The following is a 57671-nucleotide window of genomic DNA, read 5'->3' as shown; positions in this document are numbered from 1 at the left end:
CGGCGTTGGTCACCGCGACGCTCACCGCCTGGGTGCCGTCAGCCAGTGCACTGAGATCGACTTTCGGTACCGTCACGCTCCAGCTGCCGTTCGATGCCACGGTGGTGAGGTAGTTTTTACCGCCAACCGTGACCGTCAGCTGCGAACCGACAGCATTCTGGCTGGTGCCGGAAATTACCTGCGCAGTGGTGATATCCGCAAGGCTCAGGGCGCCATCACCAAACAGCGAGGTGATCGCCACCGTCGGCAGGGCCTGGATCGCCACGCTGGCGCTCTGCACCACATTGGCGATATTGCCCGCCGCATCCGTGGCGCTGGCAGAGACTTGCAGCGCATTGTTGCCATCCTGCAGGTTTTGCAGCGACACCGCCGGGATCGCCAGCTGCCACTGGCCGTTGGCACCCACGGTGGTGGTGTAGGAGAGCAGACCGACCTTCACGGTGATCTGCGTGCCCGCCGCCAGGTTGCTGCTGGTGCCGGAGAGGATCGGGTTGGAGAGCAGATCGTTAAGATCCAGCGTCCCGTTGCCAAACAGTGTGTTGATACCGATCGAAGGCACCGCCTGCACAATCGCGTTCACCAGCTGGCTGCCGGTCGCGGTGTTACCCACCGCATCGGTTACCGTTGCCGTCACGCTCAGGGTGCCATCGGCGATTGAAGCCAGCGCACCGGCAGAGAGTGCCAGCGACCAGCGCCCGTCGGTGACAGGCACCTGATACGCCGTGCCGCCAACATTCACCGTCACCTGCCCGGAACTCAGGCCGGTAACGGTGCCGGAGATAGTCTGCGCCGCCAGCGCTTCGCTCTGGCTGAGGAAACCATCGTTGCCAAACAGTGAGGTGATCGCCACCGTCGGCACATTTTTCACGCCGATAATCACCTGGCTACCGGCCGTGGTTGAACTGTTACCGTCCGGCGTGAGCAGCGTAATAGAAGGCGTAAAGGTGCCATCCGCCAGCCCGGCAAGATCCGTCGGCGTCAGGGCAATAGCGAAGGTGCCGTCGGCATTCACGACACCATTAAAGACTTTCGCACCAATCGCCACCTGAACGGTGCTGCCAATCGGCGCACTGCTGGCGACACCGCTAATGGTCTGGTTGACCAGCGAATCGGCCACGTTCAGCAACCCATCACCAAACAGCGTCACGTTGTTGAGTACCGGCGCTACCAGGTTGACCTTCAGCCCCGCACTCTGCGATGCCTGGTTACCATACTGATCGGTAGCGGTAATGGTGACGGTTTGCGTACCGCTGCCCAGCCCTTGCAGCGCGGCTTTCACCGCATCCGGCAGGTTCACCGACCAGCGCCCGCTATTATCAACATTGGTGGTGAAGGCGGTGGCATCGCCAATCTTGATGGTCAGTGCGCGCCCGGCAAGGTTGGTCGCCGTACCGCTCAGCAGGCCGCTGGCGAGTTCAGGAATGCTCAGCACGCCATCGCCAAACAGCGGATCGAGAGAGATAGCCGGCAGGTTATGGCTGACGACATTAAAGCTGGCATCGCTCTTGATGACGTTGCCAAACTTATCGGTCACCGTCACGTTGGCAGTCGCCGTGCCGTCCGGCAGCGCGCTCAGCAGTTCAGCCGGAAGCGCGGCGCTCCAGTTACCCAGCGCATCCACGGTGGCGTTAATCGCCCGGCCGCCGAAGTTCACTACCACGCTTGTGACATTGGCGACATTGCTCACCGTGCCGGAAAGGGTCTGCGCCACTGTGCTTTCGACGAGGTTAATCACGTTATCGCCCGCGATCACCACATCGTTAACCACCGGCAGGTCGGTCAGCGCCAGCCCGACATCCACCGTTTCATAGCGGGTATTGCCATTGGCATCAACGACACTAACTTGCAGTTGCAAGGTATCGGTAATCAATCCCTGCCAGAGAGAAGGCGGCAGTGAGAAGCTGTAGGAGCCATCCGGCGCTACCGCCAGATCGTTAATGGTGAAGTCCGTGCCGATTACCGTGAGCGAGACTTTCGCGCCGCGATAATCGCCACTCACCTTACCGGTGAGCAGCTGTGTGACCAGTGATTCAGCAACGTTGAGGATCCCGTCGTTAAACACCTGGTCGATGGCCACGCCGAGGCCTTTGTTCAGCGCAACGTTGAGGGAGAGGTTGTTGCTGGAGGTGTTGCCCGCCGCATCCGTTGAGGAGATGGTGACCACCTGCGGCCCGTCGGTCAGGGTAGTGAGATCGAGCTGCGGGAAGGTGTGGCTCCAGTTACCCTGCTGATCGACCGTGCCGGTCCAGCTCAATGGCCCAAGCTGAATCGTCACGCTGTTGCCCGGCTCGCCCTGCCCCTGCAGCACCACACCGGAGACGGCGTTAACGCTGTTCAGCACCGCCGGAACGCCGAGCGCATCCACCTCCAGCAACGGCGAGGAGGCATCAACGGTGAAGTTCTGTGTGGCGTTCGTCGCGTTGCCCGCCGCATCGCTCAGAGTCGCAGTAATGGTGTAGCTGCCATCCTCCAGCGCCGCCATATCTGATGGCGGCACATCGACCGACCATGTGCCGTTAGCCACCAGCGCAGTGTAGGTTTTGCCATTCAGCGTGACGGTGACCTGGCTGCCGTTGGCATCCGAGGTGCCGCTGATGGTCTGCGCCACCGCTTTTTCACTGCTGTTGATCACGTCATTACTGGTGAATTGCGCCATCGCCAGCGTCGGCGCGACGGTATCAACCACCACCGTTTGCGAGGCTGTGGCGCTGGCCTGCGTATCGCTCTGCACCGTCAGGGTGTAGTTACCGTCCGGCAGCGCAGTGCGCGGCACATCCAGCGTCCAGCTGCCATCCGCGTTGACCGTCGCCGTGCCGAGCGTCGTTTGGCCATTCAGGATGGTCAAGGTGGTGCCGTTAAGATTAAAAGCCTGACCGGAGAGTCGCAGCGTTCCGCTACTGAACTCGGTGGCGTTGACATAGTTGTCGCCCGCGACCAGATCCATATTCACTGAGTAGGTTGGCGGCGTGAGATTAATACTCAGTGTGCCGCCGTTAGACGCCGTACCGACGTTGCCCGCTTTATCAATCCCTTCAACGGTAATGGCACCGGCCTGCAGCTGTGCAAGATCGCCTGGCGTTAACACCAGCTCCCAGCTGCCGTCCGCCTGTACGGTGGTCTCGAAGACGTTTCCACCTGCAAAGGTAACACGCACCGTATCGCCGGTGGCTAAGCCGGTTGAGGTGCCGCCAATCGCCTGGCTGGTCTGGCTTTCAGCAAAATCGAGCAGGTTATCGCCAGCAAACGGCGCAGTCACGCTTACCGTCGGCGGGTCGAGCAGCAGCGTGGTGGTGATGCTGGCTGTTCCGACGTTTTGCGCGCCGTCCGTCACGCTGACGGTGACGCTTTGCTGACCGCGCGCCGTAATGGTGCTCCAGTCATCAGCATCCATCGTCAACGTCCACTGGGTGCCGTTCACCGTGGCATCAAAGGTTTGATCGCCGATGGTCACTTTGACCTGCGCGTTAGCCGGGTAAGAGGTTGAGAAGGTACCGCTCAGCGTTGTCCCGGCAGCCGCTTCCGCTGCGCTGACATAACCATCAGCGAAGACCGGCGCGGTGATGGTCACCGATGGCGGTGTCAGTGCTACCTGGTAATCGACGGTGCTGGTGTTGCTGTTGCCATACTGATCTTCGGCATAGATTGAAATCTCATGCTCACCCGGGGCGAGAGATTGCAGCGTCCCGGCCGGGAGCACCACCGACCAGTTGCCGCTGGCATCGACGTTAGCGGTATAGGTCACACCATCGACGTCGATCTTCACCGTCACATACTGGTTCGGCCCGGTGGCACCGGTGAGACCCGCCAGCGTTACCTCTCCTGCCGCTTCGCTAATATTGACAATGCCATCGCCGAACGGATTGGTGACTGTCGGTGCAGGCAGCGCAGTGTGCACCGTGACGTCCGGAGTTTGCTGCGCATCGGTGGTCGCGGTATTACCCGCGCGATCGGATACCGTGACACTAAACGGCAGCGAGTCGTTATCGCTCAGCGCCGCTAAATCGCCCTGCGGAACCCTTACCGTCCAGTCGCCATTCTCATTGACCGTGCCCGTGTAGGTTTGGGTGCCCAGCACTACTGTCACGGTTTGCCCGGTGCCAATCACCCCGGTGTTACCAGTGATAAACTGATCGCTCCCGGTTTCAGCGCTGTTAATGGTGAAATCACCGAACGGCGTCACATAGTTGGCCTGCGGCAGCGCATTGATAATCGCTTCAAAACTGCCCTGCCCGGTCGACTGGTTACCCGCCGTATCGGTGACCGTGACGGTGACCGGCAGCACGCCGTCCGGCAGCGCCTGCAACGTGGCGCTATCGACATTCAGAGTCCAGGTGCCATCCGCATTGATGGTTGCCGCCAGCGGCGCGCCGTTATTAATGCTGACGGTAACCGAGGCAACGCGCGACGGATCGAGGTTAAGCTGCCCGCTCAGGGTTTGTGTGCCCGCGGCCTCGGTGGCGCTGAGAATGCCGTCGGTAAAGAGCGGCGCTAATTGCGGCTCAGGCAGCGGATCGGTGCGGATTTCAACGCTTACCGGGTCAGAAACCGCCGTGTTACCCGCGCGATCGGTGACCGAGATCTGCACATCGTGCGTCCCGTCGGTGATGGCAATCAGCTGCGCCGGTGTCAGGGAGACGATCCAGTTGCCGTTGTTATCGACGGCGCCGGTAAACTCCTGACCGTTATCAAGGATGATGCTGACTGACTGCCCAGGACCGGCCTGGCCAGTGGAACCCGTCAGTTGCACACCGGCGTTGGCTTCCGCCTGGCCGAGAATATTGTCATCGCCAAACAGCGGTTCGGTGACCGTGGCCGTTGGCCGTGTCAGCACTACATCGAGGTTGCCATTGACCGTCGCCGGGTTACCAAACGCATCCACCCCGGTGACCGTCACGGTGTATTGACCGCTGGTGTCCAGCGACCCGCTCGGGATCACCACCGACCAGGCACCATCGTTGACCTCACCGGTATACTCTTCGCCATTGATGGTCACCACAACCTGTGTGCCGTTGGCAAGCCCGCTGGCACTGCCGCTGAGCGTGCTGTCGCTGGCAGCTTCACTGATGCTGACAATGTTATTGCCGAACATAGGGTCAAGGGTCATCGTCGGGCCATCGACGGTTTTAACGTTGATGTTGACCGGCTGCGGGTTGCTATTGCCTGCGGCATCGGTGGTGACGAAGGTGATTTGCGATGTGCCCTGCGGCAATGCCTGCAAGCTCCCCGCCGGGATCACCATGCTCCACTCGCCCTGCTCATTGACCAGTGCCGAGAGCGTAGTGCCGTTAAGGGTAAGCGTTACCGTCTCACCAGGGGTGCCGGTGCCGCCAATCTCCTGATCGACAGCCGCTTCGGCAATGCTGATGTAGCCATCGCCAAGGAACGAGTCTGCAACATCCACCGCCAGCGTCGGCGCACTGAGATCGACCGTCACACTGCTGCTGGCGCTCGCCGGGTTCAGCGCGGCATCGACCGCCGACGCCGAGACGACATACGGCGTGCCGTTGGCCGTCTCTTGCAGCGCCTGCATATCGGCCTGCGGCACGGTAATGGTCCAGTTACCGCTGCTGTTGACGCTGCCGGTATAGGTTTTATCGTTAAACAGAACGGTGATTACCGTCCCTGCTGCCAGCGACGTTGATGACCCACTGATGTTCAGCGGCTGACCACGCTCGAGGGCGTTAATCACATCATCCTGCGCCACCGGATTAAGGGTAATGGTCGGCTGCGACGCAGGCTGTGCGGCGAAAGTGACGTTATGGCTGGAGATAGTGCTGTTGCCCGCCACATCGTTCACCGTAACAGAAATGGCCTGACGGCCATCCGGCACCTGCGCCAGATCGGCTGGCGGTACCGTTACCGACCAGCGCCCCTCGGCGTTAACCGTCGCCGTATAATTTTTGCCGTTTAAGGTGACCGTCAGCGTCTGGCCCTCTTCGACATTCTGTGAAGAGCCGGAGATCGTTACCCCACTCTGCCCGTTCGCTTCCGCACGGTTTACAAAATCATCTCCGGCGACTTTATCGATCTGTACCTGCGGCGCGTTAGCGGGAGAGGCATCCAACGTAAAGCTACTGGTTTGCGAGCTGCTGTTACCCGCGGCATCGGTAACGGTAACGCGCACCGCGACCGGACCATCCGGCACGCCAGCCAGCGCACCGGCAGGGAGCACCACGCTCCAGGTGCCGTCCGGCTGGATAATGGCGTCATAATTCTGTCCGTTGACCAGCACGATAACGGTTTGCGCCGACTGCGCATCGTAGTCGCCGGTGCCGCTAATAGTGACCGCGCCAGCGGCTTCAGCGCTGTTAATAATGTTATCGGTGGTGACGTCATTGATTGCGAAGGTCGGTAAAACCGTATCGACGGTCATCGGCGCTGAACTGCTGACGGTGTTCCCCGCCGCATCGGTCGCGGTTACCGTTACGGTATGGCTGCCTTCGCCGAGCGCGCCCAGTTGTGCAGGCGTTAGCGGCAGCGTCCAGTTACCGTTCGCATCCACCTGAGCGGTGAGCGGCGTGCCGTTATCAAAGGTGATGGTCACACTCTGCCCTGCACCAACCACACCGGTATTACCCGCCAGATTACCGCCCGCAGCGGCTTCCTGAGCGTTGACTACGCCATCGCCAAACGGCGCATTCACCACCGGCTGCGGCAACACATGGGTGATGATCGTAAATGGCAGTTCGTTAGAGACAACCGCGTTGTTCTCATCCACCCCGGTGACCGTCAGCGTAACGGTGCCATCAGCAATCGCAGCGGCATCCGCATTCGGTACCGTCACCTGCCAGCCACCGCCCGCTGTCACGGTGGCGGTGTACTGCACACCATTGAGCGTGACGGTAATGATGTTCCCTTCCGGAATACGCACCGACGTGCCGCTGATAGTGAGGCCATCGGCAATGTCGGCAGCGCTGACGCGGTTATCGCCGTCCACCGGGTTAACGGCTATCGCACTGGCGGTGGTATCGACTTTGAAGGTGCTGGAGACCGGCGGCGAGGTGTTGCCCGCGCTATCCTTCACCGTCACGGAGATGGTGTAGCTACCGTTGGTCAGGCTGCTGAGCAACGACGGAGCGACTGGAATGAACCAGAGGCCATCGCCGCCCACTACGCCGGTGAGTGTTTGCCCATTGAGGATGACGGAGACCGTGGCACCCGGCTCGGCCGGAACCGTGCGTCCGGTCAGGCTAAAGCCAGCGTTCTGCTCCGCCAGATCGATAATGTTGTCACGGGCGACTGGATCCATCACCACGTTAGGCGCGGAGGTATCGACAGTCACCGTGCGGATGGTTGTCGTTACGTTACCTGCGCTGTCGGTGGCCGTGACGGTCCATGAACTGGCACCGTCAGGCAGATCGCCGAGCGCGCCGCTGCCGAGGTTAACGCTCCAGCTGCCATTGGTAATGGTTGCCGGGTAGTTTTTGCCGTTAAACGTGATGACCACCGAAGCCGCATCGCTCGAGGTGGTGCCAGAAAGCGTGATACCGGCGGCGATATTGCTGCCGTTGAGCACATCGGTACCGTTAATCGGCGTAACGCTTAATGTCGGCGGGGTTTTATCCACCGTAAAGTTGACGGTGCTGTTAGCACTGTTACCGGCCACATCAGTCGCCACGATGGTCAAGCTGCCCGGCCCTTCGGCTAGAAGCTCCATTGCGCCCTGCGGCAAGGTCAGTGACCAGCTGCCGTCGGCATTCACCACGCCGCTGTATTGCTGGCCGTTCAGGATGGCGACCACTTTTTGCCCGGCGCCGACAACATTGGTGTTGCCGGTCAGCGTCTGGCTCTGGCCCGATTCTGCCAGGCTCACAATGTTATCCACAAAGGCCGGATCGACCGACACGCTCGGCAAGGTATTGATGGCTACCGTGAAGTTGTGGCTATCAAGCACCGTACCGCCGCTGGTGGTGACCGTGGCAGTTACTGTCTGGGTGCCATCTGCAAGCGCCTTCAATGCAGCTGGGTCGACTACCGTTTGCCAGGAGCCATCCGCCTGAATCGTTGCCGGGTAGTTCACGCCGTTCAGCGTAACGGTAACGACCGTGCCCGCAGGCAGGCCTGCGCTGTTACCCCGGATGGTTAAACCATCCGCCGCTTCACTGGCGTTGAGATAGTCATCGCTGGCGATAATGTTGATCGCCACTGCATCGCTGGTGGTATCGACACCAAAGCCCGACTCAATGGTGGTGCTCTGCCCAAAGCCATCCGTCACGCTGACGGTGAGCGTTTGGCCGCCGTCGGTCAGCTTTTGCAGCTCAGCGGCAGGAAGGGTCACCTGCCAGTTGCCCTGAATGTCCGTGACCCCTTCGTAACGCACGCCATTTAACATCACAGTGACGATACTGCCCGCCTCCGCGTTGGATGTGCCATGCAGGATCTGGTCAACTTTAATTTCTGCCGCATCCAGCGTGTTGCCGTCAGTAAGCGCCTGTACGCCAATTTCCACGCCGCTGGTTTTCACCGCGATCGGCTGCGTAACGGTGGTACGGTTACCGGCCGCGTCGGTCAGCGTAACCGTCAGCGGGTAATTGCCGCTCTGAAGCGCGCCCAGATCTGCCGCCGGCAACGCGAGTTGCCAGTTACCGTCGCTGCCCACCACCGTGGTGTAGGTTTTGCCATTCAGGGTGACGACGACGGTTTGTCCCTGCTCACTGACCCCGCTTACGCCCCTTAAAACCTGATCCTGGCCCAGTTCTGCGCCGTTTAGTTTGCCGTCGTTGGTGAGCGGCAGCACGCTCAGCGCCGGGAATTGCGTATCCACAATTGCCGTCTGAGTGAGCGGGGCAGTGTTACCCGCCGCATCGCTGGCGTTCACCGTCACGGTGACGAGGCCATCCGGGATATTTTGCAGATCGCCGGCGGGAATGGTCACTTTCCAGGTACCGTCGTTATCGACCGTCGCCTGGTAGGTTTTACCCGCCACCTGGACGGTAACGCGCTGTCCGATACTGGTTACGCCGGTGTTGCCGCTCAGCACCTGATCGACGCCTTTCTCGGCCGCATTGAGATAACCGTCGCCAAATGGCGCATCCATGACCGGATCAGGCAAGCGGTGAACTTGCACATTCAGCGTGCGCGAGTCTTGCGCGCTCTGATCGTCAAGTACCACCGTAGCGGTGATGACATTTGCCCCATCTTCAAGGCGCAGTAAGTCTTCCGACGGAATGGTCACGCTCCAGCGCCCGGAGGCATCAATGCTGGTCACCGGGTAGTTGATGCCGTTGACGGTGACATAAATCGTCACTCCTTCGCCAAAGACGGTGGTGACGCCGCGCACTTCAAGCGGGTTTTCCGCTTCGCTGGCGTTGAGATAGTCATCGGTAGAGAGGATGGCGATGGCGACACCGGTGAGAGAGGTATCGACGTTAACCGGAACTGTCCTGACGATCGCATTGCCATCCGCATCGTTAACGCTGACAGTCAGTGCATTGTCACCCTGCGGCAATAAACCGAGATCGCCTGACGGTATTGAGGTTTTCCAGCTGCCGTCCCCCATTACTTCGGCGTAGTAAGTTTTGCCGTTAAGGGTAATGGTCACCACCTGGCCCGGCGGGATGTTGTAGGTCTGGCCAGAGAGCACCTGCGTGATGAGGATTTCGGCGCTGTTGATAATGTTATCGGTGGCAACCGGATTGATGGTGATATCCGGGGTGTTGAAGTTGGTGCTGAAGTCGCGCGTCTCTTCGGAGACGTTACCGGCAATATCGACCGCGCGATAAAGCAAGGTGTAACTCTGCCGGTCTTCCAGCAGCGCCATGTCTGCCGCGGGAATAACCAGCTGCCACTGACCGTCAGCATCGGCGATTGCGCTGTAGGTGCGGCCATTAAGCGTGACGTAAATCGTGCTGCCGGCATCCTCTGCACCGACATAGCCGCGGACAATTTTATCCGCCACGTGCTGATCCTGATCGAGGATGTCGCCCGGCGTGAACTGAGTAAGCTCAAGCACCGGCGGCGTGGTACTGATCATGATTTGCGTATCCGCCGCCGCGGTCGCGCCCGCAGGGGTCACCAGCGCAAAGCGTAAGAGATGGAAGCCCTGTGAGAAGGTGTTCAGATCGGCCGGCGAGAGCCAGACGCCCCAACTGCCATCATCTGCAACGGTGGTGGTCCACTTTTTGCCATTGGCGCTGATGGTGACAGTACTACCGGCATGAATCGCTTCTGTCATGCCGCTCAGGAGCTGCGGCTCGGTCGATTCGGCAAGGTTGATGATGTTATCGGAGGCAATCGAGTTAATTCTGAGCGTCGGAACCACAGGTGTTTCGCCGCCGCCGTTATCTCCCCCGCCGTTGTCGCCACCGCCGTTATTACCGCCGCCGTTGTTGCCACCGCCATTATCTCCGCCACCGTTGTCACCGCCGCCGTTATTGTTGTTCCCGCCTCCGCTATTATTTGCCGCAGCGGCTACGCCCACAATACCGCCAACGGCAGCCAGGCCGCCGAGTACCGCCAGGGCCGACAGGCCGCTGGTACCGACCAGCGATCCCAGCGCTACGTCGCTAAACGCCGGAACGATGGTCTCTGCAGTGGCCGGCCCCGCAGCTGCCGCATACGGGAAGGCGGCCTGATGTGTACCCAGCTCATCTTCAAAAATCATCTCGCTGTGCAGGCCCTCGCCATCCACGGTAAAGAAGCTGGTGTAGCGCACCGTGGAGCCATCTTTCATATGGACGATCAGGTCGTTTCCTTCACGCTCGAAGAAATTCACTGACTCCTGCGAAGCATTAACGCGGACGATACTGGTTTCAGTCAGATTAACTACTCTGTCGCTGCCTTTTGCATATTGCGCAACGACATCGCCAGTTTTTTGGTTTATTACATCGACGGAACCAGGAAGACTATTTTGCGGGGCCATATTTTCACCTCGGATGCGAAAGCAATATTAGAGCGCCTGCGAGCATCTGTTTTTGCGCAGGATTACGGTTTACCAATTCACCAGGATTGACAGGGAGCGGATGTGGGACATACGAGATGAAAAATAGCTAAGTTATTGTTTTTCATTTATTATGTTAATCCATCATCATTTAATAAATTTTTACATTAAGAAAGATATAAACAAGCTTCTCTATTTAGGCAACGTTTTAAATCACAAATTGATAACAATCAACTTCGATACAGAATATATTTTAAGGGATATATCTCAAATTAAGTGCCGCTTAATTTTGCGCATAAATGGATTAATAGAAATTGAATTAATAACGCGAGAAATGTAAAGAAATTTACAATGTATAATATATTAGAAAAAGCTAATTAATATTAGCTCTGGTCACTCTTTATATTTATTTACGTCTGAAATAATTGCTTTTCTATATAACTATCCTGCTTAACCACGTGGTTAAAAAACATGCAAATAGTTGAAAGTAAAAACGTTACGGATATGGACTGGCATGTCACGGTGAAAGTTTGCTATACTCCTTATCACACTTTTGGGGCTGATTCTGGATTCGACGGGATTCGCGAAACCCAAGGTGCATGCCGAGGGGCGGTTGGCCTCGTAAAAAGCCGCAAAAAAATAGTCGCAAACGACGAAAACTACGCTTTAGCAGCTTAATAACCTGCTTAGAGCCCTCTCTCCCTAGCCTCCGCTCTTAGGACGGGGATCAAGAGAGGTCAAACCCAAAAGAGATCGCGCGGATGCCCTGCCTGGGGTTGAAGTGCTAAAACTAATCAGGCTAGTCTGTCAGTGGCGTGTCCTTCCGCAGCTGGCCGGCGAATGTAAAGACGGACTAAGCATGTAGTACCGAGGATGTAGGAATTTCGGACGCGGGTTCAACTCCCGCCAGCTCCACCAAAATTCTCCATCGGTGATTACCAGAGTCATCCGATGAAGTCCTAAGAGCCCGCACGGCGCAAGCCCTGCGGGCTTTTTTGTGCCCTCAAATTGTCCCGCGAAGTCCTAACTGAACTAATTAAATCCGAACCTTTTAGGCCCATTGATAGGCCCAACGAAAAGCTCTATTGTTTTCGTTGGGCCTAAACGCATGGAGACTCCACCATGGCAAGAAAAACCAAGCCGTTAACCGCCAGCAAATAAAACAAGGGGTTACGTGAAAGCGTAGCCCTTTATTTTATACAATGTCCACTTTAGGTCCACCCAGACAGGAAAAGGGGGTCACGTCTAAACGTAACCCCTTTGGTCTGCGTGTCGTCTCTGTTTCTTAATGCTTTTACGCTTCGCCTTTCAGTACGTCCATTAACCACGCGATCAGATAGGCCAGGATAAAGAACCCTACAAATCCCGTCAGCTTAAACCAGCCATCCAAAACAAACAGGCTACCGAAAGCAGCCCAGGAACAAACGCCGGTCGATATCCCCTCGACCAGACCGGCAAACTGAAACCCAATAAATTTGCAAAACTTAACGAGGGAGAATTTTGCAGATTTCGTTTTTAGTTCCTTGCAATAGAGGGGCATAAATGAGGTAGGTCTCCAGTTTCTTTTGGCAAACAACCATATCCAGATTCTATGGTCGATTACATAAAAGCATTATGCATCACTTCCCTTTAGTTTATCTGAAACATAGATAATCAGGCATATCAATGCGAAGCAGCTCAAAAAACCGCCTAACTTAAATAACCACCCATCAAAAATAAATAGGCAAGTAAAAGCCGCGATAGACAGGATACCTCTTCCGCAGGCATCGAACATATCAACTACATGTATCCATATCTTCTTCGAAACATCATTTTCCGAGGATTTTGCAGATTTCATCCTGTATCCCTTTGCACTGTATTGGGTGACTGTGATTATACATAAGGTAGGGTTCTAACGGCTTTTCAACGAGAAAGTAAAGCATATCCAGATTCATGGGAAGCGCCCATACAGGCATTCTTAGCAATATTTCGTGGATTTGGCACTTCCTTCTGCATATCAACTTGCTCCAGCAGATTGCTGGTACCATGAAAGAAAAGCGTTGCTCCAGCCACTACCTCCACAATATCCCCGGTAGCAGCGGACCCCGCGCCATAGCGTAACCGCTTGCCATCTTTATCCCGCCAATGAGAATTCCAACAACTGCCACGTTCCACGAAGAATTTGTTTGTCATGCAAATGAGATCTAAAGAGGCCTGGAATCAAGATGCTCCCCCCGGTAGCATTCATTTCAATGAGATTCGTCCCAAGGCATGCAAAAGGTATTGCGCGTACAGAATTTCAAGTAAAAAATAAGCAAAAATGGTGAATAGCTTTACCCAGGTATAAAGGCTAATCATCGCCATATGTAGCAGTATCCGTGCAAAGCTTAAGGGTGCCCCAGGAAAGTTAAGAAAAACTATAATCGAACCATTTACATATAACGGTTTAGCTTAAAATAGCATCCATCAACCTGAAGCGACTATGACACTGACAGGAAAAGACAATGCTTAGTTATAAAAAGAGTGCAGTAATTATAATTTTTGTGATGGCTGCATACTTTATATGGAATACTGTCAAACCGACAAAAATAGTCAAAGTAAATCATGGCGCTATTTTTGCCGAAAATTTACCAATCACCACAGAAGGAAAATTGAAATGGTGGTTGCTAAACAAGGAGTGGCTGCAGCAGAAATATCATATTATTACGACCCCCTACAACTTTACAGTTGTTATCATGAAATTCAATGGGTATGAATCATTACCTAAAGGAACAAGAGATGGTTCCGTTGATGATTATACCTGTCTTAATGATAATGATGGAAACTATGATAGATGTGTATATAACAACATAGCAATAATCGTCAGGGGTAACCTGAATGGCAAGCAATTTATAAACATAGGCGAAAAAACTTATATCCAGACAAGCGATGGCAAAGTCGCATTACAATAATCAGGTGCTGCACAGAAGCCATTAAAGAGTAAAACAGATATGTGCTGTATCTTATTTGACACAAAAATTCGCCATTACATTTCGGTGAGGAGCGGCAAAACCGCTCCAGTTAAATCAAGAAACGCAGAGAGATACTACGGATTAGCATATTCTAAGATTTCTTCGCCCATGAGAGTACAGTCATTGAGGAAGATGAATCGCATGCGGTACTTACCTTTGTAGATATAACCCCACGTCTGGAGTACATCGTAATACTGAGATTTATTTTCCGGATTTTGCATTTTCGCCAATGCAGTTACATCCTTATCAACTTCTGCTCTGTCATCGTTGTCTCTGTAAAATGCTAAAAGTTTTTTGGATTCGGTTATTGCTTGATTTTTACACGTTAAGTCAGATTTTTTCGCAGCAGCAAAAGACGAAAAACTCATCGAAAAAAGTAATGTTGCTATAATGCTGGCTGATATTTTCATAATATTCCAAGCTCTCTCTTTGCTCTTATTAATGCCTTTTTTCTTTCTTCAAGGCCGTTATAACCACCATTAACAAGAAGTGTGACTTTATTTACATCATCCCTGTCTGCTGCCGTATTAACATGCCTGAGGTTCCAGTAATAACAAGCAGCCTTAACAGCAACATATGGGTTCCTGGCGACCATAGTGGGATCGGTTACGTAATCTTTATCAAATTGGCTTCCGAAATTCGTATAGTTATCTCTACCTGTAAGATGCAATAACCCGCGCCCAATGAATTTAGGACCATCACCGACTTCTGTATTACCTAAATTGCGTCCAATCCGCGTTCCTGCATCATATTCCCTGCCGCCATCTCTTGGAACTTCAGTAAAGCTTGAGAAGTTTGCAGTTTCAACACAAGCCTGTGCGAGAAAATGTGCGGCTCTTAATTCGGTATTAATTCCATAGACGGTAAACCATTGATTTAAATGTGGTACTATGGCATGGACATTGTAATGCTGTGAATTTAGCAAGGTTTCTTTATGCTTATAATGCCTGGCTATATTCCAAAGCATGTCTGCAGTAATATCAACCATTTGCCTTATCCTTCTTTTATAACCCATAATCATTTTACCTAACGTGATTGGACATTTGGCAGGTATTTTTTACTTACTTTTACAATCCAGGAAGATTCTCATCCTCCTGTTCTCCGATAATGAGGGCTACTAAAATGCTGCTATCAGAAAAAGCGCAATCAAATCGTGCCACTGTCTGGCTGGCGTTATCAGAACTTTTCACAGCGCGCGAGCTTCAGGATTACGATTACAAATGGATGGTTCTGCTGCTGAGAGAGTCAGGGATGAGCAAAGATGAGATCTTCCGGATCCTTGACGAGGAAGTTGCTCCTGCTCTGTCAGCTAATCTACTCTACAACCCTACGCCAGTGATGGACGGCTGGTGTGCAGAAGAGATAAAAACTATTGTCATGAAGTATCTCGCTAACAAACCCACGTTCGCTGAGCATTTCGTTCCTGCTCGTATCCTTTCAAATTGGCGTCGAAAATTTATTCGTAAGGAAATAAACATGCTCTCTAAAGAACTGGATAACTTCTCCCGGAAAGAGCTATGAAAATCCAGTATGCTCAGATATAAAAATTTATTCTTTTTAATTAATAATAGCTAAAATTGCGTGTGAATTAATTCGAAAAAGTAATGCAGAGAGGAGTTTATGTCACTACATTCAGGATGGATAGCATGGTTCTTTTTTTATGGCATCATGGGATTTATGGTTTTCTACATATTACATGGCTATTTTTTGTATAGAATCATAAAAAAAGATCCGGTATATGCTAAAGCAAAAATTGTTAGCTATGTACCTAAAGCGCCGAATGAACTGGGCAAAGTAGATATTGTTATGACCTACAGCTTTATTGCTAATGATCAAAATTACAGCAAAAATCAGCAGACTTTGAATATAAACACCCTCGATCTGGAAAAATACTACGTGGGCAAAGAAATCCCAATCATCTATTACCGTAAGAATCCTAACTACAGTAAAATTGACGTGTATGATGAGAGCCTGCAATAGTTATTCGCGGATAACTACACAACACATTTTCACATATGATTAGGCGGAGGCATTAGAAGAATCGCCTGATCATATGAGCGTCGCTCCGGAACGCTTGCCGCGCCATGTAACTACATTGATTCTGGCCCATTCAATATTCATTTTCCATCACCCTCTCCTGTTATTTCAAATATATTTGTAGAATATATTTTTTATCTCATTTAAAATTACGCAATTAATTTCGCCGAGAGAAGTTTTGGACGATGTCAAAGTATTCATGGATAATAGCAGCAATTGGCCCTGCACTGCTAATCGGTAGCGTAATTTTTTACTTCCTGAAAGGATACTGTCTCTATCTTAAGATAAAAAAAGATCCGGTCTACGTTAAGGCTAAAATTGTCAACTACATCCCCGGAAGCCCTAATAATATGGGAAAGGTAGATATTGCAATAACTTATACCTTTACGGCTGACAATAAAGTCTACACAAATGGGAAAGAAAACTTAACTATCAACACGCGAGATCTGAATAAAGACCATATCGGTAAAGAAGTGCCGATCGTCTATTACCGAAAAGATCCTAATTACAGCAAAATCGATGTATATGATGAGAGCTTACGTAATTAATTTCATATCTGCTTTCAGCCTATAAATCAGAATAGTACGATGTTCTTACAAGGAGTCTTCAATGTCCAGTTTCTCAGGAATAATCGCAATGATAGGGCCTTGCGTTATACTCGGCTTTATTATTTCACTTATTATAAAAGGTTATATTTTGCACAGTACGATCAAAAAAGATCCGGTCTACACCAAAGCTAGAATAGTTACCTATGTTCCCAAAGCACCAAACGAAAAAGGTCGCGTCGACATTGTTATGACCTATAGCTTCTTGGCTGATAATAAAAGCTATACTAAAGAGCAGCAGACACTAAATATTAACACGCTCGATCTTAATAAATACCACATAGGCAAAGAGGTTCCTATTGTTTATTATCGCAAAGATCCTACTTACAGCAAAATTGATGTTTATGACGAAAGCCTGTGCAATTAAAGAGAAGCCTAAACTGCGAACGGATTAATTTACAAATTACTTAGCTTTGAGGAGGATTTATGTCGCAATATTCAGGATGGATAGCCTGGTCATTTTTTTCTGGAATGATCGGCTTTGTCATTTTCCTTATATTAAAAGGATATTTATTATATATCATTATAAAAAAAGACCCAGTCTACACAAAAGCAAAAATCGTTAGCTATTTGCCAAAAACTCCTGATGAAATGGGTGAGGTAGATATTGTTATGACCTACAGTTTTATTGCTGATGAAAAGACGTATATCAAAGAGCAGCAGGCATTAAATATTAAAACACTCGATTTAGACAAATACTATGTAGGCAAAGAAGTCCCTATAGTCTATTACCGTAAGAATCCTAACTATAGTAAGATTGATGTGTATGATGAGAGCTTGCGCAAATAACAATTGGCGAATAATTAAATAACAGTTTTTCGCAGATAGTCATCTTGCGGCTACAGAAGGAAATTCTGAATATACGATCATCACGCGGGAGCGATTGTCGCTCCTCACCAACCTATTTGATACCAGCACTTTGACAATTGATTAGTGCCGCATACTTGTCAGTTATTTATAAATTATTATGTAGCAGATGTTCATCTGCTCATATATAATTGCGCGCTAAATTCTAACAAAAGCAGATTGGGATAATGTCGAAGTACTCATGGATAATCGCAATAATCGGGCCTACACTTCTCATCGGGTATTTTATTATCTATTTACTTGAAGGTTACTATCTCTATCTGAAGATTAAAAAAGATCCTGTTTATATCAAAGCCAAAATTGATAGCTACGTTCCCGGAAGGCCTGACGACATGGGAAAGGTAGATATTACAATAAATTACAGTTTTACAGTCGATGGTAAAGTCTACACAAAAGAGAAACAGTCCTTAAATATCAACACGCTGGATCTCATTAAAGATCAAGTCGCTAAAGAAGTGCCGATCGTCTATTACCGCAAAGATCCTAATTACAGCAAAATCGATGTATATGATGAGAGCCTGCGCAATTAATCTCATACCAAAAATTAGCATATAAATCAGAATCTACTCAGGGGCATTTACCGCCCCTTTTGACTGGTTTCGAGTTACCAGGCTACTGTCGATTAAGCCTTCAAACCATTGAGCAAAATAACCCCCAACTTTAAACGCCCCTCACCCCTGCCCTGACGCAATCAATCACCGCCCTGGCCTGTTCCAGCTGCACACGCAGTTCATGCACGGTGTCATTATCGGGAATCAACACAATGCAGCCTTTCGATATCTGCACTGTGACATGCACGCCGGTTTCAAAGCCTGCTTCGCGCAGCCATTTACCCTTCAGTTGCAGGGCGGGTGTGCTGGTGTCGCCGCGGTTCGGGCGGTAGCCGACAATACAGTGGCGCTGGGTTTTCGTAAGGGTTTTCGTCATAAGACATTCTCCAATGGCAGTCATTATTTCCGCCAGCAGAGAGGCTAATCTCATGGGTGGCGGAGCCAGACAGGGTTAGCCTTACCGGCCCATCGGAAACCGGCGCGTCTCGCGACGCCCCTGCCCGGCCCACCATTGAGAGGTAACCGAACGCACAACAGAACAGCTCTGTTGCCGATGAGGGTTTTCAGGAGGTCAATCCCGACGCCTGCTGTGGCAGGCGCGGCCAAACAATAAAAAGAAAACCCTACAATCGGCAAGGAAAAACCGCTCTATAGTAGCGCGTCGTTTCGAAACTGGAACCCTTCTCGCAAAACTTCAGAGCAATGGCTGCACACTTACTCTTCACGCTACATCAAGATGCACTCAGGGGAGACTCATCGTTGATAAGAACAGAAACCACCTGAAGAGCTCTTAGCCCCAAAACTAATCAGGTTCATTTTCCTCATTGCCTCCACCGCCTTCAAAAAGCGCATAAATCGCCTTCAGCAAATTTATCGTAAAGAAGTGTTCATTTTGTGATCTGCATCCAGGTTTCCTTGCATTGCTTCCCTGACGGAGCGCCTTCTCTATACTCCTGTTCCAATAAAAACAGGTATGCTTATCACAATTACGTTATTTTGACCGTCTATCAGGTGACACAATGAGCAACGCTGTTATTTTCCTAAAAGAAGTTCATGTCCTGGCACAAAAACTCAGCTGGATTAATAGTGATGCTGTCGTTGATGAATTAAAAGAGTTAATTATCAAAAATAGTAGCTGCTAAATGATGATGAGATAACAGCGTCGTTTATTAACACGCTTATTTATTGTGCCGAAAAAAACGTTACCCCTGAAGACGTTGATAATCTGATATCGAGCTTAAACAACTTCTTTGTCAATTTTCTCTTAATGCAGTCCTGTCATGTTTATTTCGTAGGAAAAAACTGGGACACCTATCGACTTAATGTGCTGTTCCTTCCACCCAATATGGGAAAAATTACGCTTTTTGAAATCGATGCAGATACTGATCCGGCAAGCATAAAGATAAATCCGGAGGACGACTCACTTATCCCCGTGGTTATCACGGATCATATAGGCTTCAACTTTATTAAAAATAACAATATAAAGCTCCCCGAGGCGCTTACCACGCTACTGCTCCCCGAAAAGAAAAGCACGCATCTGGATATGGATGTTGGATTTATCCCTCTTCTCAACGCGCGTTACCAGAAACTTAACGGCGAGGCTGAAGTAAAGAGCGTGATAATAGGATCATCCTACGCATACCAGGGGTTCCCGGATGCTTTATTAGATAAAGCAGTCAATCTTTCCATGTTTTCTGGGGATTTTACGTGGACATACAGCCTGATAAAACACATAACCGGCACCACCAACATTAGAAACTTTATCCTCTGCGTGGGGCTGTATGACGCTTTTTATGAGCTATCGATGGGGGCGTCGCCGATGTTCCCTGTGGCGCGCTATTTCTGCAAAAGCCAGAATGTCGAATACCATTACAGAAACAAAAACGAAGCGTTAAATCAGACACCCGTCACGCAGCACATATTAGGCCCTCTTGACCTGCTCGTTCAGCAAACCTATAAAAACCATATTTATCCGCAATTCTCCAATGATGAGGAGTTAGCCACGCTGGACAGATTGCTGCAGGATGAGTCGGCAGTAAAAAAATCCCTGTATTTCATCAATGGCAGAAGTTCCCGCACGGATTTCACATACTCCTCCTCAGAAATTCTCAATCGGGCATCAGAGCTATCAAGAAATTATCAACGAAAGCACAGCTTTGAGAATAATAAGCGTGTCATGTCATCGCTGACTGCGTTAATAAAAGAAACAAACGCAACGCTTAATATTATCGTAATGCCGTTCACTGAATTCTATATCGAAAATTACGACAAAAACCTGAAAGAAGAAACGCTGGCATATTTGAAAAGCGTTACCGATGACAGCAATATCTTTATCACGGATCTTAATAAGCTTAAGACATTCGCGCCTGAAGATTTTTACGATGCCGACCATTTAAATTTCAACGGTGCAATAAAAGTCTGTGAGATGGTCAAAGCGTTAGGGTTCGACATTTAACTGGCCCTGCCAACCGCGTCACACTTGAAGCCGTGTCGCGCACCGCCATTTGCCTTTCAGTTGCCATCATCTGAGAAGCTAACCCGGCACGCGAGGGTCAGCCTTACCGGCGCGTCTAACGACGCCCGGCAAGGAAAACCGCTTTACGGCTGCGAATACGTTCGAAACTGGAACCCTTCTTGCAAAACTTCAGGGAACCCGCCCGGCGTTACACTTCGTTCTCTTCGCTCCCCAACAGCCGCTTAATGTGCTCGAGCTTCGCCGTCATCCTGCGGATCTCCAAAAGATGCAGCGCCTCATAGGCCTCAATCCCCACCAGCTGGCTCTCCCCCAGCTTATCGAGGTCCGCTTTCAGTAACGTGATTTCGTCATCGGTCATCGGTGGTCTCATCGTTCCTCCTGATTTTCACTAACGTTGCACGGTCTGTTCAGGTACAACCTCATTATTAATAGTGTAGAGGTGGCATCCCGCCTTGCCAGCTTCCTGCTGTTTTGCGCAGTAGCCGAGCGCGCTTTCCGCCGCCTCGTCGCGCGTTCTCGCCCAATAAGCAACACCCCAGTCTCCCTGCGCGTCGATGGCGAACGCCTTTTCATAACGTTGCGATGCAGCATATTCCTGAAACGCCTTGCGCCCTTCGTCATTCAGTACCGACGGCACAGGAAGTTTCGTTTCGGGAAGCGCGGCAATGGGCTGATAGGGCAGCACCTGCTGCTGTAAGAAGTTTGCGACCGGCTTCCACCAGAACGCCTCGGGGGCCGAGTCCATAAAGGTATGGCCATTCTCGCCAAATGCCGGCATCGCGACGAACTTCGCGGGCGCACCGTCCTTCTGGTAAGCGCTGAACATCGCTTTCGCCGCAGTTGGCGGAAACGAGCGGTCGTTGGCGGCGTAAAGCCACAGCGACGGAATCGTGGTTCTCTTACCGTAATCGGTAAGCGCCTTCAGCAAGCCGGGCTGGTCGCAGAAGGATTTGCCATCCAGCGCGCCGCGCCCGCCGTCAAAGTTAATTATCGCCTGCACGCCGGGCGGGTTGGCCGCGCCGGTCGCCAGCATGGCGAAACCGCCGGAGGACATCCCCACCAGCACCGCCTGCTTCGGCGACGCCCACGGCTGCTGACGGATCGCCTTCAGCGCCGCCAGCAAGGTATCGCGATCGCGCTCACCTGCCAGTTGATGATGCGGCTGCGCGCACGAGCCGCCCGCATACTCCGCCGCCCCGCTCGACTGCCCATACCCCTGGCGCAGCACAACCACCGCCGCATAGCCGTGGCGGGCAAATGCTATCGCCGTCGAGGCATAGCGGTTAGGGTTCATCACAAAGCGGTCAAAGCTGGCGGTGTCCGCCGTGCCGTTGGTTATAAGTGCAACTGGCGCAGGGTCGTTGTTCGCCGGTCGGGTGACAAACGCCTCCAGCAGCGCAGGCTGGCCGTTCGCAAGCGTCACCGGCAGCATCAGCGGCGTGCGGAGCAGGCCCGCAATCTGTTGGTTTTCCGGCGCGGGGGAATTATCCGCCCAGGCGGGCAAAGATCCGGACAACATCATGGCTAACGCGATCGCTGCACGCATCGCTGAAGCTCCTGGTTAACAAACGTGAATTGTCATTACCGCCGGGTGAGGGGGTATCCTCGCTTTACCGGGAAAAACGTTGTTCGCCCCGGTAAAAACCACACATAAGGTGTTTATTTAATGCATTACTACATGACTTATTGCCCCTTCAAATACAAAGGCGCGGGTACATAATATATTTTTCCGTAGATCAGATAATTCAATAAGATAACAACTTTCTGAAAAAGAGAATCTTTTTCATTTCAACGGCTTCGATTATGTAATTAAAGTAAGCGCACAGGCAATGTTAAGGCAACATATTGAAAATAAAGGCATCAATCAGAAACAATAAAAGCGGAAATGCAATGATCCGCTTTTTTCCGCATTTAGGCGATTGTTTGAATTAAGTCAAATGTGTAATCTTATTTCCGTCTTAGGGAACAACTTAAAGACAAACAGATGCAGGAATAAAAAACATCGCCTGCACAATAAGAGTGTTAAGTTTCATTTATTAGTTAGTTTTTTCTTATCGAAATAAAGTGGTTGCTCGCATATTTATTGTTAAATAATAGTAATTCCGCATCCGGTGTGGTGTTACGGGAGCAACTTATGAACGAACACAATTTTGAAGAACAGATGCAGTCTATTCAGGATCTGAACCTCTCCTATTTATTACTGGCGCAGCGTTTGATCCGTGAAGATAAGATTGCTGCCGGTTTCCGCCTTGGCCTGAACGATGCCACGCTGGAGACGCTAAGCCACTTATCGCTGCCGCAACTGATTAAACTCGCCTCTACCGGGCAGCTGATCAGCCGCCTGCGTATCGATGATGATGTGGTGATTAACTGCCTGACAAAAGAGTCCCGTATCGATGCACTGCAACGTCTGCACACCGGGATTATTCTGTCGAGCAACCTGCTCAACACGGTTGATAATAACGGCGACGAGGCAGCGTAATGAGCGAGATAATGCTGCACGAAAAAAGCATCATGTCTGAAATTAAAGACGCGCAAATCGCGATGGAGTTAATTAATTTCGGTGCGAGGATGCAGGTTCTGGAGAGTGAAACTAATTTAAGCCGCCGTCGTCTGTTAAAACTCTATAAAGAGTTGAAAGGCGATTCGCCGCCGAAAGGTATGCTGCCGTTCTCCGCTGACTGGTATATGTCGTGGGAGCAGAATATTCACTCGTCAATTTTCTACAATATTTACCGCTATTTGCAGAGAGCGGAAAAAGGTCGCTCTGTAGAGCTGATGATTAAAGCCTACCGTATCTATCTGGAACACGGCCTGGCGCAGGCGGACGAGGAGCCGGTACTGGGGCTGACCCGCGCGTGGACGCTGCTGCGTTTTATGGAGGGCGGCATGCTGAAGCAGACCCAGTGCGACTGCTGCGGCGGCAATTTTGTCAGCACGCCAGAGCATATGTTTAACGGTTTTACCTGTAGTCTTTGTGTACCGCCTTCCCGGGCGATGAAAAGAAGCCCGCAGCTCGATTTCGCTGCCGGCACCATGACAACCCTGCAATAACAGGCGTTACAGCGGGTTATCAATGAAAGCCCCGACGGGTCAGCCATAGTGCGGCCCGCCGGGGCTTTTATGTTTCTGAACCGACGACATCAGGCCAGGCGGCCGGTAAAGACGCCGCGGTAGTAGCTCGGGCCGATGTTAAGACGCGTGAGAATATCGCGCCGGTGAACGTAGGCGGTTTTCAGGCTGATGCCGAGCGTAGAGGAGACCTCCTGCGCGCTGGAGCCGGACGCCAGCAGGCATAACACTTCGCGCTGGCGATGAGTCAGCAGCGGCAGAACCGAAAGTTCCTGCGGTTTCGCGCGCTTTTTCGACATCAGGCCGGTAATCGACTCAAATACCGTGCGGATCGGCGCATTAAGGCTGAGCCGCAGCATATCCGGCAGCAGCGCGGGCAGCACGGGATCGAAATCCTCGCACAGCAACAGGCAGGGCAACTCCTCTTTCAGCTCCCGCAAATAGTGGGTGGTCTGCATCAACGACATCAGATTAGTGGCCTGAGTGGCCACCGCCACCAGAATACGCAGCTTATTCCCGGTCGCCCGGCTCGCCTCCTCAAGGCTGCTGATATAGCTGACGCGTAAATTGGGGCGATAGAGCTTTATCAGCGTGATCAGTCCCATCGCCGAAAAGTGATCTTCGCTGTAAATCAAAACATTAGCGTTACTGACGGAGGATTTCAGGCTCATAACCCCTTCCCTGGCAAACGTCACCTCCGGTGACGAAAAGTGAATAACAGCACGGTAAATAGCAGCATCCCTTCATAGCTATCTGAACCCCGTAAGGATCACGAACAGGCGGTCAAAAATGCCGCCCATCATATTTTCGAAGAAGGGAGCCAGCGTGAACATCACCAGCGACATGGCGACCATGCCGACGGTTAATGAAATCGGAAAACCAATGACGAAGATGGAGAGCTGCGGCGAGAGGCGGTTGAGCAGCCCCATGGTCAGGTTGAGGCACAGCAGCAGAGTGATAACCGGCAGGCCGAGCATCATGCCGTAACGGAAGATCATCTCCCCGGCGCTGACCATCGCCATAAAGCCGTTTGCACCCAACGGTGCGGCGTTGATCGGAAACGCGGTGAAACTGCTGGCCAGCACTTCCAGCATATAGAGATGTCCATCAAAAGTGAGAAACAGCAGCGTGACAAAGAGGTTTAACAGGCGCGCGACCACCGGCATACTCGGGCCGCCGGCAGGATCGTAAACCATGGCAAAGGAGAGCCCCATCTGCATACCGATAATCTCGCCCGCGTGGCGCACGGCGACAAAAATCAGCTGCACGGAAAGGCCAATGGCGATGCCGATAATCAGCTGCTGGCAGCAGGCCCAGAAGCCATCCAGCGAGGCGATGGCAATGTTGCTGGCGGGCAGCTGCGGCGCAATAAGAAAAGCGGTTAACAGCCCCAGCGCTACTTTAAAGCGGGCGCTGAGCGGCTTCTCGCTGAAAATCGGCGCGGCGCCGAACAGCGCCAGCATGCGCAGGCAGGGCCAGAAGTACTGGTTTACGTTGTCATAGAGGTGAACCAGCGAGAGCGTAAACATAGTTAGCGAATAAGGTACGGCAAGCTGGTAAAGAGCCCGCGCATGTAGTCAACCAGCGTGGTTAACATCCACGGGCCGCAGGCGATAAGTACCACCACCAGCGTCAGGATCTTGGGAATAAACGACAGAGTCATTTCGTTGATCTGCGTTGAAGCCTGCAGAATGCTGACCAGCAGGCCAGCCGCCAGTGCGGCTAACAGCAGCGGGGTGGCGATCATCAGCCCCACTTTGGTGGCCTGGAACCCCAGCGACATTACACTTTCAGGTGTCATTTTTTACTCTCTTGCTAAAAGAAGCTCTGCGCGAGGGAACCAATAATCAGCTGCCAGCCATCGACCAGCACAAACAGCATCAGCTTAAAGGGCAGCGAAATCGTCGCCGGCGGCACCATCATCATCCCCAGCGCCATCAGAATGCTGGCGACCACCAGGTCAATGATGAGAAACGGAATAAACAGCGTGAAGCCAATCTGGAAGCCGGTTTTCAGCTCACTGGTGACAAACGCAGGCACCAGGATGCTCATCGGCACCGCGTCGGCGTTAGCGAAGTCGCCAGCGTTCGCAATGCGGGAGAAGAGCGCCAGATCCCCTTCACGGGTCTGCTTCAGCATGAAGGCACGCAGCGGCTGCGAGCCCTTCTCTATGGCGACTTCCATAGAGATCTTGTCCTGCGACAGCGGCACCCAGGCGTCGTCATAGACCCGGTTCAGCACCGGCGACATCACGAAGAAGGTCAAAAAGAGCGCCAGCCCGAGCAGCACCTGGTTGGGCGGCGTGCTTGCCGTACCGAGCGCGCTGCGCAGCAGCCCCAGCACAATCACGATGCGGGTAAAGCCGGTCATCATCAGCAGGATGGCGGGCAAAAAGGTGAGCGAGGTCAGCAGCACCAGGGTCTGGACCGGCAGCGACCAGCTCTCGCCGTTCGCGGAGTGCGAGAGCAGAATGTCATTGTTGGCCGCCAGCGCCATCTGGGCCGGGAGCAGCCATCCGGCGAGCGCCAGGCCAAGGCCGCAGAGGGGCATCAGCAGGCGAGCGTTACGTTTCATCTTATTTGCTCTCACCTTTGCGCCGGGCAATGCAGTTCACTAACGCGCTCTGGAAAGTTGGCAGGAAGGAGGCTGTTTTACTCTCTTCAACGTCTGCCCGTTTCTCCATGGTCATCAGGTTAGTGATATTGTCCTGCGTCACGCCCAGCAGCAGCCATTTGTCGTCCACTTCGACCACCACCAGGCGCTCGCGCGCACCGATTGACTGGGTGTGTTTCACACAAAGAATGTTATGTCCCTTTACCATTCGCGTAGCGACGCCACTGCGGCGGGCGATCCAGGCGATAGCCGCCATTAACAGGATCACCAGCGCCAGTGCGCCGATAATATTGCCGGTGCCAACAGGCGCCATTGCTGGCGCTGCGGAGACGGGCTGAACAGCATTAAGCGACGGCGTATTCATTATCTGCTCAAACGATGCATGCGCTCAGACGGGGTAATAATGTCGGTAATACGGATGCCGAATTTATCGGAAACCACCACGACCTCGCCCTGCGCGATTAAATAACCATTGATCAAAATATCAAGCGGCTCGCCCGCGAGGCCATCCAGAGAAACTATGGAGCCTGGGCTTAATCGCAATAACTCTTTGATCGTCATTTTGGTGCGGCCTAATTCCACGGTCATTTTCACCGGGATATCGAGCACCAGATTTAAATCTTCAGATAAATTCACCATTACATCTTCCGCCTGGGAAAGCACCTCGGCACTGTTTTCACTGGACAACTGTTCACTCATTGCGTCGCCCCAAATGTCGCCGAGCGAAGACTTATTTGAGCCTGAATCATGTTCCATATCGCTCATACGACAATTACTCCTTCTTGAAACCTAACAATGTTGAATTCTGTAACGCATCAACCTGGATGGCGTATTGATTATTTGCGCTACCGTATTTACCGGTCATTACCGGCACATCATTAACAAACCCGCCAAGCTGCTCGGGCTTATCCAGCGGAATAATGTCATCCGGTTTTAGCTTCATAATTCTTGAGAGACGGGTGGAGATCTCAGCAAATTTCACTACCAACTCCAGTTCGGTATCGCGCATTTGCGAGGCTAATGAACTGCGCCACTGATTATTTTCATGCTGCGAGTTTTCCAGCGGCGGATTGGTTAACAATTCGCGAATCGGCTCAATAATGCTAAACGGCATACAGATCTGTAACTCACCGCTGTGCGAGCCAATATCCACCTGAAAAGGCGTCGTCACCACAATATCGTTCGGTGATGAGGTGATATTGGTAAATTTCACCTGTAATTCAGAACGCACAAACTCGGTTTTAATTTTGAAAATTGAGGTCCAGGCATAGTCATAGGCCTCGCGCGCCATCGCTAACATGCGCTGAATAATGCGCTGTTCCGTTGGGGTAAATTCGCGTCCGTCCGCCTTGGTCGGGAAGCGACCGTCACCGCCAAAAAGGTTATCTACCGCCGTAAAGACCAGATTTGGCGAGAAGACGAACAGCGCCGTGCCGCGTAGCGGGTTCATGTTCATCAGGTTCAGGCTGGTCATCACCGGCAGATTACGCGCAAACTCATGGTACGGCTGAATCTTAATGTTTCCTGCGGTGACATCCGGGCTACGACGCAAAATATTAAATAAGCCGATGCGAAACTGGCGCGCAAAACGTTCGTTGATAATCTCTAACGAATATAAACGTTCACGGACAACACGACGCTGCGTATTCGGATCGTAAGGCTTAATATTATCTTCTGGCGATGCGGGGGTGGCCGGCGCACTATTTTCACTGCTGCTGGGACCGCCATTCAGAAGATTGTCGATCTCATCCTGGGATAAAATACTGTCCGACATTATGATTACCGTAAGATAAATGCATTAAACAGGACGTTTGTTACCATCGGTTTATGCTGGCCTGGGAGTGAGGCATTAACCGCATCTTTGGTTTTCGCCGCGAGTAAAGCTTTTGCCTGATCGCCGGTTAATTCAGCCGCAGTTTGTTGAGAAAAGAGCACCAGTAAATGGCTACGAATTTCCGGCAGATGTTTTTCCAGCGCGATTTTCGCTTCAGCGCTCGCAACTTTAAAGGTCAGGCCGATATAGAGAATACGATCGCTGTCATGGGCATCGGGTTTCAGGCTGACGGTAAAGGTGTCGAGATCCATATAAACCGGCGTCGCTTCCACTACCGGTGCTGCGGGCGGCTTGCCACTATTAATATGGGTGACCTGATTTTTTAATTTACTGATTTCCACATAGGCATACGCGCCAATTGCGCAGACACCCAGGACAACTAACAGGATGAGTAAAATTAATAGCGGACTTTTTTTCCCGCCTTGCGCTGCTTGTTTTTTCTTCGGCATTTGATGGATAACTCTGTAGTAAAAATTAAATCAGCAATCACGCGACTGGCGAATGACCTGATGGAATGCCGTTATTTTAATACAGCACCCATCCAGGACAATTCATTGAAAAACTGAAATTAGTGACGGCACCTTGCCAGTTCACGCCCGGCTATTACGCAAAGGTGTTGATTCCGCGCGAATAATGCATAACGCGCGTGACGACCGGGCTCTCCTCCTCGGAGGAAACACTCAGATCGCCCTGCCCGCTCTCAGACTTTCCTTGTCCGGATGTATGACCGGAGTGGGCATCACCCGCCGAAGAGGAGGTGTCTGCACCTACGCTGCTCTGCCCGAGGGAAATACCGGACTCCTCAAGCATGGTGCGCAGGTTCGGCATTGCCGACTCCAGCGCCGCGCGAACGTGGTGGCTCTCGGAGACAAAATGCACCTGCGCCTGATCGTTATTTACCCGCAGGCTCACCTGCAGCGCGCCCAGCTCTTCCGGATGGAGGCGCAGCTCGGCGTGATGCACGCCGTTACGGCTAAAGACGGCAATCTGTTGACCTAAAGATTGCTGCCAGGCCGGGGTGCCGACCTCCGCCTGTAACGTAGCGGTTGCAACGGTTGAGGTAGCGATCGCGGTGGCGGGAGCGGTCGCCGTCACTGGCGCAGCCTGAGCGACGATATGCGGCGTGGCAACCGGCTCTGCACTTTTTACGTTATGCAGCGCCTGCGTTAGGCTCTCGCTAAGGGGGGCAGCCGCAGGTGAAGTCGGCAGGGCGCTGCTGTCAGCAGAAGTTAACGATTGCGCTTTACCCTCAACGGCACGCTCCGCTAATGGCATCGCGGGTTGTGCCTCGGGCCGTGTCGGCTGCGGCTTAACGCCAGCAGGCAGATCCTCGGTCGGCTTTTCCTTATCCAGCACGGCGGTGAAATTGACCTGAGTCAGCGGATCGCCAGCCTGCGGCTCAACCGGCAATGCCGCGCCGAGAAGTGGGCTTGCCGGTACGGCGGCAGCCAGCGTCGGATCGGCACTCACCTGCGGCAGTGCCGCCAGATCGGCCTGCGCCGTCTGCACGCCCTGTGCCAGCAGCGCATCCGCTGTGGCGGCAGCGGCATCAAGCGGCATCGCCAGGGTAGTCGCCGCCTGGGTAAGCAGGTCGGCAGGTAAAGCCTGAGTCGCAGGCGTGGCGTCAGCGAGCTGCGCTTTTTTATCAGCAGGCTTTTTCACCTTATCCTGCGGCGCGCCGTTCTGCCGGGCCTCCTGAGCCTGTCCGGATGAGAGCTGCTTTTTCAGTTCGCCAGCGAAGTGCCCCTCTTCCTGCGCGGAGGAGGCGGAAGCGGTCTGACGTCCCGCGTCAACGGGCGAGGCCGGGAGTGAATGTCGGATAATCATCTTATTTATTCCTTTGACTGGCGCGACGAGCGAACTCATCCATCATCTTCTGTTCCAGTCGGTTCTCTTTTAACAATCGCTGTGCGTCGGCACGGTTTTTCAGTGCTTCGAAAGCATTCAGCCGCTGCTTATCTTTTCTCCATGCTTCCTGCACGTTATCCACCGTGTACTGACTGGCAGATACTCTCCTGACTTGTTGCGCCACGACGCCATCCAGCGAGGTCAAAAAGTGCTGGTGCGCCTGGAGGGCCATAATCGATACGCCCTGATCGACAATCGTCGACTGCATCTGCTCGCGATACTCTTGCGCATAGGTCTTGAGCTGATCGAGTCGTGCGGTTTCGTTAAGGTGGGTCTGGCGCGCCGAACCGAGGCGGGTCGTGGTGTCGTTCAGTTTCTTCTCTGCCAACTCGCGCAGGACATCCATCGGGTTTTGGCTCGCCATCATTTCACCTTCACATTACGCGTTATTGCCCTGTGGAAAGAGCGCCGACAGCCCGCGATAGGAGTCGTCATATTCGCAGGACTCATGAATGCCCTGGTGCAGATAGGCCTCCATTTTTGGATAGAGGGTAATCGCCTGATCCAGCAGCGGATCGCTGCCAGCAGCATAGGCCCCCACGCTCACCAGATCGCGGTTGCGCTGATACGAAGAGAGCATCTGCTTAAAGCGCTGCACCTTTTTGTAGTGCGCCGGGTCAATCAGTTCGGTCATCGCACGGCTGATCGAGGCTTCTATGTCGATCGCCGGATAGTGGCCCGACTCGGCCAGACGACGGGAGAGCACCACGTGACCATCGAGGATCGCGCGCGCCGAGTCGGCGATCGGATCCTGCTGATCGTCCCCTTCCGTCAACACGGTATAGAAGGCGGTGATCGAACCGCCGCCTTTGATGCCGTTCCCGGCGCGCTCCACCAGCGCGGGGAGTTTGGCAAACACCGAGGGCGGATAGCCTTTGGTGGCGGGCGGCTCGCCAATCGCCAGCGCGATCTCACGCTGTGCCATCGCGTAACGGGTGAGGGAATCCATAATCAGCAGAACGTTGAGGCCGCGATCGCGGAAATCTTCTGCCAGGCGCGTGGCGTAAACCGCGCCCTGCATACGCAAAATCGGCGAAACATCGGCCGGGGCAGCAATCACCACCGAGCGTTTAAGCCCGTCTTTGCCAAGAATGTTTTCGATAAAATCTTTCACTTCGCGGCCACGTTCGCCAATCAGACCGACGACAATCACATCCGCTTTGGTAAAGCGCGCCATCATCCCCAGCAGCACGCTTTTGCCGACGCCGGAACCAGCAAACAGGCCCATGCGCTGCCCGCGCCCGACGGTAAGCAGGCCGTTAATGGCGCGCACGCCGACATCGAGCACGTTTTTAATCGGATCGCGCTGTAACGGGTTAAACGGCGGCGTAAAGAGCGGCCCGCGATCGCTGGTGTTGGGCGGCGGCAGGCCGTCGAGCGGGCGGGCGCTGGCATCAAGCACACGCCCGAGCAGCTCCGGCCCCAGCGGTAACTGTTTGCCTTTGGTGTTGCTGCCGAGCGCGTAAACGCGCGCGCCCGGCAACACGCCCTCGACGTTCTCAAGGGGCATCAAGTAGAGGATCTCACCATTAAAGCCGACCACTTCGCTCTCGACCCGCTGGATCCCCTCTTCACTTTCACGCTCGACAATGCAGAGCGTGCCGATGGGCAGCTTCAGGCCGACAGCTTCCATCACCAGACCGGTGGCGCGGGTCAGGCGGCCGTAGCGGCGAAACAGCGGCAGCGCCGCGATGCGCTTCTCGCGCAGATCCACGCCATCAAGCCATGTCTTCAGCCGCGCGGTCATAAGGAGAAATCCTCCCGGCTCAGGGTGCAGAGTTCGTTCCAGCGGGTTTCGGTGGTGGCATCAAGCTCACCGCCGTCGGTAGTCAGGCGGCAACCGCCCGGCAGCATCTGCGCATCGGTGCACAACTCCCAGCCACGGGCATGCAGCACTTCGCCCAGTTGCTCCTGAACCGACGCCGACGCCTCCGGGCTGATCCACAACTTCACCTGCCCCAGCTGTTTGGTATCTTCCTGCAACAGTTGCTGAATGCGGGTCAGCAGCCAGGCGTTGGTGGTGGTTGAGACCACGCTTTCGCCGAGCAGGCTGCGCGCTGCCATCAGCGCCACCTGCACCAGCCGCGCGGGCATCACGCTGTCGAGGCTGTCAAGGGTAATTTTGACGTTATCAACCAGCTGCGCGAACTCCTGCGCCTGCGCTTGCTGTAACTGGCGGTACTCGGCCATCCCTTTCTCGATGCCCTCTTCGCGCCCCTCTTCAAAGCCTTTCGCGTAGCCGAGTTTTGTCCCCTCTTCCACGCCGCGCGTCTGGCCCTGGGCAAACCCTTTCTGCTCGGCCTGCTTGCGCAGGCGTGAGAGTTCCATTTGTAGCGCCGCTTCACTCGCCGGATCGCTGGCCGGTACGGCGGTGCGCAGCTCGGGCTCGCTGCTTAACGTATCGTCGAGCAGGTTTTCAGGCCGCCAGGCGTGCCACTGGGTCTTAGACGTAGGCATCGTCGCCTCCACCAATCACAATCTCGCCGGTCTCCGCCAGACGACGCACCACCAGCAGGATCGCTTTCTGTTCGTTTTCGACCTGCGACATACGCACAGGGCCACGGGAGTTCAGATCGTCACGCATAATGTCGGCCTGACGTTTGGACATATTGCGGAAGAACTTGTCGCGCAGCGCGTCGTCCACGCCTTTCAGCGCGACAATCAGCGATTCGTTGTCGATATCCTGCAGGATGCGCTGGATGCTGCGATCTTCCATCTCGACCAGGTTCTCGAAGAGGAACATCTCGTCGATAATTTTCTGCGCCAGCTCCTGGTCGTATTCGCGAACCGCTTCGATAGCCGCATCTTCCTGATGAGATTTCATCAGGTTGAGGATCTCCGCCGCCGGACGCACGCCGCCCATCTTGTTGCGCTTGATGTTCTGACCATGCAGCAGGTTGTTGAGCACTTCCGTCAGCTCCTGCAGCGCCACTGGCTGCACGCCGCCGAAGGTGGCAATACGCAGCAGAATGTCGTTGCGTTCGCGCTCGTCGAATTTCGCCAGCAGATCGGCTGCCTGGCTGCGTTTCAGGTGGACAAGGATGGTGGCGATAATCTGCGGATGCTCATCACGGATGAGATCGAAGACCATCTGCGGCTCCATAAAGTTGAGCGTTTCGATGCCGTTACGATCATCGTTAGCCTCAAGCAGATCTTCGAGCAGGGTGTTAGCGCGCTCTTCGCCCAGCGCTTTCACCAGCACGCTGCGCAGGTATTCATTGGTGTTGACATCCAGCACCGCAAATTCACCGGAATCGCGGCGGAACTCCTTCATCACCACCGCCAGCTGGTCGTGGGTGTAGGTGCCCATCGAGACCATGGCGCTACTGATCATCGTCACTTCGTGGGTATTCAGGTGCTTAAAGACTTCGGCTGCACGCTCGTCACCGAGCGTCAGCATGACTATGGCGCATTTCTCGGCGGCGTTCATGACGACTTCTGCTCCTTATTTAACCATTGGCGTATCACCAGGGCGATGACCTGCGGCTCCTGGTCAGCCATTTCACGCAGATGTTGCGCCTGTTGTTCGGTTTCGACGCGCTGCTGCGCTTTGGCAGTTTCCGCGCTCTGGCGTTTACGCACCTGCTCATCCAGCTCCGCCTGGCGCACCTCTTTCTCCATCTCCAGACGCTGGATCAGCATCTCCTGATGGCGGATCCAGAAGGGTTGCACCGCCTTGCGCCACAGGATCCAGGCGATCAGCGCCACAAACAGATAGCGCGCGCCGGAGAGCATCAGCTTGATAAATTCCGGCTGTTTCCACAGCGGAACAGGCGCTTCCTCTTCCTGGTCGGTAAAGAGGGTGTTGACGACGTTCAGCGTATCGCCGCGTTTGTCGGAGAAGCCCATCACCTCTTTCACCAGCGCATTGATCTGATCCAGCTGCGCCTTGTTGAGCGCCACCGGCTTGCCATCTTTGCCCGCCTTATAGTTCACCACCACCGCAACGGAGAGGCGCTCAAGCACGCCGGTGTTGCGCTTGATGTGGGTCAGCGTTTTATCCACCTCGTAGTTGGTGGTCTCATCGCTCTGCTTGTTGTAAGGCGTCAGCGTCGGTGCCGGTGCCGCAGCGGGTGCCGCGTTATTACCATTAGCGCCGCCCTGCCTGTTGGCCTGCTGCGCTGCGGGATCTTCAATCGGCGTGGAGACCGGGGCCGGTGGCTGGTTGCTTAACGCGCCCGGCACGCCGCCGACTGCATTTTTGCCGCCCTGCTCGTTGTTGCTGCTCTGACGGCTGCGAATCGCCATATTTTCCGGGCGGCTGTTCGGCTGATACTGCTCCGCCGTCTGCTCATGCTGGGTGAAGTCAACCTGCGCTGTTACCTGAGTTCTGACGTTCTGCGTGCCGACAATCGGCGCGAGGATCGCCTGAATACGGCGCTGATAATCGGACTCCATCTTGCGCACATATTGCAGCTGCGTGGTCTGGGTGGCCTGCGCGCCGCTCTGCGACATCATGTGGCCGCTCTGATCGACAATCGTTACCCTATCGGCGCTCAGTCCCGGCACAGCGCTGGAGATCATGAAAGTAATGGCGCTCACCTGCCCTGAATCGAGCGTTCTGCCATTAATCAGGTTCAGCGTCACCGAAGCGGAAGGCTCTTTGCGATCCTGCAAAAAGAGCGACGGCTTCGGCATTGCCAGGTGGACGCGCGCCGAGCGCACCGGCCCGAGGGTTTCGATAGTGCGAGACAGTTCACCCTCCAGCGCGCGCTGGAAATTGACCTGCTCGTTGAACTGGCTGATACCAAACTTCTCCTGGTCCAGCAGTTCAAAACCGACCGAGCCGCCCTTCGGCAACCCTTGCTGCGCCAGCTTGAGACGCACTTCGTAGATCTGCTCTGAGGGGATCTCGATGGAGCCGTCATGCTCGGCAAAACGGTACGGCACCTGCATCTGTTTCAGTTGGGTGACAACCGCGCCGCCATCCTCCTCGCTGATATTGCTATAGAGCACGCGGTAGTCTGGTTCTTTCGCCCAGAACATCAGCGCAATAACAATAGAAATAGCGGCCGCAGCCGCGACAAAAAAGAGGATGCGGGGGTTAGCCCGAATATTTTCGAGCACTGCCTTTACATCGACAATGCCTTTCTTTTTACTACCGGTGATTGTGGCAGTCATGCCAATGTCCTGTAAAAGTGAATGCCGGAATTAAAAGTAAAAATAATTACGGCTCGGCTCATCTGGTATGCAATTAATAAAAGCAAATGTATTTCTCAGGAAAATTCCCGGATGCGTATTATCTACAGAAAGCCCGTTTTTCTAAGTGGTAATAAGGTGAAATTTGTGTCAGCTATTCACGTTATGTCGTTTTTCAGACCACATGGTAAGCTTGCGGCCAATAACTAATAAGGTCATTTTCATGTCGATGAATACATTAGGCGGCGTATTGGATCAGATTCAGTCGCAGGCCAGACAAGTCTCAGATATCAGTGCGTTAAACCCCTTTAACAACGCGACGCGTAAAACAGAAAGCAGTTCACAATTTTCTAATATTTTGCTTAACAGCATTAACAATATTAGCGGAATGCAGACATTTGCTAAGCAACAGTCACAGGCTTATCTCACCGGTGCCGAGGGGATCGGCCTGAATGATGTGATGGTCTCCATTCAAAAATCATCGGTGGCGTTAAACCTGGGCGTGCAGGTACGAAATAAACTCGTCAGCGCCTACCAGGAAATAATGAGCATGCCGGTATAACGCCTAAGCAATATCTTATTCTCGATTAACGCGAAAATAGTGCTGCTATTTTTCACGGCTGAATAAGTCCGGCTGTTTTATCACTGTTAATAAAATAGCCGGCATATCGCCGGTGATTCATTTTAGCGTCACCAGCAATGTGCGTTTAAAAAACCCATGGGTTTAAGCCAACACTTATGACAAAGAGCCAGAAAAATAGATTTTCATCTGCCGATAGCGCAGCGCCCACTCCGGGCACGTTGACCGGCCATGAATTAGAAAAAATCAGCGCGCTGATTTACCAGCGCGCGGGCATTGTGTTGACGCCGCAAAAAAAAGACATGGTGTTCAACCGCCTCTCCCGTCGCCTGCGCGAGCTGAATCTGCGCAGATTCGACGACTACATTGCGCTGCTGGTCAACAACCCGACCAGCCGCGAGTGGCAGGAGTTTATTAACGCCCTGACCACCAATTTGACCTCCTTTTTTCGCGAGGCGTACCACTTTCCGACGCTGGCGAAACATGCCCAGTCGCGACCGGGAATGTACAGCGTCTGGTGCGCAGCAGCCTCAACCGGCGAAGAGCCGTGGTCGATTGCGATGACGCTGGAGGCGGCGCTGGGCCGCAGTATTACCGGCCCGCGCGTGCTGGCGACCGATATCGACACCGACGTGCTGGAGCGAGCGGTACAGGGCGTTTATCGCCTGGCGGATATCGACAACCTGAGCGAGCAGCAGAAAAAAAGCTGGTTTTTACGCGGCACTGGCGAGCAGGCAAATATGGTGAAAATCAAAAGCGAATTGCGCAACAGCGTGCAGTTTCGCCAGCTCAACCTGATCGAAAGCCAGTGGGATATTCCCGCCCCGTTCGATGCGATTTTTTGCCGCAACGTGATGATCTATTTCGATCACAACACCCAGGGGAAGCTACTTCAGCGCTTCGCGAAAATGCTCAAGCCCGGCGGGCTGCTGTTCGTGGGTCACTCTGAACATTTTCAAAACATGAACAGTCCATTTCGTTTGCTCGGACAGTCCGTCTATCGCCTCGCGGAGTGAGAAGGATGAAAAAGATTAAGGTGCTCTGCATTGATGACTCGTCGCTGATTCGCAAAATCATGACGCGCATCGTCAATGAACAACCGGATATGGAAATGGTAGCGACTGCCCTCGATCCCATCATCGCCCGCGATTTGATCAAGCAGCACAACCCGGATGTGCTGACGCTGGATGTTGAAATGCCGCGTATGGATGGCCTCGATTTTCTTGAGCGCCTGATGCGTCTGCGCCCGATGCCGGTGGTGATGCTCTCCTCGCTGACCAATAAGGGCTCGGACATTACCCTCAGCGCGCTGGATCTGGGGGCGGTTGATTTTATTACCAAGCCGGAGACCGGTTTGCAGGACGGCATGGCGCACTACAGCGAGATGATTGTCGACAAAATCCGTATGGCGGCGAAAGCGCGCGTGACCCGCCGCGACGGTAAGCCGCAGCCGCGGCGTATTGTTCACGGCCCGCTGATTGGCAGCGAAAAGATTATTGCTATTGGTTCATCGACCGGTGGCACCGAGGCGCTGCGCCAGCTGCTGGTGCCGATGCCCGCCACCAGCCCCGGCATCGTGATTGCGCAGCATATGCCGGGCGGTTTTACCCGCTCGTTCGCCAACCGGCTCGACCATCTCTGTCAGATGTCGGTACAGGAGGCTGAAGAGGGCGACCGCGTCCTGCCCGGTCATGTTTACATCGCGCCGGGCGGCTTCCATATGGAGCTGACGCGCAGCGGGGCGAACTATCACATCAAATTGAGTGATGACTCGCCGATCAACCGCCATCGTCCGTCGGTGGATGCGCTCTTTCACTCCGTCGCACGCTGCGCGGGGAAAAACGCCGTCGGGGCGATTTTAACCGGCATGGGCAGCGACGGTGCCGCCGGCCTGCTGGCGATGCGTGAAGCCGGCGCATGGACCATCGCCCAGAGCGAGCGCAGCTGCGTGGTCTTTGGTATGCCGCGCGAAGCGATTGCCCTTGGCGCCGCCTGCGAAACGGTCGATCTGGACCAGATTGGCCAGCACATTTTGAACCACTCGGCCGATCAGGCTCGCAGAATTTAACCACCACCCCACTACCCGTTCCACTTACTGAGTTTAGGAAATAGAGATGGCCGACAAGAACTTACGTTTTTTAGTTGTCGATGACTTCGCCACCATGCGACGCATTGTGCGCAACCTTTTGAAAGATTTGGGCTTTAACCGCGTTGAAGAGGCGGAAGATGGCCTGGATGCGCTGAACAAGCTGCGCGAAGACGCCTTCGACTTTGTGATCAGCGACTGGAACATGCCCAACATGGACGGCTTACAGCTGCTGACGGAAATTCGCAACGATGCGAATTTGAAAACCATGCCGGTGCTGATGGTCACTGCCGAAGCGAAGAAAGAGAACATCATCGCCGCCGCGCAGGCCGGAGCCAGCGGCTACGTGGTGAAACCGTTCACCGCGGCGACGCTTGAAGAGAAGCTGAACAAAATTTTTGAAAAGATCGGCTGGTAACCCATGACGGCGGAACATACGCAACCTGAAGAGGATTTCAAAGGCATCTTCTCCCGCGTCGGGCAACTGGCGCGACTGCTGCGCGACAGCCTGGTCGACCTCGGGCTGGATCGCACCATTATCGAAGCGGCTGATGCCATTCCGGATACCCGTGAGCGGTTGAACTATGTGGTAGGCAAAACCGCGCAGGCCGCCGAGCGCGTGCTGACCTGCGTCGAAGAGGCGCGCCCGCTGCAGGAGAGGATCGTTAATGACGGCGAGCAGCTGGCGACACGTTGGGATGCCTGGTTTGCCGCGCCCGTGGAACTCGCCGATGCCCGGGAGTTAGTCACCGCGACCCGTGACTACCTGACGCAGGCACCGCAGGCGGCACGCAAAAGCGATGAGCATCTGATGGAGATCATGATGGCGCAGGACTTCCAGGATCTTACCGGCCAGGTGATTCGCCGCATGATGTCGCTGATTGAAACGGTCGAGACCGAGCTTATCCAGGTGCTGCTGGAGTACGTGCCAGATGCGCCGCAGGAGAAGAGAGTGAAAGAGGATGAAGTGACGCTGGTCAACGGTCCGCAGGTCGACAGCAACAAAGCCGGAGTAATGGCGACGCAAGATCAGGTCGATGACCTGCTTGATTCGCTGGGCTTCTAAAGCAGCGGGCGCGGCCCGTGCACTGAGCAGATCATGTCAGAAGAGAGTGACGTAGAAAAAACCGAAGAACCCACGCCCCACCGAAAACAGAAGGCGCGTGAAGAGGGGCAGATCCCACGCTCGAAAGAGCTGAGTTCGTTACTGATGCTGCTGGCCGGCTGGGCGCTGATGCTCTCCGGCGGCAATCAGTTTGCCCACAACATGATGCAACTGCTGCGCAGCGGGCTGGTGCTCAACCGCTTACCGGTGATGGATCCGCAGTCGATGTTCCATCAGGCGCGCTTTTTACTGGAGATGATGGGCAGTGCGCTGCTGCCCATCTTATTCGGTCTCTTCATCACCGGGATTGCCGCGCCGATGCTGCTGGGTGGGGTCAATTTAAGCGGCAAATCGCTGAAGGTCGATCTCAAGCGGTTGTCGCTGTTGCAGGGGCTGAAACGGCTCTTCTCCGCGCAGGTGATGTCGGAAATGCTCAAAGGTAGTCTGAGGGTGGCGCTGGTGGCGTGCGCCTTCGCGCTCTACCTCTACAACAACAAAGCGCATTTCATCCAGCTGGTTAACGAAGCGTTACCGATGGCCGTCGCCCACGCCATGAGCATGGTACTTAACTGCCTGCTGATGGTGATCTTCTTCCTGCTGCCGGTGGTGGGCTACGACGTCTTTTACCAAATCACGAGTCACCTGAAGAAGCTGCGCATGAGCCGCCAGGAGATCCGCGATGAGTTTAAACAACAAGAGGGCGATCCGCATATCAAGAGCCGCATCAAGCAGATGCAGCGCGCGGCGGCTCGCAGCCGGATGATGGCCGACATCCCGCAAGCGGATGTCATCGTCAATAACCCGACGCACTACTCGGTGGCGCTCTCCTACAAAGAGGGCGGCATGAGTGCGCCGACGGTGGTGGCGAAAGGTGCCGGCGACATCGCCTTAAAAATACGTGAGCTGGGCGCGCAACACCGCGTGCCGATGCTCGAAGCGCCCCCGCTTGCCCGTGCGCTCTATCGCCACTGTGATATTGGCGAGCAGATCCCGGGTGAGCTTTATAGCGCCGTCGCGGAAGTTCTGGCCTGGGTTTACGGCCTGCGACGCTGGCGCAGTAGCGGCGGCATTCCGCCGAAAAAACCCGGGAACCTTGCGGTTCCTGCGTCGATGGATTTCGCAACTGAGAGTAAAGACTGATGGCTAATCTCGCCAGCAAACTACGCTTACCGGCGTTTAAAGAAACCGAATGGCAAATTATGGCCGGCCCGGTGCTGATCATGCTGATTCTGGCAATGATGGTGCTGCCGCTGCCCGCCTTTTTGCTCGATACGCTCTTCACCTTCAATATCGTCCTGTCGTTGATGATCCTGCTGGTGGCGATGTTTACGCAGAAGACCCTCGAGTTTTCCGCCTTCCCGACGGTGCTGCTCTTCTCAACCCTGTTGCGACTGGCACTTAACATCGCCTCAACGCGTATTATTTTGATGGAGGGCCACACCGGTGCCGCCGCCGCAGGCCGGGTGGTTGAGGCCTTCGGCCACTTCCTGGTGGGCGGCAACTTCGCGATTGGTATCGTGGTGTTCGCCATCCTCATCATCATCAACTTTATGGTCATCACCAAAGGTGCCGGGCGTATCGCCGAAGTGGGCGCGCGCTTTGTGCTCGACGGCATGCCCGGCAAACAGATGGCGATCGACGCCGACCTCAACGCCGGGCTTATCGGCGAAGCCGAGGCCAAACGTCGCCGCAGCGAAGTGACCCAGGAGTCCGACTTTTACGGCTCGATGGATGGTGCGAGTAAGTTCGTGCGCGGGGATGCGATCGCCGGGCTGCTGATCATGGCGATTAACGTCATCGGCGGTCTGACCATCGGCGTGCTTCAGCACGGCCTGAGCGTCGCCGAAGCGGGCGAGACTTACACCCTGCTGACCATCGGTGACGGCCTGGTGGCGCAGATCCCGGCGCTGATTATCTCGACCGCCGCCGGTGTGATTGTCACCCGCGTCTCCAATGATGAAGATATCGGCGAGCAGATGGTCAGCCAGCTGTTCAACAACCCGCGGGTGATGGTGCTTTCTGCTGGCGTTATCGGCCTGCTGGGGCTGATCCCCGGCATGCCTAACTTTGTCTTCCTGATGTTTACCGCCATTCTGCTGGGGCTCGCCTGGTGGATGCGCGGCCGCCAAATGAAGCAACCTGCCGCCGCCAGGCGCGGTACTGCCGATGATAAAGATAGCGCCAGCGCGCAGGCCGCCAACGATCACGCCTCTGCCGAAGCCTCGTGGGAAGATGTCGAGATGGAAGATGTGCTCGGCCTCGAAGTGGGTTATCGCCTGATTCCGCTGGTTGACAGTACCCAGGATGGCCAGTTGCTGGTGCGCGTACGCGGTATCCGTAAGAAGTTCGCCCAGGAGATGGGCTTTCTGCCGCCGCCGATCCATATTCGCGATAACCTCGATCTGGCGCCCGGTCATTACCGCATTCTGCTGAAGGGCGTAGAGATTGGCAGCGGCGATATTGAGTCCGACCGCTGGATGGCGATCAACCCCGGCTATGCCGAAGGGACGCTGCCGGGTACGCCGTGCGTCGATCCGGCGTTTGGTCTGCCCGCCTGCTGGATCGATGAAGTGTTGCGTGAACAGGCGCAGATCCAGGGCTTTACGGTGGTCGATCCCAGCTCGGTGATCGCCACCCACCTGAACCATCTCATCACGCTGCACACCGAAGAGCTGTTCAGCCGCCAGGAGACGCAGCAGCTGCTCGATCGCATCACCAAAGAGATGCCGAAGCTGGTGGAAGATCTGATCCCGGGCGTTATCTCCGTAACGCTGTTCCACAAAGTGTTGCAGAACCTGCTGGCCGAGCGTGTGTCGATCCGCGATATGCGCACCATTATCGATACGCTGGCGGAGTATGCGCCGGTGCAGAACGATCCGGATGAGCTCACCTCGCAGGTGCGCGTACGTCTGGGCCGCGCGATCACCGCCCAGTGGTTCCGCAATGATGACGATATCAAAGTGATTGGCCTCGACAGCGCGCTGGAGAGATTGTTGATTCAGTCACTGCAAAGCGGTAGCGCCATTGAGCCGGGTATCGCGGAAAACCTGATGCGCCAGGCCGATCGCGCCATTACCGAACAGCAGTCCCTCGGCGTCTCGCCGGTGGTGCTGGTCAACCCGGCGCTGCGCGCCATGGTGTCGCGCTTCCTGCGCCGCGCCTTCCCGCAGCTTGGCGTGCTGTCTACCATGGAGATCAGCAACAATAAAACGGTGCAGATGACCGCCGTGATTGGCACCAGTGCATGAAACGCGCCCTGCTGATAAGCCTGCTGCTGGCATTGCCGGCAGCGGCTCAACCGCCACAAGGCGCGTGGAGCGCCACAAGTATGGGCGGCAGCGTCAGCCTCGGTAAAGCGATCCTGCGCGCCCGCCCGCTGCATGCCCCTGACCACCTCTCCCCTTCTGCGCGCGTGACGCACTTCTCCTGGCGCATTACCCTGCTCACCCCTCCCCCTCCGGGATTAGAGATTAAGCTCTGTCGCATCGAGCGCTGCGTCATATTACCCGCGCTTGCGGGAACGCAACGCGTGGCGATACCTTTTCCAGCCAGCGGAGAGTTTCGTTTTATCTATTCTGTGAACCGTGCCGGTCAACTGCAGCCGCCGCTTACTGTGCTGCGCAATCAATTAACCGTGAATTATCGTTAGGGTAATTAAAAAGGCTCCAGGTTTAGAATCAACCTACAGCCTTTTTTATAAACTCAATGTAACGAAGGGGCTTGATGAAGGGTATAAAGTTGGCTGCACCGGGCACCACGATGTATAGAGGATAAGTTCTGCTTTAACGTATCAAGACGCGCCCGTAAATTGCGGGTGATTTCAGCTTCATTATCGAGCAACTGTTGTAGCAGACCTTTCAGCGCCTCTTTTTCACTGGCCGAAAGGGCATCCGTACTGTTATTTAAAATATCCTGCTTCTTGATGACATAACGCGAAGCAACCTCAATAAAATCATCCCAGCGCGCTTCTCTCGCCATTGCGAGGATCGCCAGGTTCATCTCATACAGCTCGCGATAGTAATGAGGGATTATTTCAGCCATAGCGCACCCTTTTCTGTGCCGGTTCAATCTCTTTCCAGGTCGCTGCCAGCTTCATTAATAAACCATCAATATGTTTTAACGGCTCGGGATTATTATGCAGATTGGCCTCAAGCAGCGTGCGCGACATATATTCATACATCTGCTCGAGGTCAGCGGCGATACCTTTTCCGGTTTCATGATCGAGCGCGGCGCGCAGGCCGTTATCAATAATATTGATCGCTTTTGAAATCATTTTGCCGCGCTGGGCGACATTACCGTTCTCAAAATGGATGGCGGCCTGCAGGATGGCGCTGTGCGCGCCGTCAAACAGCATAGTAATTAACTGGTGCGGCGTCGCGCCAGCGAGTTTGCTTTGCAGCGAAATCCGGGCGTAGGCGTTGGCGCCTTGTGATGCATACATAAAAAGCTCCTCAAAGCAGGCCGATAACGGCCTGCTGTAAATAAAAATTAGAGTGTGGAGAGCAGCGAGGTGAGCTGCGAGCTCATGCTGTTGAGGTTCGACATCAGGGAGTCCAGGTTCTGGAACTGCACGCGGTAAACCTCCACCTGCGCATCAATCAGCTTCTGGGTTTTATCGATCTGCGCCTGTACGATTTCAGTCTGATCCTCCAGGCTGTCGGTCGCCCCTTCGATGATGCCGTCGGTGTCGGTTTTCGAATCCCCCAGGTAATCGGTCATGATTTTGCCGAGCGACGTGGCCATACCTTCGCTATCGCTGCGTCCGGTGAACATGGTGGCAATCTCTTCCGGGTTATCGGCAATCGCTTCGTCCAGCGTATCTTCATCCAGAGTCATCTGGCCGGTAGCGGCATCGATAGTAATGCCTAAATCTGCCAGTGAACCGTAAGTTGCGCCCGCATCGCCATACACACCGTTAACGGTTGAGCGCAGCTCGCTCACCAGCCCACGCAGCGTGGAGTCGCCCATCAGCGAACCGTTGTCGGAGTTTTCGGTCGCCACTTCTTCATCGCCCAGATCGGAGGTATCTGCCGCGACATACTTACTGGAAGAGGTGGTTTGCTTGAGCAACGCGTTGTATTTACTGACGAAGTCTTGCAGGCTGGTTTTGATCGCCGAGGTATCGTTGGTCAGCGTTAACTGCTCAGCGTCACCATTTTCCGACACGGTTTTCAGGTTCAGCGTGACGCCATCAATGATGTCGGTGATGTTGTTGCTGGAACGGGTGTAGTCCGAGCCGTCGACGCGCAGTTTGGCATCTTTGGCGTCGGAGACCGAAATCATATTGTCGCTCTGGCCCGGGTCATTAATCACCTGGCCCTGATCGTCAATATGCTGACCGCCGTTAGCGGTATCAAGCACGCCCGCCAGCGAAGCATCGCCATCCACTTTTACCGACATTTCGCCGTCGGAACCGGTAGTTTTCGAGCTCAGCACTAGCTGGTAGCCATCATCGGTACGCTGTACCGAGGCGGTGACGTTGCCCTTCTCTTTATTGATCGCTTTCGCAATCTGGTTCAGCGACGTTTCATCATCTTCCAGTTCAACTTCCATGGTTTTGCCGTCGTTCTGGGTGATGGTGATGGTGCGCGTACCGCCGGTGTTACTGGTGCCAAGCGCGGTATCGGCACTGGCTTGCGCCTGGGTTTTTAGCTTGTGCGCGGCAGCTAACTGGGAGATGGTCACCGAATGGCTGTCGGCTTGTGCGCTGCTGGTTGCCGTGGCGGTGAACGCTTCGTTGCTGCTGACGTTTAATTTATTAAAGGCATCACCGCTCATGGTGGTGATGCTTTTTTGCAGCGTCGACATCAGGCTGGAGATTTTGCCCCAGTCGGAAATCTGCGACTCATATTTGCTCTTAAGGTTGGTATAAGGCGTCAGTCGCGTTTGCTCGGCCGCCTGAATCTGGTCAAGCATCGAGGCTGTATCAATCCCGCCGGTACCGACGCCTAGTGATGAAATACCCATTTTTTCTCCTGTCGGAAATCTCGTTTTGCGGTGGTTCTCTATTAAGCTATCGGCGCAGGAAAATAAAAGATGAATTTTTTACCGTTATCTAAAAAACAACAAATATATAGCCAGCCGTCTTCCCTTACGTATTAACAGGCCATCAAACAGCTTTTCAAAAAGCATTATTTTATTGCTTTTAAATGGCAGCAAAAATGGCTTTAATTTGGCCTATCGCTCTCTCCTCATCTTTTCTTCTTTATATAGGAAGAGTCACCAAAGAAATCATCAACCACTAACCCACAACTAAATAGTCGATATAACGCCACTCCTGGCGCCAATTCTTAAAATAAAAACAAAAAACGTATAAATAAGAGACAGAATTGCATCAAAACGGCGTGTTTAATCAAAAAACGGTCGATTCAATAAAAACTTTTTGCCCTGAAAAACTTTAGTCATTTTTTAAAAGGCCGATTTATTTAGTATGCGAACGAAATGACGCATAACCATACTCTGTATAGTAAATTGTGTATAAGGAACTATCATGTCCCAGGTTATTAATACTAACGCCCTTAGCCTCGTCGCTCAGAACAACCTGAACAAATCTCAGGACTCTCTGGGTACTGCAATTGAACGTCTCTCTTCTGGTCTGCGTATTAATAGCGCGAAAGACGATGCAGCAGGTCAGGCGATCTCTAACCGTTTCACCGCTAACATCAACGGTCTGACTCAGGCTTCCCGTAACGCCAACGATGGTATCTCCATTGCACAGACCACTGAAGGCGCGCTGAACGAAATCAACGACAACCTGCAGAACATCCGTCGTCTGTCCGTACAGGCTCAGAACGGCACCAACTCCGATTCTGACCGTCAGTCCATCCAGGACGAAATCGACGCGCGTCTGGACGAGATCAACCGTATCTCTGAACAGACCGAGTTCAACGGCGTGAAAGTACTGAGCAAAGACCAGAAGCTCTCTATCCAGGTTGGTTCTAACGATGGCCAGACTATCGATATCGAACTGAACCAGATGGACTCTTCTACTCTGGGTATGGACGGCTTCAGCGTAGCTAACGGCATTGACACCACTACTCTAACTGCAAGCACCGGTACAGTGAAAGTTGACAGTGGTTTCGACTACGATGTTGCTAATTTTACTGATACCGCGGGTACTGCTACCGCAGTTGACGATATCGTGGTTGACGATAACGGTGACGTCTATGCGCAGGTTGGCGCTGAAATGTACGCCGTAACTGAAGATCCGACTACTGGTGAGATCTCCTTCGACTCCGGTACTGACGTTTCTGGCTCCGTTGTAGGCACACCGACCAGCGTTGTTGGTGAAGATATGATGAAAGACCAGGCTATTAACATGACCGGTATCACCGGTACGTTAATGGAAGATGGCCAGGGTAATTACTACGTTGACGACGGTGCCGGCAACCTGACTGAAGCGACTATTGATACCACTACCTGGGCTGCAACGGATACCGGTAAAGCTGTTTCTACTACTCCGGCAACTTCCGATCCGCTGACCAAAATCGACGAAGCGCTGGCGCAGGTTGATGAAATGCGTTCCGGTCTGGGTGCGGTACAGAACCGTTTCGCGTCTGTTATCAGCAACCTTAACAACACCGTTAACAACCTGTCTGAATCCCGCTCTCGTATTCTGGATGCTGACTTCGCGTCTGAAGTATCTGAAATGAGCCGCGCGAACATTCTGCAGTCTGCAGGCACCACCGTGCTGGCACAGGCTAACCAGGTTCCGCAAAACGTGCTGTCCCTGCTGGGCTAATCTCTGCCGCTTAAGGCAGGTGTTCCTGCCTTATCCTTCAACCGCCCCTCACCGGGCGGTTTTTTTATGCCTGCATTTTGTTAGATCGAGCTGGGCTGACATTGATTGCCGGATGGCGGCTACGCCTTATCCGGCCTACAAAACCGCTCCGACCCCGTAGGCCGGATAAGCGGTACGCGCCATCCGGCATTATCCCCGTGGCACCGATTGCCGGATGCGGCTGCGCCTTATCCGGCCTACAAAACCGCTCCGACCCGTAGGCCGGATAAGCGATACGCGCCATCCGGCATTATCCCCGTGGCACCCATTGCCGGATGGCGGCTGCGCCTTATCCGGCCTACAAAACCGCTCCGACCCGTAGGCCGGATAAGCGGTACGCGCCATCCGGCAATGGGGTTTGCATGCGGCTTTGGTGGAAGGGTTCCGTTCACCAGGCGATGGGGAGTTTCATTAATCTTTTATGCGGTGAACGGGATAAGGGAAGCGGCCGCGCTCCCCTTATCAATCCCCGCGGCCCCGCGAGGAAATCGGTGCTGCGCACTGCGCTCACCTCCCGCGTGCCTGACTGCGGCCGGCTCGACTCGACATCCTGTCTCGGTTCGCCTCTGTCCGCCATCCATGGCGTCCAGACCTTGTCATTCACGCTCCGGTTCGCCGATTTCAGCGGGGACACAACCCCTCGCTGTAAGACCGGAGATAAAAGCGATGAAAGCGTTGCTGTGGGCTCGCTTTTGTAGGCCGGATAAGCGCAAGCGCCATCCGGCAATCCGTGCAGCGATGATAATGCCGGATGGCAGCTCCGCCTTATCCGGCCTACGGGAACAGCAACAAAAAAGCCCCTCCCGTTGCCGGGAGGGGCTTTGCACACTGCCTGAGCGAGGAGCGTTAAAACGCGTTCTCGGTCACGCGCTCAATCAGCTCCATCTCTTCGCTGTTCAGTAGCTTCTCAATATCCACCAGAATCAGCATCCGCTCATCCAGAGAGCCGAGACCGAGCAGATACTGCGTGGAAAGCGTAACGGTATACTCCGGCGCGGGCTTAATCTGCGCCGCGTTCAGCGCCAGCACGTCAGAGACGCCGTCTACCACAATGCCCACCACACGGCCGCTGTCGAGGCTTAGCACAATCACCACGGTATTTTGATCAAACTCTGCCGAGCCGAGGGTAAACTTCACGCGCAGATCGACGATCGGCACGATCACGCCGCGCAGGTTGGTAACACCGGCAATAAAATCGGGCGTGTTGGCGATCCGCGTCACGCGATCGTAGCCGCGAATCTCCTGCACCTTCAGGATCTCAATCCCGTACTCTTCATTGCCCAGGGTAAATACCAGGAACTCATTCCCGGCGTTGTCGCCCGATAACTGTTTGTCTGAGTCAGATACGTTCATCTTATAACCTTTTCAAAAACGCCCTTCAGGCTTGCTGTCAGTGAGGTTTCGCGTTTTTCGCCAATGTTGTTAACACGGCCACATCCAGAATGAGCGCCACGCTGCCGTCGCCAAGGATTGTCGCCGCTGAAATACCGGGGATTTTGCGATAGTTCTGTTCGAGGTTTTTCACCACCACCTGATGTTGACCAATCAGTTGATCGACCAGCAACGCGTAGCGGCTGCCGGCGCTCTGTACAATCACGGCGATCCCTTCGCTGAAGTCATAATCGTCATCGTGAATGCCGAACAGTTTGCCGAGCTCAACCAGCGGCAGATACTCTTCGCGTACCTGCAACATGCGCTCGCCGCCGGTCATCCGGTGCAGGGTGTTTTCGGAGAGCATCAGGGATTCCATCATGCTGCCGAGCGGCAGGACGTAGATCTCAGAGCCGACGCGCACCGACATGCCATCGAGGATCGCCAGCGTCAGCGGCAAAATAATGCGGATCTTGGAGCCACGCCCCTGCTCGGAGTGGATCGTCACATGGCCGCCCATCTCCTGAATGTTACGCCGCACCACGTCCATACCGACGCCGCGCCCGGAGACATCGGTCACCTTTTCGGCGGTGGAGAAGCCCGGCGCAAAAATCAGCATCCAGACATCTTCATCACTCATGTTGTCGCTGATCGCCATCCCCTGCTGCTGCGCGCGGGCGAGGATCTTCTCGCGATTCAGCCCGGCGCCGTCGTCGGTCACTTCAATAATAATGTTGCCGCCGTGATGTTCAGCCGACAGCACCAGGTTACCCTTCTCCGCTTTACCGTTGACACGACGCACCTCAACCGGCTCAATACCGTGATCGAGGCTGTTGCGCACCAGGTGCGTTAAGGGATCGACAATCTGTTCGATCAGCCGCTTATCCAGCTCGGCGGATCCGCCAACCAGCGTCAGCTCTACCTCTTTATTCAGCTTGCCGGCGAGATCGTGTACCAGACGCGGGAAGCGGCTGAAAACATAATCCATCGGCATCATGCGAATCGACATCACCGACTCCTGCAGATCGCGGGCGTTACGCTCCAGCTGAGCGATAGTAGTAATCAGGATGTCGTGGGTGGAGGAGTCGAGCATGCCAGAGAGCTGCGAGAGCATCGCCTGGGTGATGATTAGCTCGCCGACCTGGTTGATTATCTGATCCACTTTCTCTACCGCCACGCGAATGCTGCTCGCCTCCGCCTGATGCGGTTTCGCGCGCGCGGTTTCCGGGCGCGCGGCGCGCACCGCCGGGGCTGCGCTGCTTTGTGCAGGCGCGGTGGTCTCAATAGCGGGAACGGAGGGCTCTTCCACGGGGGCGGGAGAGATCGCAATCTGCTCGGGCTCGAGGATAAAGCAGAGCACTGCCAGGATATCGTCCGGCGTGGCGGTGGTCGCCAGCGTCAGTTGCAAACCCGTCTGGTCCGTCTGCAAGGCGCTGACCTTGCCCAGGTTGCCCAGCTCGTCAATCAGCGGCTGCTGATCCTCCTCTTTTACAGCGCTGAGGATAATACGTAAACGCTCGCCCTCCGGCTTCGCCGCAGCGACGGGCGGTGCAACTGGCTCGACGGCCACAGGCGCGGCGACTTCAGCAGGCAGCGTAGTCGGCTCGGCACTGTCGAGGGCAATCTGGCGCAGCGCTTCACAAATGTAGCGGAACGCCTCCTGATCGGGCTCAGCGGAAGCTTTATAGGCGTCCAGTTGGTCCTGCATAATATCTTTGCTCTCCAGAAACAGATCGCGGATCGGGTCGTTGATCTGCAATTTACCGCTCCGTACATCGTCCAGCAGGTTTTCAAGAATATGCATGGTCTGTTGTAAGACGGTAAAACCAAAAGTACCCGCCCCACCCTTGATGGAGTGGGCGGCACGGAAAATGGCGTTAAGTACTTCCCTGTCCGGAGCCTCGAGATCCAACTCAAGCAGATACTTCTCCATATCCGCCATCAGCTCATCCGCCTCGTCGAAAAAGGCCTGATAAAAATCGCTTATATCCATTATTTGATCTCCTCAGGAGCGCGCTTAGCGGCGGGCTCTGGCGTGCCTTTGCCGCTGGCTGGCTGCGGCGCGGGGCTGACCAGCGTGTCGCGTAAAAGCACATCTTCTTGCATGATCTGTTTCTCTTTCTGCTGGCTTAATACCAGGATGCTGATGCGGCGGTTGATGGGATCGGCGGCGTCGGAGCCGGCCTGCATCATGGTGTCCGCCGTACCGACCACCCGGATGAATTTTTTACTGGCAAGGCCCGCGCCAGAGAGAATGCGGCGCGAGGCGTTAGCGCGATCGGAAGAGAGCTCCCAGTTGCTGTAGCCCTGTTCGCCGTTGGCGTAAGGGAGTGAATCCGTATGACCGGTCAAAATGATGCGGTTGGGCATATCGTTAAGCACCGGCACCAGCGCCTGCAGAATATTGACCATGTAGTTTTCCGGCGTCGGGCGTCCGACCTTAAACATCGGCCGGTCGGCGCTGTCGGTGATCTGCAACAGCAGCCCGTCATCGGTCAGGGAGAGCCGCAGGTTCGAGGTGAAGTTATTAAGCCGCGGATCGACCTCAATCAGGTTCTCCAGCTTCTCGCGCGCCCGCTTGAGGTTGGCTTCGCTCTTCTTCTGATCGAGTTTTTGCAGCGTTCGCTTAAACACCTCACCATCCTGCTTCATCGCATCATCGCCGCCGCCGGGGACAATACTGTCGCTCAGGCTTGCCTTGGTGCCGTGCGCCAGCGTGTTCTTCAGCGGCACCTTAAAGTAGTCAGCAATCTGCTGGCGCTGTTCGGGGCTTGAGGAGGAGAGCAGCCACATCACGAGGAAGAAGGCCATCATTGCGGTCATAAAGTCCGCATAGGCGATCTTCCACGAGCCGCCGTGCGAACCATGCCCTTTTTTGATGGTTTTGCGAACGACGATGGTCTCTACGGGCTTCCTTCTCATGCTGCGTCACTCGCAGACGAGGAGGCGCCTGAGGAGGAGGAAGAGGAGCGGACTTCCCGCACGTGATCTTCCAGCTCGGCAAAGCTTGGACGCTCGGTCGAGAAGAGCGTTTTACGCCCAAACTCGACGGCGATTTGCGGCGCATAACCGTTAATGCTGGAGAGCAGCGTGGTTTTGATGCACTCCATCATCTTCAGATGTTCAGCGCTGCGCTGGCGCAGCAGGGTCGCCAGCGGCAGAACCATGCCGTAGGCGAGCAGAATACCGAGGAAGGTGCCGACCATGGCGTGCGCGATCAGCGCACCAAGCTCTGCCGCCGGGCGATCCGCCGCCGCCAGCGCGTTCACCACGCCCATCACCGCCGCGACGATACCAAACGCCGGCAGGCCATCGCCGACGGCGTTCAGGCTGTGCGCCGGCACTTCATGCTCGTGCTCGCAGGTCTCGATCTCTTCATCCATCAACGACTCAATTTCAAAGGCGTTCATGTTGCCGCTGACCATCAGGCGCAGGTAATCGACGATAAAGTTCATGATGTCGGCATCGGCCAGCAGGCGCGGATAGGCAGAGAAGATCGGGCTGTTTTGCGGATCTTCAATATCGTTTTCCAGCGCGACCAGCCCGCTCTGGCGGCTTTTTGCCAGCAGCAGATAGAGCATGCCCAGCAGATCCAGATAGAGTGATTTGCTGAAATGTGAGCCTTTAAACAGCGAGGGAAGGGCTTTAAGGGTAGCGCGGATCGCTTTGCCATTATTACCGACAATAAAAGCCCCTACTCCGGCACCGCCGATAATTAATAGCTCGGTCGGCTGAAATAGTGACGCGAGGTTACCGCCGCTCAGCACAAACCCGCCAAATACGGTAGCGAGGACGACGACATAGCCAATAATGACTAACACTGCAACTCCTTAATCATTGAATAAAACAACCTGCCACGCTGAATAGTGCGCGCAGCGCATGCCCAATCCGGTTATAGCCGGGGGGTGATGAGCGTTCGCTCGGGGCCTGCGCGTTTAATTGCCCGGGAGGGCGGAAAACATAAACTGCAGGTAAAGACGCCCTGGGTACTTTCCGGCGCGGTAATGAAACGCCCGCCGCAGGTGCAACACTCGATATGTTTGATCATGCCGCAGTCAATAAAACGCAGCAGCGTCCAGGCGCGGGTTAAACCTAATACCGGCTTTTGCGCGGCACCGTTCAGGCTATTTTCTAAATAGAGACGGTAGCCTTTAAGCATAATTTCAACAGGGCGGCCCGATTCGGTCTTTTGCAAATAACAGTAGATGTTATAAAACATTGACGAATGGATATTCTGCTCCCACGCCATATACCAGTCTGTGGAAAACGGCAACATGCCTTTCGGCGGCGAACAGCCTTTAAGCTCTTTATAAAGCTTTAATAAACGCCTGCGGCTTAAGCTCGTTTCGCTTTCCAGAACCTGCATCCTTGCGCCAAAGGAGATCAATTCCATGGCAATCTGCGCATCCCTGATTTCCGACATTATGCTTTTTTCACACATCATAAACTCCGCTTTCAGGTTGTCGACGGCTCTTCCCCGGAAAGAGAATTAAGCAAATCAGTGGATAGGATGATTCCGGTATGGATACTCTGCAAAGCATCAATACGGGAATCCCTGGTTAAACACTCAATAACCGTTTCATTATCAATTCGCAGCTGGCAAATAAGTTGCCCGGTGGATGCAAGCTTGATTAACTGGGGAAAGGTTAACCCTTTAATAATATCGATTGTGGCTTCACTCAATCCAAGCCGAAACTTAGCGGCAAGGCGGTCTTCCAGAATCAAACGCTGCGCCAAAAGCAGGTAGGAAAGATTCATATCCCGAATACACTGCATCGGCTCATCAAAATTCGTTACGTTCACTTCAACTGCCCCTTGTATTTTGTAACCAATAACGCAGTTACCGTCCTGCAATTCGTAACCAATGAGTAACAATAAAAATAAATAAAATTAAAAATAATCAGGCAGCGTCATTCAGCGAGGATTAATTTATTATCGGCATGAGATATTACTTATCACCTTATGATTCCCAGCCCCGACCTTCCAGCCGCGCACGCAAACGTTTAATCGTCTGGCTATGTAATTGGCTGACGCGAGTTTCGGTAATGCCCAGTAGCGATCCCACCTCCTTCATATTCAGCTCTTGTTGATAATAGAGATTGAGCAACATCTGTTCGCGCTCCGGCAGTTCGCGGATCTCATTACTGACCTGCCGGGTTAAATCGCCCAGCACGGCATCATTGAGGGGATCAAGGTGATCCTGCTCAAGCTCCGCCAGCTCGACGCCATCGGCCAGCAACTCCTGCAACTCGTCCAGCGAACAGAGCATGCTGGTATTGGTGTCGGCGAGGATCTGCTGATACTCCTGCAGCGTCATACCAAGCTCAGCGGCCACATCGGATTCCGAGGCCGCGCCGCCGGAACGTTGTTCAACGCGCATAATGGCAGAGGAGACTTCGCGGGTTTTACGGCGCACGCGTCGCGGTACCCAATCATGTTCACGCAGTTCATCCATAAATGCCCAACGCAGACGCTGGGCAATATAGACGCTAAGTTTGACCCCTTTTTTGGGGTCAAACTGATCGATTGCATCAAGAAGAGCAATAGCACCGGCCTGAATAAGATCGTCAATTTCCACACTGGCTGATAATCTTGATTGCATTTTCAGTGCTTCATAGCGGACTAAATAACCATATTTAGCCCACAGCTGCTCTTTTTGAATTGTCCCTTCGGGACTGTATAAGCCATTCACTATTACAATTTCCGGGATGATAATAATAGAATTAAATTATTATTGATTATCGCCAAATCAAATAGCCTGATAAGAAACCGTAAAGTTGAACATATTGCGACTTTATTTCCCGCCCGAACTTCGCGAAATTAAAACGTTTCCCAATCACCTTCGGATTTTTTAACAGGAGCGAAATCTTTTCGTGTGGTGGAAATAACAGGACGCACTGTTTCTATACCATGCTGTTCACGCGCACTGGCGGAAACGTGATGTTCATTAACCACAAACTGCGCCACGATCTGATCGAGACTGCTGGCATGCTGCTCAACGCTGGTGGCGGTTTTCGCCGCGTTCTCTACCATCTGGGCATTCTGCTGGGTAACCAGATCCATCTCATTCACCGCCTGAGCAATCTGGTTAATACCGGTGCTCTGCTCATCGGACGCTGAAGTGATCTCCGCCATAATGTCGGTCACCTGCACAACGGATTTCACAATCTCCTGCATTGACGCACCGGCCAGTTCCACTTCCTGGGAGCCGGTATTCATGTTGGCAACACAGGTGTTGATCAGCTGGCGGATCTCTTTCGCCGCGTCGGCGCTGCGTTTCGCCAAGTTACGCACTTCACCCGCTACCACGGCAAAACCACGGCCCTGCTCGCCCGCACGAGCCGCTTCAACCGCGGCGTTCAGCGCAAGGATGTTGGTCTGGTTCGCAATGCTGTCGATAACGCTGTTGATGTCGGCAATTTGACGGGAGTTGGCGGTGATTTCCACCATGATCTTGTCAAGATTACTCATCACTTCGCCCCCTTTTTGCGCGCTGACGCTGGCACTTTCCGCCAGTTGCTGCGCGCTATGGGCGTTGTCGGCATTCTGACGAACGGTGATTTTCAGCTCTTCCATGCTGGCAGCGGTTTCCTGCAGCGCAGAGGCCTGCTGCTCGGTACGAGAAGAGAGATCGTTGTTGCTGGTCGCAATCTCCTGCGCGTTGCTATAGATGTGCTTCACGCCGTTACGGATGCCGTAGACGGTGTCGGTCAGCGACTGGCGCATCCCTTCCACTGCCGTCAACATTTTGCCGATCTCATTCTGCGCGCCAGCCTCAATGCGGGTGCTCAAATTACCGGAAGCGATGGACTGGAAGGCGGCAATCGCCTGATCCAGACGGGTAAAAATAGTCCGTTTTAACCAGATGCGGGAAACCACTGCGCAGATAACAGCAAGAACCAGCGCAAACATGGCGAACATCGTCATACGCTGCGTATCGTCATGGGCAGTCTCGCCAAACCCCGTCACCAGCTCTTCGGCAAAGGCGAGATACTCATCTGCCAGCTCTTTCAAGGCAATACGCTGTTTCGCTTCATCAACAACGTCATTGGTGTAACTGGTTGGGTTGTTAATGTAGTTAATTTTTTTCAGCGAAAACGACATAACGCTTTCAAAGCGCTTGTGGATGTCATTGGCAATAAGCTCCTCTTTTTCCGTTTTGAAGGGCGTGGACATAAATTCGCTCATGTCCTTTTCGGCCAGAGCAAACATCTTTTTCGCATTATCAATATCGCCCTGATTAACCGGCTGGTTAATCATTGTCGCCAACATCCCGGCATTAACCTGCGCCATGGCATTAGTGAGGCCGAGAATAGCGCTATTTAACGTATCGATATTTGTATTGGTCATTACCGCATCATCAAAGTTATCTGATGATGATTTGGCACTGGTCAAGGCATAACCTGACACCGCGACAATACAAACAATTAACAGACCAAGCAGGAGATTTATTCCTGTGGATATTTTCAAATCTTTAAACATAGCTGAACCTGAATAATAGGGAATAAAATGCATCCTTCGCGCAGGGAGAATGCACTGGCAAATAAGCGTCTAATCACATTTCCATCAAGGCTTACGGCATTAACAATCAGCGGCAGGCATCAACCCATTACTTTGAAAATAGAGAGCTGCTGCATCGACTGAAATACCGTCATGGAAGAATTAAGCGCGAACTCAGACATCTTTGACTGAGATAACAGGGTAATCATCGAGTCCCAGTCCGAACCTAAGGTTTCCTGCAGACGGCTCTGCACATTGATGCTTTGAGCCTCAGCGCTGAATCCCAGCGATTCAATCTGCTGCATATTGGTACCGACGGTGGCGCGAACCTTGCCGAGGTTATCAATATTTTTCTTGATGCTGACATTGGCATCATCCAGCACTGCTTGCAGCGCATCCCTGTCCGCATCACTGGTGACCGGCTGTTTCAGCTGCGCAATCGCGCTGTCGAGGGCTTGAAACAGATCGTCCGGCGTGCCGCTGAGAAACACCTCTGAACCGGTATGACCAACCTGCATTTCGGTGCTGTCGGAGACCACCTGCGTCATGGCGGTATCACCGCCGACATAGCTGCCATCGGCCTGGAACGGCGCGCTACCGGTTTTATACCCGGCAAAAATATAGCGCCCGTCGCTGTTTTTGGTATTCGCCAGATCCAGCAGGTTATCGCGGATGCCCTGTAACTCTTCTGCCAGCGCAGCGCGATCTTCGTCAGAGTAGGCACCGTTACCACCGGCGATCACTTTCTGCGTCAGGTTCTCTGTCAGCAAGTTGCCGATAGAGTCCAGGGTGTTATCTTCCTGGCCTAATGCATCCTGCGCGTAGGTGCGCGCGGTGTCGAACTGGCTCATGCGCGACAGCGCCGTTTGTAAGGTGACAGACTGCGACGCGCCGGTCGGATCGTCAGAGGGCTTCAGCAGCGTCTGGCCAGCAGAGAGGCGGGTCGCCAGGTCGTTGTAACCCGTCATCGCGTCGCCCAGGCTGTCTATGCGGTTTTGAAAAATATAACTTGTGCTAAGACGCATCGTTATTTCCCGATCAAAGGTTAAGCAACCCGGCTACCCGGGCGCGATTAACGGATATTTAAAATGGTGTCGAACAGCGTATTCGCGGTTTGCAGCACCTGCGCGTTCGCCTGGTAGTACTGAGAGAACATCTGCAGGTTGACGTACTCTTCCGTGATATCCACCCCGGAAACGGACTGCTGCTGCAACGCCCACTCGTCATAAACGTTCGCGGCAGTCGACATGTCCGCCTTCAGCGCACTGACCGAGGAGCCAACGGAGCTGACCAGGCTGGCGTAGGCGCCGGAGAGCGTCTTACCATCGACCACCTCTTCATCTTTAATCGCAATCAGATCGAGGATGTTTTCGTTATCGCTCTGATCGTCCGGATCGGGGGATTTCGCCGCCGCGATCTGATCGCCGTCGGTGATCGCCACGGTCAGGTTATCCGCTGCGCCGTCGGTCGGGTTGAGGGTGAAGCTGTCGCCCGGCTGCGGAGTGCCGCCTGGCATTACGGAGATGCCTTCAAACTCCAGTTCGCCATTTGTGCCAATCGTCGGCGTGATGCTGCGACCATCGCTGGTGGTGATACTCCAGTCGGTGCTGCCCGGGCCGTTATAGACCAGCTCATAATCTTCAGATTTCACCGACGGAATGTCGGTGAAGTTGACATCCAGCGAACCGGTACCGGTGTTGTTGATGTTGCCCACCGCCAGCGGATCGGCAATGTTGAAGAGATCGCCGCCGGGATTGCCGTCGAGATCGTAACCCTGGGCATTCACTTCGTTGAATTTGTTCGCCATCTGTAACGCCAGCTGGTTAAGCTGATCGCGCGCCGAGACCAGATCTTCGTTGCGGAACTTGAACAGCCCGCCCAGCTCGCCGGTAGTTTTCTCTTCATCCAGCGGTAAGGCGTTGCCGGAGGCGTCAATGTAGGCCACCACGGTGGTGTTCGGATCGCTGTCCGAGGCGCTGGCCTCTAATTCGTAGGATTTCCCGCCGCTCACCAGCGCCATGCCGTTTTGCATCGAGATGTTAACCGCGCCGGTATCGCTGTTTTCAGTCACCTTAATGCCGATCTTTTCGCTCAGCTGGCTGAGTAACTGGTCGCGCTGATCCAGCAGGTCGGCAGGCATACCGCCGGTCTGGCCGTGCACCTTCTCAATCTGTTTATTGAGAGTCGCCAGCTGTTTGGTGTAGGAGTTGATGTCGTCAACGCTCTGGCTAATCTGCGTGTTGGTGCTCTGCTCAAGGCCGTTTAACGTTTTGCTGTT

The 57671-nt window shown here is 53.9% G+C and carries 55 protein-coding genes and 1 other RNA gene (2 of these 56 cut by a window edge); 21 read left to right on the top strand and 35 right to left on the bottom strand.

From position 1 onward, the window contains the following. Positions 1-10861: the 5' portion of an Ig-like domain-containing protein gene (locus ABIC80_RS18320; RefSeq protein ID WP_429178116.1), read on the bottom strand. 1355 nt of this gene lie to the left of the window's left edge; only the first 10861 of its 12216 coding nucleotides appear in the window; its start codon is at positions 10859-10861; its stop codon lies beyond the left edge, outside the window. 573 nt (positions 10862-11434) lie between these two features. On the opposite strand from ABIC80_RS18320, the gene ssrA reads away from it, so the two are divergent. Then, positions 11435-11797, top strand: a transfer-messenger RNA (tmRNA) gene (ssrA, locus tag ABIC80_RS18315). 376 nt (positions 11798-12173) lie between these two features. Here ssrA and ABIC80_RS18310 read toward each other — a convergent pair. Then, positions 12174-12419 (bottom strand): hypothetical protein, encoded by a 246-nt coding sequence (locus ABIC80_RS18310; RefSeq protein ID WP_320512915.1) that lies wholly within the window; start codon positions 12417-12419, stop codon positions 12174-12176. Between the two features lie 362 nt (positions 12420-12781). Then, complete coding sequence (locus tag ABIC80_RS18305) at positions 12782-13051, bottom strand: hypothetical protein (RefSeq protein WP_429178114.1); 270 nt, start codon at positions 13049-13051, stop codon at positions 12782-12784. Between the two features lie 311 nt (positions 13052-13362). Between ABIC80_RS18305 and ABIC80_RS18300 the strand changes: the two genes are divergently transcribed. Beyond that, positions 13363-13809 carry a DUF943 family protein gene (locus ABIC80_RS18300; RefSeq protein ID WP_429178112.1) on the top strand — a complete coding sequence of 149 codons (447 nt, stop codon included), beginning with the start codon at positions 13363-13365 and terminating at the stop codon, positions 13807-13809. Positions 13810-13943: 134 nt separating this feature from the next. Here ABIC80_RS18300 and ABIC80_RS18295 read toward each other — a convergent pair whose 3' ends face one another. After that, entirely contained in the window at positions 13944-14279 is a 336-nt protein-coding gene (locus tag ABIC80_RS18295; RefSeq protein ID WP_429178111.1) for a hypothetical protein, read from the bottom strand. Then, positions 14276-14857 (bottom strand): glycoside hydrolase family 19 protein, encoded by a 582-nt coding sequence (locus tag ABIC80_RS18290; RefSeq protein ID WP_429178109.1) that lies wholly within the window; start codon positions 14855-14857, stop codon positions 14276-14278. Before ABIC80_RS18290 ends, ABIC80_RS18295 begins: the two co-directional genes overlap by 4 nt. 134 nt (positions 14858-14991) lie before the next feature. On the opposite strand from ABIC80_RS18290, the gene ABIC80_RS18285 reads away from it, so the two are divergent. From ABIC80_RS18285 to ABIC80_RS18260, 6 genes are all read left to right on the top strand, one after another. Beyond that, positions 14992-15390, top strand: coding sequence for a DUF7079 family protein (locus ABIC80_RS18285; RefSeq protein ID WP_429178107.1), 399 nt, complete (start codon positions 14992-14994; stop codon positions 15388-15390). 99 nt (positions 15391-15489) lie between these two features. Further along, positions 15490-15849, top strand: coding sequence for a hypothetical protein (locus ABIC80_RS18280; RefSeq protein ID WP_429178105.1), 360 nt, complete (start codon positions 15490-15492; stop codon positions 15847-15849). A gap of 242 nt (positions 15850-16091) precedes the next feature. Next, positions 16092-16454, top strand: a complete 363-nt coding sequence (locus tag ABIC80_RS18275; protein WP_320512908.1) for a hypothetical protein — start codon at positions 16092-16094, stop codon at positions 16452-16454. A 61-nt stretch (positions 16455-16515) separates the two neighbouring features. Next, entirely contained in the window at positions 16516-16878 is a 363-nt protein-coding gene (locus tag ABIC80_RS18270) for a hypothetical protein (protein WP_429178103.1), read from the top strand. Between the two features lie 59 nt (positions 16879-16937). Continuing rightward, positions 16938-17300 (top strand): hypothetical protein, encoded by a 363-nt coding sequence (locus ABIC80_RS18265; protein ID WP_429178101.1) that lies wholly within the window; start codon positions 16938-16940, stop codon positions 17298-17300. A gap of 245 nt (positions 17301-17545) precedes the next feature. Beyond that, on the top strand, positions 17546-17908 hold the full coding sequence (locus ABIC80_RS18260; RefSeq protein WP_429178100.1) for a hypothetical protein: 363 nt from the start codon (positions 17546-17548) through the stop codon (positions 17906-17908). A 130-nt stretch (positions 17909-18038) separates the two neighbouring features. Here ABIC80_RS18260 and ABIC80_RS18255 read toward each other — a convergent pair whose 3' ends face one another. Then, complete coding sequence (locus tag ABIC80_RS18255) at positions 18039-18305, bottom strand: SymE family type I addiction module toxin (RefSeq protein WP_429178098.1); 267 nt, start codon at positions 18303-18305, stop codon at positions 18039-18041. Positions 18306-18948: 643 nt separating this feature from the next. On the opposite strand from ABIC80_RS18255, the gene ABIC80_RS18250 reads away from it, so the two are divergent. Together ABIC80_RS18250 and ABIC80_RS18245 are read left to right on the top strand one after the other, a co-directional pair. Further along, positions 18949-19071, top strand: coding sequence for a hypothetical protein (locus ABIC80_RS18250; protein ID WP_429178097.1), 123 nt, complete (start codon positions 18949-18951; stop codon positions 19069-19071). 203 nt (positions 19072-19274) lie between these two features. Further along, positions 19275-20384: a hypothetical protein gene (locus tag ABIC80_RS18245; RefSeq protein ID WP_429178095.1), complete on the top strand. Its 1110-nt coding sequence runs from the start codon at positions 19275-19277 to the stop codon at positions 20382-20384. A gap of 208 nt (positions 20385-20592) precedes the next feature. Here the strand turns inward: ABIC80_RS18245 and ABIC80_RS18240 are convergent, their stop codons facing one another. Together ABIC80_RS18240 and ABIC80_RS18235 are read right to left on the bottom strand one after the other, a co-directional pair. Then, positions 20593-20775 (bottom strand): hypothetical protein, encoded by a 183-nt coding sequence (locus ABIC80_RS18240; protein WP_042712430.1) that lies wholly within the window; start codon positions 20773-20775, stop codon positions 20593-20595. Between the two features lie 18 nt (positions 20776-20793). Continuing rightward, a complete protein-coding gene (locus ABIC80_RS18235; protein ID WP_429178157.1) occupies positions 20794-21927 on the bottom strand; it encodes a dienelactone hydrolase family protein in 1134 nt (377 codons plus the stop codon). Positions 21928-22539: 612 nt separating this feature from the next. Between ABIC80_RS18235 and flhD (ABIC80_RS18230) the strand changes: the two genes are divergently transcribed. Further along, on the top strand, positions 22540-22887 hold the full coding sequence (gene flhD, locus ABIC80_RS18230) for a flagellar transcriptional regulator FlhD (RefSeq protein WP_042712433.1): 348 nt from the start codon (positions 22540-22542) through the stop codon (positions 22885-22887). An 11-nt stretch (positions 22888-22898) separates the two neighbouring features. After that, on the top strand, positions 22899-23459 hold the full coding sequence (gene flhC / locus ABIC80_RS18225) for a flagellar transcriptional regulator FlhC (RefSeq protein ID WP_042712517.1): 561 nt from the start codon (positions 22899-22901) through the stop codon (positions 23457-23459). Between the two features lie 89 nt (positions 23460-23548). On the opposite strand, the gene ABIC80_RS18220 is transcribed toward flhC (ABIC80_RS18225), so the two are convergent. The 14 genes from ABIC80_RS18220 to fliF all read right to left on the bottom strand — a co-directional run bounded on the left by ABIC80_RS18220 (position 23549) and on the right by fliF (position 34953). After that, positions 23549-24148 (bottom strand): helix-turn-helix transcriptional regulator, encoded by a 600-nt coding sequence (locus tag ABIC80_RS18220; protein WP_429178093.1) that lies wholly within the window; start codon positions 24146-24148, stop codon positions 23549-23551. 78 nt (positions 24149-24226) lie between these two features. After that, a complete protein-coding gene (gene fliR / locus ABIC80_RS18215; RefSeq protein ID WP_042712436.1) occupies positions 24227-25006 on the bottom strand; it encodes a flagellar biosynthetic protein FliR in 780 nt (259 codons plus the stop codon). Positions 25007-25008: 2 nt separating this feature from the next. Further along, entirely contained in the window at positions 25009-25278 is a 270-nt protein-coding gene (gene fliQ, locus ABIC80_RS18210; RefSeq protein WP_042712437.1) for a flagellar biosynthesis protein FliQ, read from the bottom strand. A 14-nt stretch (positions 25279-25292) separates the two neighbouring features. After that, on the bottom strand, positions 25293-26051 hold the full coding sequence (fliP, locus tag ABIC80_RS18205; protein ID WP_083699326.1) for a flagellar type III secretion system pore protein FliP: 759 nt from the start codon (positions 26049-26051) through the stop codon (positions 25293-25295). 1 nt (position 26052) lies between these two features. Further along, the gene (gene fliO, locus ABIC80_RS18200) at positions 26053-26454 is read right to left on the bottom strand and encodes a flagellar biosynthetic protein FliO (protein WP_429178091.1); all 402 of its coding nucleotides are present in this window, start codon (positions 26452-26454) and stop codon (positions 26053-26055) included. Beyond that, a complete protein-coding gene (gene fliN, locus ABIC80_RS18195; RefSeq protein WP_312278388.1) occupies positions 26454-26855 on the bottom strand; it encodes a flagellar motor switch protein FliN in 402 nt (133 codons plus the stop codon). The genes fliO and fliN overlap by 1 nt, the downstream gene beginning before the upstream one ends. 7 nt (positions 26856-26862) lie before the next feature. Further along, positions 26863-27864 carry a flagellar motor switch protein FliM gene (gene fliM, locus ABIC80_RS18190; protein ID WP_312278389.1) on the bottom strand — a complete coding sequence of 334 codons (1002 nt, stop codon included), beginning with the start codon at positions 27862-27864 and terminating at the stop codon, positions 26863-26865. A gap of 5 nt (positions 27865-27869) precedes the next feature. Further along, positions 27870-28265, bottom strand: coding sequence for a flagellar basal body-associated FliL family protein (locus ABIC80_RS18185; RefSeq protein ID WP_313276905.1), 396 nt, complete (start codon positions 28263-28265; stop codon positions 27870-27872). A 262-nt stretch (positions 28266-28527) separates the two neighbouring features. After that, complete coding sequence (locus ABIC80_RS18180) at positions 28528-29751, bottom strand: flagellar hook-length control protein FliK (RefSeq protein WP_429178089.1); 1224 nt, start codon at positions 29749-29751, stop codon at positions 28528-28530. A 1-nt stretch (position 29752) separates the two neighbouring features. Continuing rightward, on the bottom strand, positions 29753-30199 hold the full coding sequence (gene fliJ, locus ABIC80_RS18175) for a flagellar export protein FliJ (RefSeq protein WP_225975664.1): 447 nt from the start codon (positions 30197-30199) through the stop codon (positions 29753-29755). 12 nt (positions 30200-30211) lie between these two features. Continuing rightward, positions 30212-31579: a flagellar protein export ATPase FliI gene (gene fliI / locus ABIC80_RS18170; protein WP_042712446.1), complete on the bottom strand. Its 1368-nt coding sequence runs from the start codon at positions 31577-31579 to the stop codon at positions 30212-30214. Further along, positions 31576-32289: a flagellar assembly protein FliH gene (locus tag ABIC80_RS18165; protein ID WP_429178087.1), complete on the bottom strand. Its 714-nt coding sequence runs from the start codon at positions 32287-32289 to the stop codon at positions 31576-31578. Before ABIC80_RS18165 ends, fliI begins: the two co-directional genes overlap by 4 nt. Continuing rightward, positions 32276-33262 (bottom strand): flagellar motor switch protein FliG, encoded by a 987-nt coding sequence (fliG, locus tag ABIC80_RS18160; RefSeq protein ID WP_042712448.1) that lies wholly within the window; start codon positions 33260-33262, stop codon positions 32276-32278. Before fliG ends, ABIC80_RS18165 begins: the two co-directional genes overlap by 14 nt. Continuing rightward, the gene (gene fliF / locus ABIC80_RS18155) at positions 33259-34953 is read right to left on the bottom strand and encodes a flagellar basal-body MS-ring/collar protein FliF (RefSeq protein WP_200580643.1); all 1695 of its coding nucleotides are present in this window, start codon (positions 34951-34953) and stop codon (positions 33259-33261) included. The genes fliG and fliF overlap by 4 nt, the downstream gene beginning before the upstream one ends. Positions 34954-35194: 241 nt before the next feature. Here fliF and fliE point away from each other — a divergent pair, with 241 nt between their 5' ends. From fliE to ABIC80_RS18115, 8 genes are all read left to right on the top strand, one after another. Further along, on the top strand, positions 35195-35533 hold the full coding sequence (fliE, locus tag ABIC80_RS18150) for a flagellar hook-basal body complex protein FliE (RefSeq protein ID WP_042712451.1): 339 nt from the start codon (positions 35195-35197) through the stop codon (positions 35531-35533). Positions 35534-35709: 176 nt separating this feature from the next. Then, positions 35710-36567 carry a CheR family methyltransferase gene (locus ABIC80_RS18145; protein WP_139965836.1) on the top strand — a complete coding sequence of 286 codons (858 nt, stop codon included), beginning with the start codon at positions 35710-35712 and terminating at the stop codon, positions 36565-36567. A gap of 5 nt (positions 36568-36572) precedes the next feature. Continuing rightward, a complete protein-coding gene (locus ABIC80_RS18140; RefSeq protein ID WP_429178085.1) occupies positions 36573-37619 on the top strand; it encodes a protein-glutamate methylesterase/protein-glutamine glutaminase in 1047 nt (348 codons plus the stop codon). 46 nt (positions 37620-37665) lie between these two features. Next, positions 37666-38055, top strand: coding sequence for a chemotaxis response regulator CheY (gene cheY / locus ABIC80_RS18135; RefSeq protein WP_042712453.1), 390 nt, complete (start codon positions 37666-37668; stop codon positions 38053-38055). 3 nt (positions 38056-38058) lie between these two features. Beyond that, positions 38059-38703 (top strand): protein phosphatase CheZ, encoded by a 645-nt coding sequence (gene cheZ / locus ABIC80_RS18130; protein WP_042712454.1) that lies wholly within the window; start codon positions 38059-38061, stop codon positions 38701-38703. Positions 38704-38736: 33 nt separating this feature from the next. After that, the gene (gene flhB / locus ABIC80_RS18125) at positions 38737-39882 is read left to right on the top strand and encodes a flagellar biosynthesis protein FlhB (RefSeq protein WP_288883294.1); all 1146 of its coding nucleotides are present in this window, start codon (positions 38737-38739) and stop codon (positions 39880-39882) included. After that, entirely contained in the window at positions 39882-41990 is a 2109-nt protein-coding gene (flhA, locus tag ABIC80_RS18120; protein WP_429178083.1) for a flagellar biosynthesis protein FlhA, read from the top strand. Before flhB ends, flhA begins: the two co-directional genes overlap by 1 nt. After that, positions 41987-42391 (top strand): flagellar protein FlhE, encoded by a 405-nt coding sequence (locus ABIC80_RS18115; protein WP_312278396.1) that lies wholly within the window; start codon positions 41987-41989, stop codon positions 42389-42391. The genes flhA and ABIC80_RS18115 overlap by 4 nt, the downstream gene beginning before the upstream one ends. A 53-nt stretch (positions 42392-42444) precedes the next feature. Here ABIC80_RS18115 and fliT read toward each other — a convergent pair whose 3' ends face one another. From fliT to fliD, 3 genes are read right to left on the bottom strand one after another with little or no spacing between them, the layout of a single operon-like run. After that, entirely contained in the window at positions 42445-42783 is a 339-nt protein-coding gene (gene fliT, locus ABIC80_RS18110; RefSeq protein ID WP_054804580.1) for a flagellar protein FliT, read from the bottom strand. Then, positions 42776-43183: a flagellar export chaperone FliS gene (gene fliS, locus ABIC80_RS18105; protein WP_042712461.1), complete on the bottom strand. Its 408-nt coding sequence runs from the start codon at positions 43181-43183 to the stop codon at positions 42776-42778. The genes fliT and fliS overlap by 8 nt, the downstream gene beginning before the upstream one ends. Before the next feature lie 47 nt (positions 43184-43230). Beyond that, positions 43231-44709 (bottom strand): flagellar filament capping protein FliD, encoded by a 1479-nt coding sequence (fliD, locus tag ABIC80_RS18100; RefSeq protein ID WP_429178081.1) that lies wholly within the window; start codon positions 44707-44709, stop codon positions 43231-43233. Positions 44710-45232: 523 nt separating this feature from the next. Between fliD and ABIC80_RS18095 the strand changes: the two genes are divergently transcribed. Further along, positions 45233-46483 carry a FliC/FljB family flagellin gene (locus ABIC80_RS18095; protein ID WP_429178079.1) on the top strand — a complete coding sequence of 417 codons (1251 nt, stop codon included), beginning with the start codon at positions 45233-45235 and terminating at the stop codon, positions 46481-46483. A gap of 885 nt (positions 46484-47368) precedes the next feature. Here ABIC80_RS18095 and cheW read toward each other — a convergent pair. The 10 genes from cheW to flgK form a co-directional block, all read right to left on the bottom strand. Then, complete coding sequence (cheW, locus tag ABIC80_RS18090; protein ID WP_042712466.1) at positions 47369-47875, bottom strand: chemotaxis protein CheW; 507 nt, start codon at positions 47873-47875, stop codon at positions 47369-47371. A gap of 37 nt (positions 47876-47912) precedes the next feature. Further along, entirely contained in the window at positions 47913-49886 is a 1974-nt protein-coding gene (cheA, locus tag ABIC80_RS18085; protein ID WP_429178077.1) for a chemotaxis protein CheA, read from the bottom strand. After that, positions 49886-50815 (bottom strand): flagellar motor protein MotB, encoded by a 930-nt coding sequence (gene motB / locus ABIC80_RS18080; protein ID WP_094421727.1) that lies wholly within the window; start codon positions 50813-50815, stop codon positions 49886-49888. Before motB ends, cheA begins: the two co-directional genes overlap by 1 nt. Next, entirely contained in the window at positions 50812-51714 is a 903-nt protein-coding gene (motA, locus tag ABIC80_RS18075; RefSeq protein ID WP_429178075.1) for a flagellar motor stator protein MotA, read from the bottom strand. Before motA ends, motB begins: the two co-directional genes overlap by 4 nt. A gap of 71 nt (positions 51715-51785) precedes the next feature. Continuing rightward, complete coding sequence (gene flhC / locus ABIC80_RS18070; protein ID WP_042712473.1) at positions 51786-52334, bottom strand: flagellar transcriptional regulator FlhC; 549 nt, start codon at positions 52332-52334, stop codon at positions 51786-51788. A gap of 14 nt (positions 52335-52348) precedes the next feature. Further along, a complete protein-coding gene (flhD, locus tag ABIC80_RS18065) occupies positions 52349-52696 on the bottom strand; it encodes a flagellar transcriptional regulator FlhD (protein ID WP_083699332.1) in 348 nt (115 codons plus the stop codon). A gap of 157 nt (positions 52697-52853) precedes the next feature. Beyond that, positions 52854-53585, bottom strand: coding sequence for an RNA polymerase sigma factor FliA (locus ABIC80_RS18060; protein ID WP_042712475.1), 732 nt, complete (start codon positions 53583-53585; stop codon positions 52854-52856). A 128-nt stretch (positions 53586-53713) separates the two neighbouring features. Next, positions 53714-55375 carry a methyl-accepting chemotaxis protein gene (locus ABIC80_RS18055; RefSeq protein ID WP_429178073.1) on the bottom strand — a complete coding sequence of 554 codons (1662 nt, stop codon included), beginning with the start codon at positions 55373-55375 and terminating at the stop codon, positions 53714-53716. A gap of 119 nt (positions 55376-55494) precedes the next feature. Then, positions 55495-56418 carry a flagellar hook-associated protein FlgL gene (gene flgL / locus ABIC80_RS18050; protein WP_312605960.1) on the bottom strand — a complete coding sequence of 308 codons (924 nt, stop codon included), beginning with the start codon at positions 56416-56418 and terminating at the stop codon, positions 55495-55497. 47 nt (positions 56419-56465) lie between these two features. Continuing rightward, positions 56466-57671, bottom strand: partial view of a flagellar hook-associated protein FlgK gene (gene flgK / locus ABIC80_RS18045; protein WP_429178071.1) — the 3' portion only. 435 nt of this gene lie beyond the right edge of the window; only the last 1206 of its 1641 coding nucleotides appear in the window; its start codon lies off the right edge, out of view; its stop codon occupies positions 56466-56468.

This window comes from Kosakonia sp. 1610 (assembly GCF_050435845.1).
GTDB classification, from domain to species: domain Bacteria; phylum Pseudomonadota; class Gammaproteobacteria; order Enterobacterales; family Enterobacteriaceae; genus Kosakonia; species Kosakonia cowanii.
This window is presented reverse-complemented; position numbering and strand designations above follow the sequence as displayed.

Coding starts and splice junctions, on each gene's coding strand:
- ABIC80_RS18115 (WP_312278396.1), top strand. CDS start 41,987: ATGAAACGCGCCCTGCTGATAAGCCTGCTGCTGGCATTGCCGGCAGCG.
- ABIC80_RS18260 (WP_429178100.1), top strand. CDS start 17,546: ATGTCGAAGTACTCATGGATAATCGCAATAATCGGGCCTACACTTCTC.
- fliF (WP_200580643.1), bottom strand. CDS start 34,953: ATGACTGCCACAATCACCGGTAGTAAAAAGAAAGGCATTGTCGATGTA.
- ABIC80_RS18290 (WP_429178109.1), bottom strand. CDS start 14,857: ATGGTTGATATTACTGCAGACATGCTTTGGAATATAGCCAGGCATTAT.
- ABIC80_RS18140 (WP_429178085.1), top strand. CDS start 36,573: ATGAAAAAGATTAAGGTGCTCTGCATTGATGACTCGTCGCTGATTCGC.
- flhB (WP_288883294.1), top strand. CDS start 38,737: ATGTCAGAAGAGAGTGACGTAGAAAAAACCGAAGAACCCACGCCCCAC.
- ABIC80_RS18095 (WP_429178079.1), top strand. CDS start 45,233: ATGTCCCAGGTTATTAATACTAACGCCCTTAGCCTCGTCGCTCAGAAC.
- ABIC80_RS18055 (WP_429178073.1), bottom strand. CDS start 55,375: ATGTTTAAAGATTTGAAAATATCCACAGGAATAAATCTCCTGCTTGGT.
- fliI (WP_042712446.1), bottom strand. CDS start 31,579: ATGACCGCGCGGCTGAAGACATGGCTTGATGGCGTGGATCTGCGCGAG.
- ABIC80_RS18250 (WP_429178097.1), top strand. CDS start 18,949: ATGAGCAACGCTGTTATTTTCCTAAAAGAAGTTCATGTCCTGGCACAA.
- cheY (WP_042712453.1), top strand. CDS start 37,666: ATGGCCGACAAGAACTTACGTTTTTTAGTTGTCGATGACTTCGCCACC.
- cheZ (WP_042712454.1), top strand. CDS start 38,059: ATGACGGCGGAACATACGCAACCTGAAGAGGATTTCAAAGGCATCTTC.
- motB (WP_094421727.1), bottom strand. CDS start 50,815: ATGAGAAGGAAGCCCGTAGAGACCATCGTCGTTCGCAAAACCATCAAA.
- fliE (WP_042712451.1), top strand. CDS start 35,195: ATGTCGATGAATACATTAGGCGGCGTATTGGATCAGATTCAGTCGCAG.
- ABIC80_RS18180 (WP_429178089.1), bottom strand. CDS start 29,751: ATGATTATCCGACATTCACTCCCGGCCTCGCCCGTTGACGCGGGACGT.
- fliO (WP_429178091.1), bottom strand. CDS start 26,454: ATGAATACGCCGTCGCTTAATGCTGTTCAGCCCGTCTCCGCAGCGCCA.
- fliG (WP_042712448.1), bottom strand. CDS start 33,262: ATGAACGCCGCCGAGAAATGCGCCATAGTCATGCTGACGCTCGGTGAC.
- fliN (WP_312278388.1), bottom strand. CDS start 26,855: ATGAGCGATATGGAACATGATTCAGGCTCAAATAAGTCTTCGCTCGGC.
- ABIC80_RS18305 (WP_429178114.1), bottom strand. CDS start 13,051: ATGACAAACAAATTCTTCGTGGAACGTGGCAGTTGTTGGAATTCTCAT.
- fliD (WP_429178081.1), bottom strand. CDS start 44,709: ATGGGTATTTCATCACTAGGCGTCGGTACCGGCGGGATTGATACAGCC.
- ABIC80_RS18235 (WP_429178157.1), bottom strand. CDS start 21,927: ATGATGTTGTCCGGATCTTTGCCCGCCTGGGCGGATAATTCCCCCGCG.
- fliJ (WP_225975664.1), bottom strand. CDS start 30,199: ATGATGGCGAGCCAAAACCCGATGGATGTCCTGCGCGAGTTGGCAGAG.
- ABIC80_RS18145 (WP_139965836.1), top strand. CDS start 35,710: ATGACAAAGAGCCAGAAAAATAGATTTTCATCTGCCGATAGCGCAGCG.
- flhA (WP_429178083.1), top strand. CDS start 39,882: ATGGCTAATCTCGCCAGCAAACTACGCTTACCGGCGTTTAAAGAAACC.
- fliM (WP_312278389.1), bottom strand. CDS start 27,864: ATGTCGGACAGTATTTTATCCCAGGATGAGATCGACAATCTTCTGAAT.
- ABIC80_RS18165 (WP_429178087.1), bottom strand. CDS start 32,289: ATGCCTACGTCTAAGACCCAGTGGCACGCCTGGCGGCCTGAAAACCTG.
- flhC (WP_042712473.1), bottom strand. CDS start 52,334: ATGTGTGAAAAAAGCATAATGTCGGAAATCAGGGATGCGCAGATTGCC.
- ABIC80_RS18255 (WP_429178098.1), bottom strand. CDS start 18,305: ATGACGAAAACCCTTACGAAAACCCAGCGCCACTGTATTGTCGGCTAC.
- ABIC80_RS18245 (WP_429178095.1), top strand. CDS start 19,275: ATGGGAAAAATTACGCTTTTTGAAATCGATGCAGATACTGATCCGGCA.
- ABIC80_RS18280 (WP_429178105.1), top strand. CDS start 15,490: ATGTCACTACATTCAGGATGGATAGCATGGTTCTTTTTTTATGGCATC.
- flhD (WP_042712433.1), top strand. CDS start 22,540: ATGAACGAACACAATTTTGAAGAACAGATGCAGTCTATTCAGGATCTG.
- cheA (WP_429178077.1), bottom strand. CDS start 49,886: ATGGATATAAGCGATTTTTATCAGGCCTTTTTCGACGAGGCGGATGAG.
- ABIC80_RS18265 (WP_429178101.1), top strand. CDS start 16,938: ATGTCGCAATATTCAGGATGGATAGCCTGGTCATTTTTTTCTGGAATG.
- fliP (WP_083699326.1), bottom strand. CDS start 26,051: ATGAAACGTAACGCTCGCCTGCTGATGCCCCTCTGCGGCCTTGGCCTG.
- cheW (WP_042712466.1), bottom strand. CDS start 47,875: ATGAACGTATCTGACTCAGACAAACAGTTATCGGGCGACAACGCCGGG.
- flgL (WP_312605960.1), bottom strand. CDS start 56,418: ATGCGTCTTAGCACAAGTTATATTTTTCAAAACCGCATAGACAGCCTG.
- fliR (WP_042712436.1), bottom strand. CDS start 25,006: ATGTTTACGCTCTCGCTGGTTCACCTCTATGACAACGTAAACCAGTAC.
- flhC (WP_042712517.1), top strand. CDS start 22,899: ATGCTGCACGAAAAAAGCATCATGTCTGAAATTAAAGACGCGCAAATC.
- ABIC80_RS18220 (WP_429178093.1), bottom strand. CDS start 24,148: ATGAGCCTGAAATCCTCCGTCAGTAACGCTAATGTTTTGATTTACAGC.
- fliT (WP_054804580.1), bottom strand. CDS start 42,783: ATGGCTGAAATAATCCCTCATTACTATCGCGAGCTGTATGAGATGAAC.
- ABIC80_RS18295 (WP_429178111.1), bottom strand. CDS start 14,279: ATGAAAATATCAGCCAGCATTATAGCAACATTACTTTTTTCGATGAGT.
- ABIC80_RS18310 (WP_320512915.1), bottom strand. CDS start 12,419: ATGCCCCTCTATTGCAAGGAACTAAAAACGAAATCTGCAAAATTCTCC.
- ABIC80_RS18240 (WP_042712430.1), bottom strand. CDS start 20,775: ATGAGACCACCGATGACCGATGACGAAATCACGTTACTGAAAGCGGAC.
- ABIC80_RS18275 (WP_320512908.1), top strand. CDS start 16,092: ATGTCAAAGTATTCATGGATAATAGCAGCAATTGGCCCTGCACTGCTA.
- ABIC80_RS18300 (WP_429178112.1), top strand. CDS start 13,363: ATGCTTAGTTATAAAAAGAGTGCAGTAATTATAATTTTTGTGATGGCT.
- ABIC80_RS18270 (WP_429178103.1), top strand. CDS start 16,516: ATGTCCAGTTTCTCAGGAATAATCGCAATGATAGGGCCTTGCGTTATA.
- ABIC80_RS18285 (WP_429178107.1), top strand. CDS start 14,992: ATGCTGCTATCAGAAAAAGCGCAATCAAATCGTGCCACTGTCTGGCTG.
- fliS (WP_042712461.1), bottom strand. CDS start 43,183: ATGTATGCATCACAAGGCGCCAACGCCTACGCCCGGATTTCGCTGCAA.
- fliQ (WP_042712437.1), bottom strand. CDS start 25,278: ATGACACCTGAAAGTGTAATGTCGCTGGGGTTCCAGGCCACCAAAGTG.